Genomic DNA, 57671 nt, shown 5'->3' with positions numbered 1-57671 from the left:
CTCCATGTAGCCGATCGCATTGGCATACCATCTCACTGGATCCACATCTTTAAATTGAGATGGATAGGTTTGGTTTATATCCATTTTCTCGACCAGCAGCCGCGCGAACATGACCGTCACTTCTGCTCGTGTCATATTCTTTTGCGGAGCGAAGGTTACGTCAGGATAGCCTTGCATGTAAGCAAAATGATTGTCCTTGTCAATGGCAGGTGTCCATTTAGCAGTCAAGGTCAGATTGGAGTCCACCTTGTCGGTTCCGAAATTCCACTCTGTGCCATCTGCTTGATACCAGCCTGCAAAGGTGTAACCAGCTCGGATTGGATCAGCTGGCTTTGTCAATAGCTCCCCGCCGACAACCGATTGCGCTGCTGGTGCTTGCGTGCCCCCGTCCACGTCAAAGGTAATCGTGAACTTAGTTGCTTCGCCAGTAACTGGCGGGTTCTGCGTAACGGGCGGAGCACTAGCGTTAGGATAAGCGATCCCATAGACAGAGAAGTTCTTCACATATAAGGTTAGTGTCCAATCGGACGAATCCAGAGTGAGATACTCTCCATCGGCATTAGCAACCGTGCGAATTACATTGACTTCGTTTCCGTGATAACGATACACGGTATAACTCGACTTTCCTTGCAATTCCGCAGGAATAGGAATCATGACTTTGATAAGTCCATTGGTTTGTTCAATCAGTCCCTCGGAATTCCAATTGTCGGCTTCGGTTACACGATAAAATTTTTCAATAATCATGTCCAGATATAGCCCGATGGTCGTATTATTGTTCCGCGCGTTCGTATTGATCTTCATCATGGCATCCAAGATATCCGCATCGTTCGTCGTTTCATCCACTTTTTCGATAATCATTTCAACCCGTGTGAACCCTGTATTTCCATACTCGTGGAGCAGGTAATCTACGGATTCTGGATGCAGATTATCGATGACGATTGGTGGTGTGCCACTGCCTTGCAGCTTCAAGGCACTGCTAGCGTTGTAGGGGAATATGACGTTCCCAAGATCTACAACCTGTTCAACCCCTCCGACGACAATCGCAATAATGGCTGTCTTTTCGCCCAGCGTGATTGTCAGGTTATACGTCCCCGCTGGTACATCATGGATTGTGAAATGGCCTGCGGCATCTGTGGTCGCCGTGTTTCCGTATTGGGTATTACCCTTCACAATTTTCACAGTTGCTCCCGGAAGGTTAACCGGAGGCGTGCTGTCGTCAATTACGGTACCAATGACGATATAGTCTCCCGTTGCTTGTACGGCTGTCCATGTCGCTGTGTAGCTGCGATCGCCTGTAGAACCTTTGGCTACCGTGACCGTAAGAGTTGGCTCGGACAGCCCCGTTCCCGTCCATCCCGCAAAGGTATACCCTGCTTTTGTTGGGTTAGTTAAGGTAAAGTCCTCACTCTCGACGGTGTATGTTGCAGGATTCAACGGATCGACCGTCCACGCGTCAAGATCATACGTTATCGTGTAGATTTCAGCTGCAAACACAGCCGTATAGGTTGCTGCCACGTAACTACCTGAATCTTCCTTCTGCGGGTCAAAGCTAACACTTGTGCTGACAGATTCACCGTTAGCGTTCTGCCATTCTACAAAGTAATAACCCGGATTTGCTGTTGCTACCGAACCCGTTGCCGTACCGTTCTCGGGGTTCAACGATTCATAGGTCTGGCTGACTGTACCATAGTCGGCATGATTAACGGCATATTGAATCGTCACATGATCGATCTCCGTCCACACGGCATAGAGCGTCGTGGATGCATCGGTTTTATCCCAGTTTCTTTCACTGCTCATGTTCTCATTGTAATACTTTATTGCATCGTTGCCTGTGTGATCAAAATAGCCGAGGAATGTATATCCGGCCCGACTCGGCGTTGTTGCAGCCGGCATAGGCTGGTCATAAGTAGCAGTCACACTACCGCTGCCACCACTGCCACCGTTGTCGTCCAACGTCACGGTAGAAGTCATGGCTGTCCATGTCGCGGTGTAGCTGCGATTGCCTATAGAACCTTGTTCTACCGTTACGGTCTGGGCTTGTTCGGACAGTCCTGTTCCCGTCCATCCTGCAAAGGTATACCCTGGTTTTGTCGGGTTGGTTAAGGTAAACTCATCACTTTCGACGGTAAAGATCGTCGGGTTCGCTGGATGAACCGTACCGCTGTCCAGACTATAGTTGATCGTGTAATCGATCACGTCGAACTGTGCCGTATACGTTTCGTTAATGGCAACCGGTTCGATGGTCTTATCCCACCCGGTAAAGGCATACCCTGGCTCGTTAGTAATACTCGGCGCTATCGGCGTTGCTTGGTAAACAACCTGCAGCGCGGTATTCCCTGTCGTCGATCCCTTAGCCGGGTCGATAACAAAGGTGATGTCATATAGGTTTCTCGTGTAATAGATATCCACGACCGTGCTGCCGTCTGGTGCAATCGTTTCTTGCGTGAACGCCACGGCGGTGAAGCCAGGATAGGTCTGTGCCTCAGCACTTGTTAATTCCCCAGTCGTGCCGCTCAGGTTCTGAACTACAGGGGCTGCGTAACCGCCGTCGATGGACGCCTGATAATGATGTACCGTGTACGCTGTACCGGTGTTCGGGGTCCAGCTTGCAGTATAACCTCTTGCGCCGGTAGAGCCCTTAGTGATGGTGACCGTCATCGTCGGGTCAGTCAGGTCGGTGCCCGTCCAGCCGGCGAAGGTGTATCCCACTCTCGTTGGGTTGTTCAGCGTTAGGTCTTCACTTTCTACCGTGTACGTATCTGGATTGGTGTTGGCCACGGTACCGCCATCCAGATTGTAGGTGATCGCGAAGTCGGTCAAATCGAACTGAGCTGTGTAGGTGTCGTCACCGATTACAGGTACGACGGCCGGATTCCAGCCAGTGAATGCATAACCTGGCTTATCGGTGATGCTCGGTGCCGTCGGCGTTACCCCGAAGAGAACCTGCGCCGCGGTATCGTCTGTTGTCGTTCCCTTAGACGGGTCGATAACAAAGGTGATGTCATATAGGTTTCTCGTGTAATAGATATCCACGACCGTGCTGCCGTCCGGTGCGATGGTTTCTTGCGTGAACGCCACGGCGGTGAAGCCGGAGTAGGTCTGTGCTTCAGCACTTGTTAGCTCCCCAGTCGTGCCGCTCAGATTCTGAACCGCAGGATCTGCAGAATACGTGCCGTCTATTGCCGCCTGATAATGGTGTACCGTGTACGCTGTATCGATGCTCGGTACCCAACTTGCAGTATAGCTTCTTGCGCCGATAGAGCCCTTAGTGATGGTGACCGTCATCGTCGGGTCAGTCAGGTCGGTGCCCGTCCAGCCGGCGAAGTTGTATCCCACTCTTGTTGGGTTGTTCAGCGTCAGGTCTTCACTTTCAACCGTGTACATATCTGGATTGGTGTTGGCCACGGTACCGCCGTCCAGATTGTAGGTGATCGCGAAGTCGGTCAAATCGAACTGAGCCGTATAGGTGTCGTCACCGATTACAGGTACAACGGCCGGATTCCAGCCAGTGAATGCATACCCTGGCTTATCAGTGATGCTTGGCGCCGTCGGCGTTACCCCGAAGAGAACCTGCGTCTCGGTAGCGTCTGTTGTGGTTCCCTTGGTTGGGTCGATAACAAAGGTGATGTCATATAGGTTTCTCGTGTAATAGATATCCACGACCGTGCTGCCGTCCGGTGCGATCGTTTCTTGCGTGAACGCCACGGCGGTGAAGCCAGGATAGGTCTGTGCCTCAGCACTTGTTAGCTCCCCGGTCGTTCCGCTCAGATTCTGAACCGCAGGATCTGCAGAATACGTGCCGTCTATTGCCGCCTGATGGTGGTTAACCGTGTACGCTGTACCGGTGTTCGGTGTCCATGTGGCGTAGAGGGCAGTTGTCGATATGATTTGTGTCTGAAAATTAAATGCCGTGCTGCCTCCATCTGTTGTTACCCAGGTGTCGAAGGTATACCCTTGTTTCGTCGGGGCAGTCGGCAAGGTTGCTTGTCCGCCAGCAAGAATCGTCTGTGCGGCAGGTACGTCATATTTCTGCGTTCCATCATAGAAGGCTACACTGTAGTAATTGATTTCTATGGTGGCATTAGTACCTGAAAGCTGTACCCCGGTATCCTCATCGTTGACATAGATGTCATAAGTCCCAGGCGTGACACTGCCAGCCGAATGGATATTCCCGCTTGCTGCAAGCGTGTGATGGCGGGTGCCGTCCTTCCACAGCTCCACCGTTTGATCCGGATAGCTCGCTCCGTCGAGCAGTAAGGTTACGCTTGGTGAGAAGGTATCGGTAACGGTTACCTTATCGCTGGTCGCAGCGGCTGGTGTAGTCAATCCTGTGCCACTAACCGATGTGATGGTGGCACCGTTAAGATATTCGGTTCCTGCCGTTGCACTAGACGGCACGGTAGCTTCATAGGTCAAGACAGTAGTACTGTTTGCAGGTACGGAGCTTATCACATAAGGGAATGTCGCGCTTGGTTTAGCATCGCCATCTTCTGTGATGCTGCCACCCACAAATGTCAGATCGACGGGCAAGTCATCGTTAACGACGACATTAGCAATAGCGTTGTCAGTCAGATTCGTAACTGTGATATGATAGACGGCTTTTTCACCTGCAGGCACCGAATCGGATGCCGGGGCGATCTCAATTTTCAGTTTGGGGGCAATCTTGCCGTTATTGCCCAGCTTGGTGATAAAAGAGCCGTCATTATCACTGGACCATTGATGCGTGTAAACCTCGGCAGCAGTGTTGGTGATATTACTGCTTTTCGGCTCGGATGCCAACGTATTGCCGCTAATTACTTTGGGGGTGCTAGAGATTACGCCGTTACTCTCGCTAATGTTTTCATAATAATATTTATTGTCCACATTCGGTATGAAGTGCGCTGTGGCAGTACTGGCCACATACTCGTTACTGTAAAATGTACCGGAATCGTAAGTTTCAGCTAATCCTACAGTATAGGTAAGTTGTACCGGAGGAAGATTTGCATTGGAATACTGGCCCGGTGTAGGATTTTGCCGATCGCTGAACATAATTAACGGCACTTCATCGGGACGGATGATCCATTTGATTTCCCTCGTCGCACTGTTGTACTCGACCGTCGTAATCATGTCTGGGAACTCATAGATTGTCACTGTTCCGGATGTTGATTTCACCGTTCCTGTCAAGGCGCCCATGCTAGGGGTTGTTTTTAATTCCATCCCTTCCCCTAACACATCAGTAAGGACGAGATTCAACGGTTGGCCGTCCGCACTGGTCTGTTCGAAAGGGATAATTTTCTCGTTGGTAGCTGCCTCTACCAACGCTGCCAGATCACCAAGCGCCTCATCTACCTTACCCAGATCATTCAAAGAGACAAAATAGATATACTCGTCTGCATACACGTAGCCGGGCGTACCATTAATACCATACTTATTATTACCCCCGGGTGCGCTGGTTGTAAGTGTGTTCAGTTGGGTGCGTACACTGGATAAAACGCCTGTTGAAGCCGACGACAGCGTAATTGGCTTTAATAGGGCTGTGGCCAGAGTGTTGCCTTCGTCCAGACCAAAGGCCACATTAAACCATACGACATCCTTGCCGGCGCTATGCGCGCTGTACGCTGTCTTTAGCTCATCCTTCAGCTTTGCCGCACTCAAGATGGTCAGTGCCGCAATCTCAGCCGTACCGTTCGCACCGCTGCCCGATCTTTGTGTCCCGTTCGGTGGAGAGTTATACCAGTTCGTATAGGCATTGTTGGCCTCACCATCGGTTAGGAGTAAAACATACGGAACCCTTTCCGTGTCTTGGCTACTCGGCGTACGGCCTGTAATGTCATTTTTCAAAGCATCGACAGCTGTGTACAGCCCCAATTGAGTAGCGGTAGCGGGAGAGGTAGATACCGTTTGTTCTGTTGTAGTTTCCGTATCTCCGTCAAGGAATGTCTGAGTCACTCCTGCCTTCCTGGTTATGGTCGTACTGCTGCTGGTGATATAACGGTCCGTAACGGTGGCGCTATCACCGGTTTGCGGCGTAGAATAGGAGGCCAGCGGAAACAATGTCCCGACGTTGTTGGAGGCTCCATAATAATAGATACCGATCCGATTCCTCGGATTGGCAGCCATAATCATATCGATCGCCTTATTGACGGCATTTTTCATGTTGGTAATGCGATCATTGTTATTCATACTCTGCGACATATCCAATACCATCGCTACGTCTGCGGCGGCCTGTTGCCTTACCACACCGGTAGAGGTGCGGATATATTCCTGCGCTAAGGCCGACAGGGTTACGTCAAAGTCAGTTTCGTTTACAAAAACAGATTTGTCCGCCCAAATGCGGCCGTCGTCAGTCGCAGTGCCTAAGCTGGCAGGTCGTGCGGACGTGGATGCATCTGAGCTTAACTCTACGACGTAGTTGTTAAGGCCGTTCAATTGCGCGGCAGGTGGAGCCGCCAAAACCTGTGTCGGCAGCATACCGCTCAGCATGGTGGCGATGATAAGCCACACGACAATGCTGTTCATTTTTTTGTTTCTCAACTTTCTTCCTCCTTGTATATCGTTCGAGTTATAAGCAACCAACAAAATAGGCCTTATGACCCACAAATATTCTACTTGTCTATTGTAAAACATGGATCTCGACAAAAACTGAACAATTTTACCTACGTTCAGCTCCTTTTATTAAAGATCAACTGAATACCCTTGATTTGATGTGCTTCACAAAGGGGAATCTAGATGGGAAAAATAGGTTCTCGATTTTCTTTCCCAAGTCGTTTTTGGTTATGAAACGTGGTATTGTATAGCCATCAAATAGTAACCAAGGAATGAACGAAATGAGGGGATCTCAGTAGATCAGGAACTTTTGACTACTATCGCCAGCGAATTCAAGCAGTCACAGAAGATGCTGAGCGCCATCGGGGACGAAACCAGGCAGGCCATTCTCATGGCCCTGATGCAAGGCCCGCAGACACCCGGCATGCGTGTAGGTGAAATTAAAGTCATCACCCACCTTTCCCGTCCTTCCGTATCCCATCATCTGAAAATATTGAAAGAAGCCGGGGTCATCAGCGTCCGTAAAGAGGGGACCCATCATTACTATCGCCTGGATTCCGGGAGCAAGCTGGTGCTGTTGAAAAGCTTGGTGAATGAACTGGATAAGGTGTTTGCACAATGCCAGGTACATCCTGATCGGACGCTGCGTGAGCAAGGGGATGAGCGTGAATGAACCAGACCGTCACAGCCGTGAACGGAGTTAGCATTCCTTTATTAGGTTTTGGCATCTATAAAATTAAAGCGGGCGAGGCCTTCGAAAAGACGGTCCTGGAGGCCATTCGGGTAGGGTATCGCCATTTTGACACTGCGAAAATCTACGGGAATGAAGCAGCCCTGGGCAAGTCCTGCAAGGATACAAGAGAATAGTGAACTGTTTGATTTTAAACTGACCGATGAGGACATGGGACAGATTCGGCGCTTGGACACAGGCAAGAGGTATTCCGTCAACCCGACTGGACTCATGGTTAACCCGATGTATGTGAAGATAATGAAGTTATTTATGCGTTCGTAAGGAAGAGGATGCCGTGAACAAAACCGATCGAATGTTGGCTATTGTGATTGAGCTACAACGTAAAGGCGTGCTGCGTGCCGAGGACCTGGCTGACAAGTTCGAGACGAGTGTCCGCACGATTTACCGTGACGTTCAAGCGCTCAGCGAAATGGGTGTTCCGGTGGCGGGGGCGCCGGGAGTAGGTTATTCCTTAATGGAGGGCTACTTTCTCCCACCTGTCAGCTTCACGACGGAGGAAGCGGTGGCGCTGCTCATTGGGGCGGATTTCGTCCAATTGAGGCTAGATGCTGAGTACGGCACGAAGTCTCGTCGTGCGCAGGAGAAGATGGAGGCGATTTTACCGGAGAGCGTACGGGAAGAGACCGAACGGATTCGCTCCGTTATCCGACTGTTGAATGAAAGGGGGACGAACACGCGCGGGCAGGAAAAAGAGACGTTCGAACAGCTGCGTCTAGCGATTTTGCGGAAGCGCAGCGTTCGTTTTCGCTACACCAAGAACGTACCGGATTCGGATGGGAATTGTCATAGCGAGCGTACGGTGGACCCGTATGGGCTCGTGTTTTCCCGAGGAGTATGGATGCTTGTTGCGTTCTGTGGGCTGAGGCATGACATCCGGCACTTCCGGCTGTCTCGCATGAGTGAAATGACCATGCTGGAGGATTTGTTCCAGGTCGCACCGGGGTTTAACCTTCAGGAACACCGTTCCCTAGACGATCGGAATGTGACCGTCCGCCTCTTGGTCGAACCGGCCATTGTGGAGCGGGTTCAGGAATCGGACAATTTCTATATGGAGACGTTCGAGCCAGGGGACGAAGGCTGGCTGGCAACGTTCCGCGTCCGGCGGGTGGAGGATCTTCTGCAATGGACGCTCGGATGGGGCGCCGCGGTGCGTGTGCTGGAGCCGGAATCGCTGCGCGAACGAATGCGTGAGGAAATCAAAAACATGTTAGAACGCTACTGACACATGGCTGTCGGTAGCTTTTTTGTATATGGGGATAGATTGACATACATTTATCCTAGTGTTAGGATATTAATATCCTAACACTAGGATACATACAAATGAAGTATGAGGAGGGGCACGAATGGGGCTGACGATCATTAAGCCGCAGAATCAAGGCAGAGGGGAATTCGACGGCGGCAAGCTGTGGGAGCAGAAGCCGATTGGTTTTTCTGGTGAAGGATCTGTCGTTAATCGGCTCGGTCCTCTATTTTACTGGGCTTGGGCACAATCTACTGGTGAAGCAGGTATTGGCCTTCATCCTCATCAGGGTTTTGAAATTATAAACTATGTTATCAAAGGAAGAGGCCGTCACAAGGATACGCTGGGTACGGACAGTATTGTGGATACTGGCGGTGTTCAAGTGATGCAAGCAGGCTCAGGAATCTCCCATGCGGAATCCATCCTTGAACCCTACGAAGGCTTTCAAATCTGGCTCGAGCCGAATTTAAAAGAAGCCACGAAGCGGCCACCGACCTACAGAAAGTACGTCCATGAAGATTTTCCTAACGTTTCTGAGAATGGGGTCACCGTCAAGACCATCCTGGGTGAACATTCGCCCATCCAGATCGTAACAGACGCCCAAATCTATGATGTACACATGGAAAAGGGCGCAGCATATACGCATGTTCTTGCACCTCATCGGACATTTGCTGCTCTGGCCATCAGAGGGAATGGTTCCGTCCTAACAGAGCGAGAGGTTTCATTTGACCACAAGGATTTCGTTATCATGGAATCCGAAAAGGAGGAGACCCTTGCTCTGCAATCAACAGGGGAAGAACTTCGCATGCTGCTCATCGAGATTCCAACGGAAGTGGACTATCTGCTGTATCGGAAGTCACACTAACAACACTACTCACTACGCTCTGAAAGATGGTTGATGGTATGAATCAAAATGAACAAAGCCAGCTTGATTTACGACTGTTTCGGATCTGGATGAAAGCCTCCAAAGTGGTTTTCGACAACGTTCGTAAAGATGTTGATCGGTATGAGATCAGTCCGGAGCATTTTATGGTTCTTGAACTTCTCTATAGCAAGGGACCACATCCCGTACAAAAGATCAGTGAAACCTTATCAATTCCCAGTGGAAGCATTACGTATGTTGTCAATAAGTTAGAGAAAAGGGGGCTGGTTGAGCGGCAGGTAAATCCCACCGACCGCCGCGCATACCACGTGGTCTTGACCGATCAAGGAACGATACTCTTTGATGAGATTTTCCCGCAGCACGTGGCAACGATATCCGCCAATCTCGCATCTGTAAGTAATGAAGAAAAGGAGCAGCTCCTGCTGTTATTGAAGAAAATTGGAATCAGCGCACAAGATTTATAATCCTTACTTGGAGTGTGATCAGGCATGAGTGAAGAATTCAAGCGGTATGTTGGACAAGATATTGATGTTCTCTTTCACCCCGACAAATGCACGCATTCGGCCAATTGTGTAAAAGGGCTACCGAGCGTGTTCAATGTGAAGAAGAAGCCATGGGTTCATGCGGATGGAGAATCGGCGGATGCCATTGCCGCTCAAATTGAGAAATGTCCAAGCGGCGCTTTGGAATATAGAAGAAAATAAACCAAACGAGATGGGGAATCGGTATGATGGAAATCAAAGAAGCGACGAACAGCTTTTATGTAGGGGAACCAGATCATAAGGACGCAGAAATCCATTTTGTGCGGAACGGCGAGGATTCCATTATAATCGACCACACCATCGTTTCCGATTCTTTGCGCGGACAAGGGGTTGGACAGGCGTTGGTAGAGCGAGTCGTCGAGTATGCCCGGACAGAAGGGGTTAAGATCATGCCCCTATGTCCTTTTGCGAAGCGTCAATTTGACCGGCATGAAGCGTATGCTGATGTTTTATTGAAATAATACAGATTATTTGGGACGGGAAATACGCTCATTGGCAAGCGCTAAGCTGCGTCGGGGAAGAAGCTGGCTGACCAGGGCCGCAAATTGATTGGAGCGCCCGTCAATGATATAGCTTCTGCCCTTATCAATGCCGCGAAATCCCGCTTGAACGACGCGCTGGGGGGTGGAGAGTGCGTTCCCCTTCACCATGTCCCGGCTGCCAACCTCATCAAAAAAGCCGGTATCCGTGGCACCGGGACAGAGGGCCATGACACGGACGCCGCGTCCGCGTGTTTCGGCCCACAGAGCTTCGGAGAAGGATAGCACGAATGCCTTGGTCGCGCCATAAACAGCCATATAGGCGCAAGGCGCAAATGCAGCCATAGATGCCACATTGACCACAACTCCCTCCTTGCGCTTCAGCATGCCGGGCAGATAAAGATGCGTCAGTTCGACCAGCGCACTGGTATTCAGCATGATTTCCTCTTGCTCACGGCCCGAATCAATCTCTTCAAAGCGGCCATAGGTTCCAAAGGCCGCGTTGTTAATGAGAATATTCACGGGCAGGCCAAGCTCAGAGATGGATTCAGCCAGCATACGGGGAGCGCCTGCTTGAGACAAGTCACATGGGAGCGCATGCGCCTGCACGCCGTGTACGCGTGTAAGCTCGCTGGCCAGCGCTTCCAGCTTGGTTTTGCTGCGCGCGGTCAGTATCACATGACAGCCTCGCGAAGCCAGTTCTCTAGCATAGGCTTCGCCGATGCCAGATGATGCGCCAGTAATGAGTGCCGTTTGGTCCTGATAGCGGTATGAGTTCATCTTAAGTTCCCCTTTGTCGTTGAGTGAGTTGATCATATCAATGACAAGGAGTGGTAACCACAGTGCCCTCCTACTATTAACCGGACTAATAGGCTAGGAGAATGACGACAACCCGGTGGTTTGTGCCAGCAGACGTGCGAGCTTCTCCTCCGTACCAGAATCTGGAGTTGGCACAAAGAAACACCAATGCAGGCCAGGATCATTATCGATAGCAGCGGCGCAATGAATCGTGAACGTCAGTTCCAATCCATCCGGTAGGCGGCAATGGATCGGGACGGCAGAATGTTTTTGCCGGATCTCATGTCTCTCCCACAAACGTACGAAGTCTTTACTGCCGTTTTTTAACCGTTCAAATCTCTCCATATACATCGGATTGTCCTTGTACCGGTCAAAGCTTGCCCGAATCAACCCCGTCATATAACGAGCGAATTCCTCCCAATTCATTACTCGTTCAGGGTACTCGGGCTCCAGGAACAGCAGAGTCATCATGTTTCGTTCGTCTTGTGGAAGAAGGTCAAAATCGGCAATCACCAGCTTTGCTCCCTGATTCCAAACTAGGACATCAGCCACCTCATTAGCAATAAAGGAAGGATAACGCAATTGATTCACAAGGTTTTGCAGAAATTCGGAATCGTAGTTTTCCTGTCTCGGTTCCGAGTAGGAGCTGACGGGGGCTGGCGATGCCAGGTCGAATAAGTGTTTCCGCTCGTCTGCATCCAACTGTAACGCTTGGCTAATACCAGACAAAACTTCGGGGGAAGGGTTGGTCTCCCTCCCTTGCTCGAGCCAGGTATAGTACGTCACGCTGACATTGGCAAGATACGCGACTTCTTCTCTCCGAAGTCCAGGGGTACGCCTTCGACCGGGGAAGGGCTGAATTCCTGCTACTTCCGGCTGAAGCCGATGTCGACGTGAGGTAATAAATTCCCCCAATGCGGAGGAGGTATGTCGAGTGTCCATGGCTGCCTCCCTAATCCATATTTCAAAAATCTACCTGTATCCCTATCATATCCGAACGTTGGATCGAGCACAAAGACGGGATGTGGTGAGCAGGCGAATTGAAGGAGCTGTCGCAACAGCTCCTTTTGTGTTTTTCCTCTAAGCTACTGACAATCCTTAAAAAAGGGGTCTTGGTGCGGGTCCAATATTATGGTATATGTAAGATACTGGATTCGCTCCAAAACAGGAGGTACCCTATGAGTTCGATTCATACAGTCATAGAGAAGTTAAAGTTGAACGTCTTGTATATTGAAGATGTCCCAGAGTCATATAGTTCCGAAGTCTACAAACTCACTCTTGCCAGTGGAGAACACGTATTTGTGAAAGTTCCTTTTAACAAGGATAAACTATTCCGTGAATACCAGATGCTAGAAACATTGAAGGATATCATACCTGTTCCTACAGTTTTGGACATTTGGTACGGGGATGAACGTATGACTGGCGCATTGCTGCTTTCAGCCATTCAAGGAAGTCCTTGTAGCGGAGACGTGGATGAGAAACTCTCTTTTCAAATTGGCATGTATCTGGCTATGCTCCACGAAGTTAGCATGCCTGGATATGGTTACCACATGGCCGATGGTTATAAGTTACTCGACCCAAATAATTGGAGATTACATATCAGAAGTAATGTTGAAAAGTGGAAAGAGCCTTGCGAAGAGATGCTCGACTCAGCATTGTTCGAAAAATGTATGCTTTACTTTGATGAAGCTTTCTCTGCTTTACCGGATCCTGATGGACCATGCATTGTTCATATGGATTTTAGACCAGGCAATATATTGGTGAATGGTAACGAGGTGGCTGGCATCATTGATTTCGAGAGTGCCCGTGGTGGATCATCCGAAATAGATTTCACAAAAGTGAATCGATACATGTGGGAAGTCAGTCCAAGTACAAAGATCCCATTCATGGAAGGATATCAAGCCATTCGACCGATGTTGGCTCTGGAGAGCGTGCTGCCATTTTTACGATTTTTACGACGCCTTCAGCGCAATTGTTTGGTGTAAAACCAGAGGAATGGAAAAAAACCAAACGTTTCTTCAGGAAAATATACTTACTTTAAGGAACTCGGTCGGTTATTGAGTTCGGGGTGTATATATTTTGGAATGGTGGTGTTAGGGTGCCGAAACGATTATTTGACCCAATGGAACATCCCGATTGGATTCCGCCGCAGACTGCAGAGTGGCACGAAAATTTGGCGTTAGAAACCGGAGGATACAAGTATCCATGGAACTCGGTATTCGATGAGCCGCGGGCCGAGGTAATCTTTGCAGACAAAATTACAGCCTGTCTCAGAGAGAACTCACGCGTTCTGGATGTTGGCTGCGGCCATGGTGAATTCACAAAAACGTTTGCTACCAGATCAAGGGAAATAGTGGGAATTGACGTCGTTGAGGGATACATTGCATCAGCAAAAAAGGACTCAGACAAATCCATTACCTTTGATGTGGTGGATGCCGACAAACCGCTTCCATTTTCCAATGATTCCTTTGACGTCGTCTACACAAAAAAGGGACCGTGGCTATTCCACAAGGGGATGAAGGAAGGTCATCGGGTCATTAAACCCGGGGGCATGGCGCTAGGGTTGTATCATTGTGGAACAGACGGGGGACTACGGAGCCTTTTCCCTGGGTTGTATTCTCCACTCCCGGACAATTACCTGGAGGAGATTAAAGCAAAGTTCGAACGTCAGTTATCCGAAAGTAATCTAGAAAAGATTGAATTGAAAATATTTGAAGAAATTGAGTATCTGTCGAGACCGGAGGATGTCTTGATCAAGAAATGTTTTGGCCAGAAGGAAACATTAAAGGAAATCGTCTGGGAGAAATGCCTGGAAGATGTGGAGGGAATATTTCTTCGACATGCTACCTCAAGAGGTCTAAAGGTCGCCAACTATTACGCCTTGATGATCGGGAGGGCTACATAAGAAAAAAGAAGCCATCCCACAAAGGATGGCTAAAATTCTCCCGTTATAAACAGTACGGGGTTAAAATTTGTCTCCTAGCGCCCCAGTCAATCTACCACGGCAGCTCGCTGTCCATATAATAGAAGCCGCCAGTGGGTCCATCCGCACTTAGGGTTGCCAGCCTCACAGCGGTCTTGGCACCGTCCTCTACGGACAGCTCTGATTGTTCGCCGCCCATATCGGTTCGTACCGAGCCGGGATGTACCGTGTTGACGAGGATATTCGTTCCCTTGGTACGTGTCGACCAATAGGCAGTTAGCATATTCAGCGCAGCCTTGGATGCGCAGTACGCCGGTGTGGCCAGACTCTGGACCAGTTCATTGGTTAGAACAAGTGAGATGGATCCCAGTCCACTGCTTTGGTTGACAATTCTGCCCGCCTCGCTCTTTTGCAGGAGCGGCAGCAGCGACTCTGTGATATAGAACGGAGCGAAGGTGTTCACTTCAAACGAATCTCTTAGCGCGTCTCCTTCATAGGCTGCCTTCTCCAGATGTACGCCAGCATTGTTGACCAGAATATCCAGGCGTCCATAGGTACTCTCAATGAACTGTGTTAGCTTCTTAATATGATCTGCATTGGTTACTTCTAGCTCAACCCCAATTGCATCTATACCCTCCGACGCGAGTTTAGTCGCCGTTTCTTCTGCCACGGACTGGGTTCGAGCCGCCGTTAATACCGTGATGCCTTGCGCGCCTAATTGTCTTGCGATTTCATAGCCAATGCCTTTATTTGCTCCAGTAATCAATGCGATAGTCTTCGTCATTGTTATGCCTCCTTTTATTTGGGAACGATCATTCTAATAAGCGCAAAAAAATTTAGTTTATCTCTTTAGCATCTGCATGGATTGTTCTGCGATTCGGAACAATTTATCCTCGGGTGTCGATGTGCGCGTCATGACGCGCAAACCGGTGATGACGATATACAGGTACTCTGCTAACGCCTTGGGATCGCCGGATTCAGAGAACTCTCCGCTCTTCTGGCCGCGGGTTACGACGTTTTGCAGGATCCGTTCCGTTTGAGCGCACTCATCGACAGTCTTGGCGTCTACTTCTTTATCGGCATGCGCAAGCTCAACGGCTGAGTTCACGAAAAAACATCCCGGCGGTGAATCATCCTCACCCTTGATGACGAAATCAAATATGAAGCGCATCGCATCTTCTGCCGTGCCGGCGCCTTTGATGCCCGATGCCCAGCGGCCGGTAATCCGCTCACCGAATCGGTCAAGGGCTTTCAAATACAAGGTGTGTTTATCGGTGAATGTATCGTATAGGCTTCTTCTATGGATGCCCATATGCTCCACCAGATCGTTCATCGAGGTCTGGGCATACCCTTGTTCCCAAAACAGCTTCATGGCTTTGTCCAATACAACATTTTCATCAAATTCTTTACTTCTGGCCAACGGTCATCCCTCCAGAGCTCATCATAACAAATCGAGAACGATCAGTAAAGAATGGGCAAAAGAAGAAACGATATCCTCCTTGTGATCGTGCACGAGATGCTCTGGGTGACAGCATTAGGTTATCGGCCTCACTCCTCTCTAATGGGAATGATCATTCTAATTATGTAATAGCGATGTAACGACTTACAAACACATCTTATCAAATTGAGAACGATCAGTAAAGAATTATTTTGTCATGGATTCTCAAAGAAGTTCGCAATTGATAAGAATGCGTCTAATTTTGATCCTCTATAATTTAAACATGGCAGTGCGAAGACAAAATGGTTAAAGTAAAGGGGAACAGAGATATGATCGTTAAAGCAGCTCAGTTTACAATTCTAGTGAACGACCAGCAAGAAGCCAAACAATTTTATACGGAAAGACTCGGTTTTGTGGTTTGCGCGGATATCGAATTTGGTCCGGGATCTCGATATGTGGCGGTTGCTCCGAGAGAGGGTAATGAGACTGTATTCGAATTGGTAAAAGCCGACACACCAGACCAGATAGCGTTGATAGGTAAACAGAGCGCCAATCAGGTCTTGGTCATGTTTGAAACAGATGATATAGAAAGAGACTACACAGAAATGAAAGCGCGCGGTGTTTTATTTCACGGAGAACCATCGACTGTTCCAGGAGGTAGAGGAGTCGGCTTTGAAGATTTGTACGGTAATCCATTTGACCTGTTTCAACCGGAGACATAAATACAAGATGACTAATGATTTTTATAGAGGGTGATACCTAATGTCGCAAGAAGAAGTGTTAACAGGCGGAAATGTAAATCACATTGTCCGTAAGGAAAATACGGTTCTGCGACCGACGGGTTACTGGAGTCCGTGTGTTCATGAGCTGCTTACACATCTAGAGCAGCAAGGCTTCGAGGGGGCACCAAGATTTCTCGGCGTCGATGATTCAGATCGTGAGATATTGACATACCTTGCAGGAGAAGTCCCGGGTAATGACTATCCTGAGGTTGAGCCTTATATGTGGTCGGATGAGACGCTGGTTGGTTTAGCACGTCTGCTACGCCGATTCCATGATGCCACTGCAGGTTCTACTCTCCTGACACAGGGCAAATGGCAGCTGAGTTACGCCGATGATCGTGAGCACGAAGTAATCTGTCATAATGATGCGGCGTTGTACAATGTGGTATTCCAAAAGGGAGCCCCTGTAGCGCTGATCGATTTTGACATGGCTGGACCGGGTCCACGGATGTGGGACATTGCATATACCCTCTATACATCGGTTCCCCTTGCAAGCTTCTCACCTGATCTTATTTCAGGAAAAACGGGTGCATATCGAACCGATTTACACGCTGAGGAGCGCCGACGACGAATCCATTTGTTTTTCGAATCGTATGGCATCCCCGTCCCTAATGAACTGCATGAATGGATTATCCGGCGGTTGACGACCATGTGCGATACGTTACGAAATGGGGCCGCCGAAGGAAATTTTGCTTTTCAAAAATTAGTGGATGAGGGACACTTGGCTCACTATGAGAGCGAGATCCGATTTGTAACCGATCATCATAATGATTGGATGTAGGTCAGCCAGTAACGGGTTGGCCTATTTTTTATGTTCATTCCACGATGACAGCAGTCAGGAGGAGGTCAGAGCCCCTCGGGTATATCCGGGGAAAAATGTATATTGATCTCAAGGTCTCCAAACGTTATAGTGGGCGGTACGTTTATTCTCCCAGCAGGCCAACCCCCCTACTTTGTCGAAGAACAAGGAAGCGCAACCATAGAGAGAGGGTCCTTCATGAAGAGAAAATGGTTTTATCGTCTGCTGCTGTCGTATACACCGATCCTATTCGTGCTGGTGCTGCTGCTGATTCTGTTCTTCTATGGGAAATGGACGGCGGAGACGAAGGTGCGGATTCAGAATACGAACGGGCTGTTTGCGACCCATGTGATGAGTGTACTGGAGTCGGCGATCAAGTCGACAGAGGAACTGGTGATCCAGCAGATGCTGGCGGACGAGCAACTGGGGGATTACCTGCACACACCTGGTACAGTACCGCCATATACGATGTACGAGCTGACGGAGCGATTGACAGACATGCGGGCGCTGTTCCCCTTCACCGGCGATGTCTACCTGTACAAGTCAACCAGTGGCGAGGTGGTGTCGAGCTCCGGGCTGTTCAAGCCGGGTGATGCGTTCGCGGACGAGGCGTTTCTCGGAGCCGCCGTGGAGGAGCAGGAGGACAGCTACGGCTGGTCGGCGCCACGGCCGTATCGGCTGTATCCGGCGGATGCACCAGTGACGGTGATCTCGCTGGTGAAGCGAGTGCCTATCACGTCGGCTGTCCCCAAGGGGCTGGTCGTAGTGAATGTTCAGCTGTCTGCGATTGAAAGAGCACTGCGTGCGGCTAATGCCGACACGGCGGGCTTCCTGGAGTTAACCACTGCCGACCAGTCGACGGTCTTATATCAGGAGGAGACACCGCCGCGTGCCGCCTGGGGGATCAGCACGGTGACATCAGCCTACACGGGGTGGCACCTGACGGTCGGGATCGCCCAATCGGAGCAGCAGCTGATGTCGGTGTTCCTGAATGGCTGGACGCTGCCGGCGCTGATCGCCTTGCTGCTCAGTATCGTAGCACTAACTTACGTGACTCATCGCCACTACAAACCGATTGAAGAGATCATGATGCGAATCGATCGTTATGCCCTGAAGCGCAGCTTCCAGCTCGGGCGCCGGGACGATCATAACGAGTTTCAGTTCATCTCGCTGGCGCTGGACAACATGATGGAGAAGTCCAACGAATACGAAGCCAAGCACCAGGACGATCTGATGATTCGCAAACGGTACTGGTTCAATGAGCTAATCGCCGGTCATCTGTCGCTGACGGAGGAAGAGTGGGATCGCGAGGCGGCCGAGCTGGAGATCCCGCCGTATGACTCGCCTATGATTGTACTGGTTACGGTGCTGGATAACCGGGAGCAATTCAGCGGCGAGTACAACAAGCGGGATCAGCTGCTATTTAAGTTCGTAGTGCAGGGCGTACTGGAGGAGATGAGCCGGGGGCAGGGCTGGTCGGTATGGTCGGAGTGGAAGGATGCGGACCGGCTGCTGTCGATCCTTTATTTCGACGATCCCGCTCAAGGATCAAAGGTGCTCGACCTTGCCTCTCAACTGAAATCGTGGGTCAGCAGCAATCTCCAATTCACGGTCTCGCTGTATGTGGGTACGACGGTGCGCTCGATCGAGGATATCCATCAATCCTACAGGGATGCGATGCAGGCTGGACAATACCGCACGCTGCACGGGTATAACCGTATCTATGCAGCGTCAGACTGGAAGCTGCGGGTGCAAGGCGATCTGTACACGCATCTTCATACGGCAAGGCAGACGGTGCGGCAGCTCCGGGCGGCCGATGACGCCTGGCGCGACACCTTGGACAGGTTGTTCCAGGACATCCGGAAGGATGAGCTGTCCCGCGAGCAGACCCTGGAGGTGGTTCAGTACATCTTCTACGCGATCCAGAAAGACATGAACGAGATGCCGGAGGACATGATGACGGCATGGGCAGAGCCGTTCCATCGGCACGCGCTGCCAAGCATCGTGGAGAAAGAGCTGATCGAAGACATGCAGAGCGGGCTGGCGAGCCTGCTGCAACAGCTGGCGGAGGCCTTGCAGGCCTGGCATCATCGTCAACCCGAATCGACACCGGCGCGAGAGATCGAGTCGTATCTACGGGAGCACTTCCGCAACACGGATATTTCCCTGGATCATCTTAGCGACCGCTTCGGTCTGTCGCCACGCCTCGTCAGCAAGCTGTTCAAGGCGGCGACTGGCGAGCGTTTCGTGGACTTCGTCATGGAGCTGCGGATGACGGAGGCCAAGCGGCTGTTGCGCGAGACGGAGCTGCCTGTGCAGGAGATCAGCGAGCAGGTGGGGTATACGCAGGTCATTTCCTTCATCCGCTCGTTCAAGAAACTCACCGGTACCACGCCCGGCGAGTACCGCAAGTATCCCGGGGATACCGATATACCGTCAAGTTAACGATGGGAAAATTGCATATTGCTTTGTTTCATCCGCGCAGAGGGAAGCCCAGCAACGGGGTTATCCTATAAGTCCCCAAACAAAAAGGTTGGGCGAGAAACCGTTAGGTTTGCCGTCCAGCCTTTTTGTTTTGAAAATCAACGAAACGAACGCGCTGGAGCTCTAACGGACACCACAGCCGCTATTTCGCCCAAATCGAATCACTGTGAATTCTAACGGCCACCAGCGCAGTTATTGGAGGGTTTTCGAGGCTCCAGCGGTCTGTTTGGCCACAATAGGCGCATATATGGCCGTTAGAAATGATGAGCTACCTTTTCAGGGCAAATAAGCGTATATATGGCCGTTAGCCGGGAGGGCAGCGAGAACGCGTAGGATAGGCGATGCCTAGCAGTAGGTCGGCGGCTGGACAACCACCCTCCTCTGCTCTAACGGACACCATGACGTTTACTTTCGCTGAAATAACTGCGCAGGTGGCCATTAGAGCAGAAGTGATTTTGTAAAGGAGCCGTCCACCGATCAGCTTTCACTGACGTTTTGGACAGCCCCTTTACATTGTCGTCCGCCTTCGCATCTCACAGGAATCTCCTGTTTCAGCCGCTCTATGACAAGCCTTCGACCAAGATGTTAAGCGCGAGGAAAAATGAACATTGCCCGCCACCGCTTCCCGGCCTATAGTCAAGGAAGGTTCAGAGGATTGCTGCAGCAAATCAAGAGCCGAAGACAGGCAGGGAGGGGGTGAACCTATGATCCGGCTATGGAGACGCAATATTCCTCTATACATGATGTTCGTGCCCGTGATCATTTTCTTTATACTGTTCAAGTATGTGCCCATGTTCGGTGCGGTCATCGCCTTCAAGAAGTACAATTTTGCCGATGGGATCCTGCATAGTCCTTGGGTCGGTTGGGATAACTTCAAGCTGTTGTTCAGCACGCCGACGACATTGCAGATTATCCGCAACACGCTAGTGATCAGTCTGCTGAGTATCTTCGTCGGGTTTCCGTTCCCAATTATGTTGGCGATTATGTTAAATGAGGTTCGGCGCATGTGGTTCAAAAAGGTGGTGCAGACGCTTGTCTATCTGCCGCATTTTTTTTCGTGGATCATTGTAAGCGGAATCGTCATCACAGTCTTCTCCCAGCAGAACGGCCTGGTCAGCGGGGTCTGGGAAAGCCTCACGGGCTCGACCTACCCTTTCCTGTACCGGGAAGGCTCATGGCTCGCGATCTTCGTTGGCTCGGGCATCTGGAAGGAAGCGGGCTTCAGCGCGATCATCTACCTGGCTGCCCTGACCAGCATCGATACGACACTGTATGAAGCGGCCAGCATGGACGGCGCCTCACGGTGGCGGCAGATCTGGCATGTGACGCTGCCGGGACTGCGGCTGACGATTGTCCTGATGTTCATCTTGTCCATGGGGCGGGTGATGGAGGTTGGCTTCGATCAGGTCTACATGCTGCAAAATTCGACGGTGTCGAATATTTCGGAGGTCATTAGTACGTACATTTACAAGATTGGGCTGATGGGCTCGCAATTCAGCTTGACCGCTGCCTTGGGATTATTCGAATCTCTGGTCAGTCTCATTCTCGTCCTGATCGCCAACGGGATTGCAAGAAGATACGGCAACGGACTATGGTAAGCCGATGCTTACGAAGTAGTTTTCCTTCGGAAAACTTTGAGGAGGGCTAACATGAAACCGTCTTTCGGCGAAAAAATCTATCTGCTGGCGGTGTATCTCGTGCTCGCCGTGGCCGGTCTGCTCTGTCTGCTGCCGCTGGTGCATATCGCGTCGGTGTCCTCCAGCTCGCTGCAGGCGGTCGCTTCGGGGCACGTCACGTTTTATCCAATCGGCTTCTCGCTGGATGCTTACAAGCAGCTAATCGAAGGCACGCCGATTATGCGCTCCTTCCTGAATAGTGTACAGATTACGGTATTCGGCGTTATCTTCAGTATGCTGTTTACGATTCTGGCGGCATATCCGCTGACGCGGTCGTACTTTATCGGGCGACGGACGTATACGTTTGGCATCGTCTTCACAATGCTATTCGGCGGGGGTCTCATCCCGACGTATCTGACGATTCGCAGCCTGGAGTTGATCAATACCTATTGGTCCCTGTGGCTGCCTGGTCTGGTCAGCGTCTTCAACCTGCTGGTGCTGCGCACCTTCATGGAGAATATCCCAACCGAGGTCGACGAGGCCTCAAGGATTGACGGCTGCGGCGAGTGGCGCTATCTGCTTCGCATCGTGCTGCCATTGTCGACGCCGGTTCTGGCCACGCTTGCTCTGTTCTATGGCGTCGGCTATTGGAATGCGTTTTTCAACGTACTGATGTTCATCAACGAGCCCGCCAAGTTCAATCTCGCCGTGCTCGTGCAACAGATGATTCAGAGCCAGACGATGCTCTCACAGATGAACGCCGCCTCCGGCTCTTCGGAGCAGATTATGCTGACACCGGAGATGGTCAACGCGGCCGCCATTATCATCATGGTGCTGCCAATGATGGCCGTCTATCCGTTCCTGCAGCGGCATTTTGTGAAGGGTGTCATGATCGGCGCGGTCAAGGGATAATCCAATTCGAATATCTAATATAAAGGGGATTAGGGAGCATGAACAAGTGGACCGAAAAATCGAAATTGGTAGCAGCCTGTCTGTTGGGAGGCACGGTGCTGCTAGCAGCCTGCTCGAACGGGGGCCAGGAGCCAAGCGGAGGGACCTCATCGGAGAGCGCTTCGACTAGCAAGCCGAAGATTACCGTATCCATCTATGATCGCGGTAATGTGCCCCAGGAGATGGGGACAATCGACAACAACCGCTGGACCCAGTGGCTTAACGAGCATGGCACGGTGGAAGCGCAATATGTGCCAATCCCGCGCGGCGAATCGGTGCAGAAGCTGAATCTGCTGTTTGCCTCGGGCGATGCCCCGGATGTCGTCACCGACTTCGCTACCAGCTTCCGCAACCAGCTGTATCAGCAGAAGCAGATCCTGGCGATAGACGACCTCATCGAAGAGCATAGCGTCCACTACAAGCAGCTGCTGGAGAAATATCCGGAGCTCAGAAAAGCGGCCACAAAGCCGGACGGCAGCATGTACGAATTCGGCCGTGTTCAGCAGCTGGTCGGCTTCCAGGCGCTGTTCATTCGCAAAGATTGGCTGGATAAGCTAAACCTGGAGGTGCCGGAGACGGTTGATGAGCTGTTCGAGGTCGCCAAGGCATTCGCAGAGCAGGACCCCGACGGCAACGGTCAGAGGGATACCTTCGGCATCGCACTGAGCGGCGAGACAGGGGCTGTAATTAATACCATGTTCCGAGACGTGGATTGGGTGCTGGAGGACGGCAAGCTGGTCCGCGGTTGGGAACAGCAGAACAAAGCCAGCGAGTTTAAGAAAAAGTTGTACGACGCGGGTCTGGTCGACAAGGATTTCCTTGCCGACAATAACGGTCAGAAGGCACAGCAGGACTGGAACAGCGGCAAGATCGGCATTTTCGTCGGCCGTACAGTCGATCCCGTCAACGTCTCTCAGTATTATGAATCATTGAAGCATAATGCCCCTGACGCCGAGGTAATCGCCATCAAGCTGCCAAGCTCGGAGTATGGCCGTTTTGCCGCGGGGGTGAACAATCCGGTGCAGATGACGACGGTCATCAACAGACAGGCCAAAAACCCGGAAGCCGCGATGCAATACATCGACTTCATGGCGTCGAAGGAAGCTGGCGAGATGCTGCGCTACGGCGCGGACGGTACTGATTCGGTGAAAGGTGAGAACGGCTGTCCGAGACCGAAGGATGCCGCGCAGTTCAGCAAGGAAGTTTCATGGAACCTTGATTTCCAGCTCCTGATGTCCCAGATCGAGCTGGAGCCATGCGCTGGTATCCTGAGCCAGCTTGACCCAGAGAAGCCGTTGGAGGCAGAGTTCCTGGAGCTGGTGAAGCAGAATAATGAAGCCAATCTCGGTGCCGACGTCGAGTATGCCTCGATTACGCATGGCGAGCATATGCCGACCCTGCCGGACGACTTGGGCGTGGTCCAGACCAACGTCTCCAAGATCGATGATATCTACAACAAAGCCATCGTCGGTGGCACGTCCTTCACAGTTGAGCAGGCCTACGCAGAAGCACAGGATCTGTGGAATCGTTCCGGCGGCGAGCAGTTGGAGACATTCTATGCGCAGTGGTACGAAGAGAACAAGGACACGGCGTTCCTGGCGAAGGACATGTGGAAGTTTGTGAAGGAGTGAGGAGGAACGAAAGAATGAACATGATGTATACGGATACCGACCGTGGACGGCCGATGGCCAAGGACCCGGCGGTAGTGAAGCACCAGGGTAGGTACTATATGTATTACTCGGTACCCCCTCATCTCCAGCCCGAACAGGCGGCAACCGGCTGGGGCATCGGAATCGCGGTCAGCGACGATCTCACGACGTGGCACAAGGTGGGAGAGGTGCCGCAGGAGCAAGATTGTGAGCGCAACGGAATATGCGCGCCCGGCGTCATATTGTTGGATGGCCGTGTCCACCTGTTCTACCAGACCTACGGCAACGGACCGAAGGACGCGATCTGCCATGCGGTATCGGAGGATGCACTGTCATTTCGCAAAAACGCATCCAATCCCGTCTTCCGGCCGACAGGCGGGTGGAACAACGGACGCGCCATCGATGCCGATGTGATTGCGTATGATGATCAGCTGTGGATGTATTTCGCCACACGTGACCCGCAGGGCGAGGTCCAGATGCAGGGTGTAGCTACCGCGCCGCTGGCGTCCGACTTCGGTCAGGAAGCTTGGACGCAGAGGTGTGAGGATTCCATCCTGAAGCCAGAGCTGCCTTGGGAAGAGCAGTGTATCGAAGCCGCGGCGCTCGTAGAGCGGGAGGGAAGATTGTATATGTTCTATGCGGGCGCCTACAACAACCGGCCTCAGCAGATCGGCTGTGCCGTGAGCGAGGATGGAATCTCGTGGACGCGGCTTTTCCAAGAACCCTTCCTGCGGAATGGGGAGCCTGGCAGCTGGAACGCCAGCGAATCCGGCCATCCGTTCCTGTTTCGGGACGAAGACGACCGGACGTATCTTTTCTACCAAGGCAATAATGACTTGGGCAAGAGCTGGTACTTGTCCATGCAGGAAATTGGCTGGCGAGAGGGCTTGCCTTATCTCATGATTACTGACTACCTAGCATGACCGTAAAAAAGAGACCTTCCTGCGCGTTTCGTACAGGAGGGTCTTTTTGGGCTTGGAACTAGAGCCGTGAATGCTAACGTCTCCGGAATGCTCCGCCGCGAGCCAAGGCGAAGAAGATCAGCAAGGCAATGATAGAGCCTACGATTGCCGGGATAATATGAAAGCCCCCGATGACCGGCCCCCTGGGCCCCAGCAGCTCCGTACCCAGCCACGAACCAATAAAGCCAACAATAATATTGCCCAGCACGCCTCCCGGAACATCCCGGCCAATCAAATTTCCACTTAACCAGCCAATCACACCGCCAACAATGATTACCCAGATCAGATACATTGAGTTGTCCCCTTTCGGTGGGTCTCTTTCAAGGTATGTTGGGATAAGCAGGAATTGAACTTGGTTTACAAAAAAAGATTATTTGTCTCAGACGCAATGCTTCGTTTCGTCATTTGGAGAAGTTATGCTATGATGAAATTTACCAACAACAATTGAGGAGTGGTATTCTGCGAAAAAAACAACCGATGTCATTTGACGATCTGCTAAAGGATCTGCAAGGACAGAAAACAATCGAAGACGATCCCAATCAGCCTTCTTTGGAGAAGCTTTTTCATTCAGCCTTCATGAAAAAGTACTCCAAGTTCAACAGCTTCCAGGAGTTTCAGGAAAAAGGCAACTTTCAGGCTGATACGCTGCAAGACATCGACAAAATATCCGGTGAGCTGTTCGATCGGCATATTGACCGAGAAACGGATTTTCCGGATTGGAAAACCATGCTGGAAACAGCGAACAAGGAGTTCGAGAAAGAGAAATAGACGGCCAATCGGTCAGGGCGACTGCGACTCTTATGTCAGCCCAATCATGAAAAAGCACTGCCAACCATTCGGCAGTGCTTTTTGCTGTGTGCACCGCATGCTTAAGGAGAAACAGCTGTGTTTTTCAGTTCTTGTAGAGTAGCCCATGATATACATAATTATAATTTTCCATAATCTGTAGATAGCCTATCCAAGGGGGATCGAAGCAACTGTAGAAACACCAAATCAATCGTAAAAAGGAATGATCTGAAATGCAAAGCTACACAAGTCAATTGAAGAGAGTAGGAATCGTTTTCCTGGCTTTTCTTCTTATTTTCACAGGAACGGGAGTGAACTTAGGCACACTGGTCAGTCACGCGGCTTCCTCAGATGTTTATGTAGCCAGCAATGGTGATGACGACGCAGGCGAGGGAACCCGAGAGAATCCTTATGCTTCATTGCAAAAAGCTTATCAAGAGGTTAATGACGAGGGAACGATTTATGTCCTGGACAATATTACATTGCTGCGTGTCGGCGGACAGTTTGTCAGGTTTGAATTGGACAAGGTGGTTACGATCTCAACGGCTCCTGCAGTTGAGAATCCCGCTGTGATTCAACGTGGCGAGATAGGCACTAGTTCAGGCGGGACGCTTTTTGACTTAACCAGTGGTCGTCTTACTTTGAAGGATATTATTATTGACGGCAGTTTTGGGCAAGGTCCATCCAATGGGCGAATCATTAATGTCAATACAAATGCAGCTTTGACCATTGAAGAAGGGACGATTTTGCGTAACAATTTTTCCGCCTACGAGGGAAGTGCAATCTTTTTAATGGGCGCTAATCCAGTCTTGGAAATGACGGGTGGGGAAATCGTCGGCAATAGGCATGCCAGTACAGGTGCAGTCTATATCGGTGGAGCTAATGCAACCTTTAGGATGACTGGCGGGACGATTACTGGAAATAGTGGGGGCGGCGTACATGTCGCACAGGGCTATTTCCACCTTTCCGGTGATCCCGTCATTACGGATAATACGTCAGGAGCTTCGCCACGAAATGTTTTTTTGACCGGCTCAAACCTTCTTAGGCTGAGCGGAGATTTTACGGGACAAGCGGGGATTACGGCGCAGAGTCGGATGACTGCAGGAAGCCAGTTTGGAATCGCAAATCCAGATTTAATACCTGTAACCGGATTGGACAATCTGTTTCCCGATACCGGTACCCTGGTTGCAGGGTATGCTGAAGGAACCTCAAATTTGGTATGGCGCGAAGTCGTAGCCGTGGACAAAACACAGCTGCAAGCAAAAGTGAATGAGATCCATGATGAAGCTCTGGTCCCATCGACGTACACGGAAGAGAGCTGGCAAACGTTGCAAGATGCGCTGGATGCAGCACAAGCCGTATTGGACAGTGACAATGTTACTCAGGTTGAAATCGATCAAGCTCTTTCCCAGGTGGAAGCCGCACGAGATCATCTGACAGCCATTGTGACTCCACCTGCATCCCCAGGCGGAGTGTTGGACGGATTACTTTCCTGGGTTGATGTGGGGAGAAGTGCGGAGATTGTAAATGGTAATGTCACGCTTTTGAATGATTTGGCTGTTAATGAGCAGTGGGCACGTCATAGCACCAATGCTAGCATTCCATACACGGCTGCCGCGGTGAATTATAACCCGGGGATTACAATTACTGCCGCATCTGCTTACTTCATCAAGCCAACAATAGGCTCGACCGCGGATACCGAGCGTGAGGTCTTTTCTGTTCAGGCTAGTGACAGTTACGGAGGTTTTCCTTGGGATCTCGGTGGTACGGGGCCCGCGACTTCGGTTTACGGACTGGATCAAGGTGGAAAGATTCGTACGTATTTTGGCTCAAACATAAACAAAACAGTTGATGTTCAGGGTGTTGAACTGAAGAAATCCCGCGTGATGAATATCTGGAGTTCTCAGAGCGAGGGATGGTCCTTTTCTTTGGACGGCAAGACATTACTAGAAGAGGCTAACAATCAGAACACCGTCCATTTCGGATATGCTGCAGGCAGGGCGTACATTGGCGCAGGACACAATAGCCGATTTAATGGATCGGTATCGGAAGTCATCGTGTTCGACAGAAAATTGAATGAACATGATCGTCTTAGAGTCAACAGCTACCTTGCCTTGAAATATGGCCTGACTCTGCCCACCGATTACATAGACAGCAGCAGCGTCGCCATGTGGACACAAGGTGACAGCAGCGACCATAGTAATCGCATTGCAGGCGTCGGGCGTGATGATTTAAGCGGCCTATACCAAAAACAATCGAGGTCTCAGGAAGTAGGAGCCCACGTCACGATTGCATTGGGGCATTCAGTGGCAGCGTCTAATGAAGCCAATCTGAGCGCAATCAGCAATGACAGATCCTTTATCGTATTTGGCGATAACGGGATGAGCACAAGCTTTGTCGATTCGATCGATAGAGCAGATGAGCAACTGAAACGCACGGAACGCGTCTACAAAGTGAAGAAGACAAACTGGCAGGACATTAACCAGCTAACGGAATCGGATACAAAGATCACGTTGCAAATCGATCCCGTAGAAGGAGCAGTGGATGGGCCGCTGTATGTTGTATTCAGCTCGGACGACCAGTTTGATGCCACCGATTCGTTCTATTTGATTGAGGACGGTCAGGTTACGATCGATACCAAGGATTTTGGCAACGTGTCGTACTTCACGCTTGCGGCGTTGGTGCCGACGCTTGAGACGGCTGTACTGGAGCAACCCGAGACGGGCGGCCCTCGTATCGTGCTGACATTGGACCAAGAGATTGGCTTGTCCAATCTGAATGGCTTTACCATCACGATTAACGATACAGAAGTCGACATCAGTACAGTTAATTTTGAGGTTGATCCTGCTAATAAGGACCAATTGATTCTGAAGCAGCCAGTGGGAACTGTGGTGACCGATAACGAAGTGAAGGTCATTTATGATGGGACAGGTACATTGAAGGGGACAAACGGTGTTCCTGCGGCCCCATTTGAGCAGGTGGCAGCCGATGAATTTGCCTCCGCCTTGCAGATCATAGAGCCTAGCAGTCAGATTGTGAACGTCAGCAGGCCTGCGATAGAAGGGACATCCGTTCCAGAAGCAACTATCTCAATCGTAATCAGAGATGCCGAGGGCCATGTAGTAAATGGTGCCGGAGGTACGGTAGAGGCAGAGGAGGATGGGAGCTGGAGCTTCACGCCTCCTGTCGACTTGGCAGAGGGCTCGTATACGATAGAAGCCAAAGCTACCAAGGATGGCAAAACTGCCACCAAAACAAAAACGCTGACCGTTGTGAACAAAACGGCGTTGCAATCGGAAGTCGATGAGATCAACAACGATCTTGAAGAGACGGATTACACGCCTGATAGCTGGCAAGAGCTTGAGCAGGCGTTAAGCAACGCGCAGCAAGTGCTGGACAACAGTGAAGCTACACAGGAAGAAGTCGATCAGGCGCTGGAAGCGCTGGAGACCGCACGAAATGAGTTACAGCGCATCACTGTCCTACCAACACCAGTAGCGCAGCTCAGTGAAGAGGGCGTGCTGAGTTGGGAAGAAATCACCCATGCGGACACGTACGAAGTAACGATTGAAATCGAAGGCCAGGAGCCGCTGGTTGTTGTGGTAAACGAAGGAACGGAGCTGGACCTTTCGGGTTTGGAACCGCCACTGACACCGGGCACTTACAGCGTGAATGTCGTTGCGAAGTCGAGCAACCCGGCTTATACGGATTCGGAGCCATCCGAGGAAGTGACCTACGTGGTCTCAGTAGCTTTGCCAGCACCAGTAGCGCAGCTAGGCGAGAACGGTGCGCTGACTTGGGAAGAAGTTACTCATGCGGATACGTATGAAGTGACGATCGAAGTTGAAGGTGAAGAACCGCTCGTCATCGTTGTGAGCGAAGGAACGGAGCTGGACCTTTCGGGTTTGGAGCCACCACTGGCGCCAGGCACGTATAGCGTGACTGTGACTGCGAAGTCGAGCAACCCGGCATACACAGATTCGGACCCGTCCGAAGAAGTGACTTATGTGGTTGCTGTCCCTGTGGATAAAACTGCATTGCAGAACAAAGTGACCGAGATTAACGAAGCCCTGGCTGAGGAAATCTTAGTGGAAGAGCAATACACGGGAGAGAGCTGGCAAGCCCTCCAAAAGGCACTGTCAGATGCAGAAAACGTGTTGGCTGACCCAGACGCCTTGCAAGAAGAAGTAGACGCGGCGCTCGACGTGTTGGAGAACGCCAGAAAAGGTCTGGTTAAGTCCAAACAGGTCACCATCATACCATCGATTGGGGCACTGAGCCCGACAGCGAATGACGGTGTGTATACCATCACTGTGGGTCACAGTACGAGCCAGATTTCGTTTACTGTCACACCGGCCGACCCGGATGCACAGATTACAATTCACGGTCAAAATGTAGAGAACGGAGTGGCCAGCAGCCCAATCGCCTTGAATGTAGGCTTGAATGAGATTACGATCCTGGTCACAGGGCAGGACGAGATCACCAGAACTTACAAGATTCAAGTGACCCGGGAAGCTGCGCCAGAAACTCCGGTCATTATCCCAGTCATCCCAAGTCCTCCGTCCACAGTGGAGCGAATCACTGTAGACGTGGAAGCAAGAGGGAAAGGGGTGGTTGCGCAAACGGAGATTTTGCGGACAACCAACTCTGACGGTACCAAGAGTGATCAAGTGTCCTTTGGCGCGACCATTGCAGAGGAGTCTGTACGGAAGACGTTGGAGGCAGGAGCGACTACCGTGCGCATCGTCATCCCGGATGAAAAGGACGAAGTAAAGGAAGTGAGGGTCGATCTGACGGCGGCAGCGTTGGCAGTTGTTCAGCAATCGGGACTGGACCTGGAGATTTACACGGACAATGGTTTGATTACCATTCCGAATGCCTCACTGACCGGCCTGGACAACAACCTTTACTTCCATCTGATTCCGATCAAGCAGGAAAGTGAACGAAAACTGGTGGAACAACGGGCGAAGACAGAGGAGCTTGTTCGTGAACTGTTAAATGACGGCAATGTCTATGTGGTTGATCGTCCGTTTACGATTGAGACCAACATGCCAAGCCGTAAAGTCTACCTTACGCTGCCGATGAACGACAGCAACGTGCCGACAGGGACAGCGAATCGGGAAAGATTTTTATCCGATCTAGCGATCTTTATCGAACACAGCGATGGGGAACGGAAAGTGGTGACGCCAGAGATCGGAGGCTATGCGGAAGGTAAGCGGGGTCTGACGTTTGGTATCGAGAAGTTCAGCACCTTCACCATTCTGAATCTGGATAGTCATGCAGATGGCATGCACTCGGCGTATATCATCGGCTATCCCGACGGAACGTTCAAGCCCCTTCATGCTTTGACAAGAGCGCAAATCGCCGTGATTTTGCACCGTGTGCTGGAACTTGAAGGCGGGGACACAGAAATGTATCCCGACGTGTCATCCAGCCATTGGGCCAGCGAAGCAATCAGTTATGTCTCGAGTATCGGATTAATGGAAGGCATGCCGGATGGCAGCTTCCAGCCGGACAGGGACATTACGAGAGCAGAAATGGCCATCATCATCGCGCGTTTGAAGAATCTCAATGGAGAGGCCAGCCATTCCTTCAGTGATGTGGTAGCCGGACATTGGGCAGAACAAGACATTGCCAACGTACTCGAAGCAGGATTGATGGAGGGCATGCCGGACGGCAGCTTCCAGCCGAACAAAATATTGACCCGCGCTGAAGCGGTGACCGTATTTAACCGGGTGCTGGGAAGAGGTCCGTTATACGGTATGAACCAGTCGACTTGGCCAGATGTGCCAATGGATCACTGGGCGTTCCATCAGATTGAAGAAGCGTCCCAGGACCACTACTATCAACTGCGGCCGACCGGCGGGGAAGTTATTGTGAAATAGAGCTTATTTGAAAAGAGCATACAAATATCGCAACGAAAAAAAGGCGACGCAGAGGAATTCCTCTTGCGCCGCCTTTTTCACTTTTAGACTACCTCAAGTCTTGCCCTAGTCCCCCGACCAGTCCCGTCGCAGCGTGAACAGCTCGGTCAGTGCTTCAGTCGACAGCTCGGTAATCCAGCCCTCGGAGCTGGTGATGACATTGTCGCTGAGCTGCTGCTTGTTCTCCAGCATCTCGTCGATGCGCTCCTCCAGCGTGCCAAGGGAGATGAACTTGTGCACCTGGACGTCGCGCGTCTGGCCCATCCGGTAAGCACGGTCGGTGGCCTGGTTCTCGACGGCCGGGTTCCACCAGCGGTCGAAGTGGAAGACGTGGTTCGCTGCGGTCAGATTAAGCCCGACACCGCCCGCCTTGAGCGAGAGGATAAACACATTGGGCTGCTCTGCGGCCGGAAGCTCGCGGGACTGGAACTGCTCGACCATCCGGTCCCGCTGCAGCTTCGGCGTACTGCCGTTCAAGTACAGCACCGGCTCGTCCAGCTCGCGTTGCAGCACGTCCTGGATCATCTTGCCCATGCCGATGTATTGGGTGAAGATCAGACAACGCTCATCCGCCTCGCGCAGCTCCTTGACCATCGCGACCAGCCGCTCGAGCTTGGAGGAGCGGGCGGCGATGGCCTCTGGCGGAGGCGGACCTTCCTCTGGCTCCGCCCCCGGATCTTCATCCAGCAGCGCCGGATGGTCGCACGCTTGCTTGAGCCGCGTCAGGGCACCGAGAATGGCGCCTTTGCGCTGTATACCGTCCAGCTTCTTCACCCGATCCAGCAACTCCTTGACGGTCGTGTCGTATAGGGCGGCCTGCTCCGAGGTGAGCGGAACGTAGGTCTTCATCTCGTTCTTGTCCGGCAGGTCCAGCTGAATGGCAGGATCCTTCTTCTTGCGCCGCAGCAGAAATGGTTTGACGAGTCGCTGCAGCTCTGCCGTTCGCCGCGCATCCCGTTCGTTCTCAATAGGAGCAGCGAACCGGTTCTGGAATGCCTTGGCCGAGCCGAGGTAAGTGGGTACGATGAAATCGTAAATGGACCACAGCTCGGCCAACCGGTTCTCAATCGGCGTTCCGGTAAGCGCAATGCGATGAAGGGCAGGCAGGCTCTTGACCGCGATGGCCTGCTTGGTCTGGGCGTTCTTGATATTCTGTGCCTCATCCAGACAGACGGCTCCCCATTGGAACCCGGCCAACGTCTCCTGATCCAGCGAGGCAGTAGCAAATGAGGTCAGCATCACATCGACACTGCGGGCCTCGGCTTGAAACGCTGCGCCGCTCTTGCGCTTAGAGCCATAATGCATGGCTACACGAAGTGATGGAGCGAAGCGGGACAGCTCCTTCTGCCAGTTCCCTAGCACCGACGTGGGGCAGATGATCAGTGACGGGAGATGGGCTCCCTCATCCGCCGACTCCTTGACATGCAGCAGATAGGTTATTAACTGGACCGTCTTGCCGAGGCCCATATCGTCCGCCAGACAGGCCCCGAGTCCGAAGCGACGGAGAAAGGCCAGCCAGGAAAAGCCATCCCGCTGATAGCTGCGCAGCTCAGCGTGCAGGCCGGCCGGAGGCTCGAGCGACGGCCACTCACGCTGCTGGTTGATGCGGGCGATCAACCCGGTCAAGTGGGCATTCAGCTCGACTTCCAGCTGAACCCGGGTATCGGCCCCGGACGCCTCGGCGCTGTCGCCTGTCCCGCCAGCCGCCTCGCCCTCCATCTCGCCCTGCGATAGCAGATGCAGTTGCAGCACGTCCTGGAAGCTCAGCCCCTCATTCTTGTCCATGCCTTCCATCATGCGGCGAATCTGGGCGATCAGCGCCGGATCCAGCGCGATCCAGCGGTCCCGGAATTTCACCAGACGCTCCCCTCGTGCGACCAGCGCATCGAATTCCTCTTCGTTCAGATCGGCATCGCCGATGGAGATGCGCCAGTTGAAGCTCAGGATGGCGTCTAGCCCAAATAACGACTTGCCGCCGCCACCACCGCGCTTCTTGGACTCCTCTTCGGATTGCACCGCCGCCCGCAGGCGCGGCTTCTTGCGGCTGGCGGCCTCCCACCAAGCGGGCAGCAATACCTGCCAGCCGGCTTCGAGCAACTGGCGGCTGTCCGTGTTCAGAAAACGCCAGGCCGCCGCGTCGTCCAGCGGCGCAGCCAGCACATCCTCGCCGCGCCACAGCCGCTCGGGGGGCAGAGAGGCCCGCAGCCGGTCCAGCCAACCCGCCGAACGGCTGCGGATCGGCTCCGCCCATGCGTCAGGCCATTTCCCTGTCGCTTCCCCGTTGCCGCTGAGCTTCACCCGGCGGAGCTTGGCCGGATCGCTCTTGTCCTGCAGCACGAGCCGCAGCCACCAGCGGGAGCGCTCGTCTCCCTCCCACGGCTCGATGAGCTGCAGCAGGGGTCGGAACGGGGCGACGTCTGCCTTCCAGCCAATCTGCACGAGCCAGGTCTCGCTGTCCAGTCCGGCCGTCGCCGCTACTACATTCTGGCGTGCGAACAGGGCAGGGAATTCCTGACGTAGCTCGGCCTCGTCCGCCTCGGTTCCGTAATAGCGGCTCGTAACCGCCGCCGAGAAGGCCGCCTTCAGTCCGGCGAGCGCCTCCTCGCTCCAGCCGCTGCCCGCTGAGTCTGTAGGGCTGAGACCAGCCTGCCGCCAGGCCGCCTTCATCGCTGCCGCCTCCCAGCTCCAGCGCAGGGAGCCGCTGCGGTAAGCCGTCAGGTCGGGCACATACTGTCGCTTCTCTAGCAACTCCTCCAGCAGTGGTGCCAAGGGCTGGAGCTGCGCAGCATCGCCTTCCCACGTCCACTGAATATGGGCCAGCAGCAGCCCTTGGGCGAAGAAGGGAATGACGTCCTCGGCAGGCAGCACCACGGCCTCCAGCTCCCCAACCTGATGGACCTCCAATTCGGTACCGTAGAAGGACGGCTCGTGCCACGCAAACAAGCGATGCTTCAGCTGCAGTCCCGTCGACTCCCGCTGGGTATCCGGGTCTGCGAAGAACAGCGCATCGCCATGCGACGTGAGCATCATGCGGACGGCGAGCGTCTCCAGGTGATTGTGGGATGTCGTCATGGGATCAGCTTTCCTTTCCTTAACTCTTCCTGGAGGGCGCGCAGCCGGCTGTGCCGGCGGGCGAACGTCTCGATGTATGCTGCCCACCGCTCCTCACGCTTCAGTTTCTTGTACAGCTTGGCCAGTCGTTTGAGCAGCTTTACGGCCCGTTTGTACCCGTTGCGGTTTTTGAGCAGCACGTACTTCTCTGCACCCTGATGATAAAAAGGCAGCAGCGCCTCGGGCGCCTCTTTGTCGATGGGCTGCAGGTCCTTGACACGAAAGTCTAGCGGGTCGCTGCCGACACTGAGCTGATAATCCACCCACTGCCGCCAGCGGCGGTAGTGCAGCAGCTTCTCCTCATACAGACTACGGGAGTAGGGGAGCTGGCTCTTAATGCCATGCCACATGCGATCCTCTGCCTCCGGCACGCGCTCCACGACAGCGTCCCAATAGCGCCCGTACTTCTCCAGGGTACCGGGGCGACGCCCAATCCGCTCAGTCGCGCATTCGCTCAGCCAGGCTTCCAGCCGATGCCATTCGCCGGCTTCTTCCAGCACGCTTAAGAAGCGGAACACGTGTCCAGGCTGGAGCTGATGACGCTCTGCTATCTCGAGCAGCTGCCATGCCTTGCGGTCTTCCACGAGCCAGAGCTGCATCCAGGCACGGGCGACGAGGAGGAAGAGCTTGTGCGTCTTGCGGGGCCCGTGACCATACGTTGAGCCGGTTAGGGAGGTCGAATCTGCCTTCTCTGCCGCCAGGACCGTCTCCTCAGCCTCATTCAGTCGCGCAAGTTCTTCTTCGAAGATACGATTGCCGTCCGCCTTGGGGGCAATCATCTGAATCCACAGTTCAACATAGATGTCTAGAAAGGCAGTGGGTGACCAATGATGAGTGACAGCTGTTTCCCGAATGTACGTGGTGGTCTCCAAGAGCCGGTCCCACTGTCTGGCTGCAATATCCAGCGTTGAGCCGTGCACCAGGTGATTTGCAACTTCCTGGATTGTCTCGGAGGCTGCAATCTGAGCAGCGTAACTTGAGTGACCGCTGGTTGACTGCTTGCGGAGCAGGAACAGGTGGATGTTCAGGTCGAACAGCCAGTCTGCTTCGGCTGTCAGCTCCGGCAGGGCTTCGCGCACCAAGGCGCGTACCTCGTTTCCATATTCTTGCTGGTAAGGGGTGCTTCGCACGTGCTGGGCATGCTCAGCGATCCATTCCTGCCACTGGGCGATGCTGAGCTCCGCCAGGCGACCGGGTTTGATTTTCGTCATGAGGAGGGCATTCCTTTCTTGAGCCTGTTTTACCTTGACCGCTCTTGAATCCGTATCTTCATTATACATATGGACAACGCAAAAATGGAGGATAACCCCGAAGAAGGCTGGAATAAGCCATCTTGGAGTAACCCTCCATTTGAACAAATTAACTATTCATTGATAAAGTTGAGCTGGAGAAGCATTTGTTTTAACGAGACGGTTGCATGGGCTCGTGTCACAGGCAATGTGGGTTCGAATTTGCCGTCAATACCGGTATTCATAATTCCCAGGTCAAGCATTCTCTTAATATCGAGGGCGGACCATTGAGGGAAAGCGGCTGAATCCGATGGTGTCCCGGAGCCAGCGTTCTGCTGAACATTGCTGATTGCTACACCAGAATTTCCAGCATATTGAATGGCTCTATTAATCATGACGGCCATCTCTTGGCGGGTGATAATTCCGTTCGGGTTGAATCTTCCCTCTGTATCTCCCTTGATTAAGCCAGCTTGAGCAGCCGTGCTGGCCGTCAGGGCGTACCAGGCATCCGGCTTGACATCTATGAATTTCATCGCGCTGGCTTGCGATGTCGCTAATCCGAGTGAGCGCACAAGCAAGGTTGCGAACTCTGCTCTAGTTACCGTGCGATCCGGTGCAAAAGTCTTGTCCGTGATTCCGAGGACCACCTTCTTGGCAGCCAAAACTTCAATGTCATGCTTCGCCCAATGGCCTTCCAGATCGGTGAAGGTTTTCGAGGAACTGGCCACGGTATAGATGCTATTATGCGGAGTCTTGACCGCAACGGTTGCCTGATCTCCCTCTTTGCTCACAAAAGCAGGTACGAAACGAGAGGATCCCGTCTTTGGATCGTAGAGCAGAGCCGTTAGCGTACGAGCACTTGCTTCTGTTGTGAGAAGGAAGGTGCGGGTAAGATACAGGCCATTAAAATCATTCAACGGCATGGATTTCCCCTGCGCGTCCAACGTAATTGTAAAGTTGTAGGCATCTGTCAGTGATTGCAAGCCTTCCTTGGCTAACTGCTCTTTGATCTGGTTATTAAGAGAGCTACTTGTTCGTGATATTGCAATCGAAAGCTTAATGATGTCTAGATCTATATTGCTTCCCCATGCTTCTTTCAAGCTGCTGGCAGTAATCGCTTGGACGGGAAGATCGTAAGTCACTTCATCGGCTTGAATGGAGAGTACGGCCGCCGAGTCCATCTGATTCCCTTGCAAAAAGACACTTGCAGGAATTTGAATCGTTGCTCCGTAGTCAAGCTTCCCAATCGACATGATGAGAGTTGGAATAACGGCGCTCTCCTGTTCCTCTCGTTGTGCTTCTGCACCTGCCTGTGCATCGATTAGCGATTGCTTGAGCTTCTCAGGGTCGGGTATGAACAAATGTGTTGTATTGCCCGATGAATCGACGAGTTTGCTCGCATTCATCGCTTCCTCGGGTAGTATAATGGTTGGTTCAACCTTGGAAGCAGGAGGAGGCGTAACACCCCCGCCACCCCCGGCAGGAGGAGGAGAAGGTGGAGTCCCGCCACCACCCCCGCCACCCCCAGCAGGAGGAGGCGAAGGCGGAGTCACGCCGCCTCCTGCAGGTGGAGGAGTACTACCGCCACCCGGATTAATAGGGCAGGCGTTTATAGCCACATGGGCATACGCCGCTGCAAGAGATGGAGTGTCCAATGCGGAGACACTTTCTTGCTGCAGGGAGTATGGCAGTACGGTTGTACCGCCATTACGAGAGTAGGCGACCAAGATTTCATCCGGCTGATTGCCCGGCATGATGGCTGCAGCAGTCGCCGGCAATGCAATTTGTCTTTCAAGCAAGAAGCTTGAAGAATAATTGTAGATGCTCAGCGTTGTTCCGCTCAAGGTATAGAACTGACTAAGGTCAGGAGAGAACACGATGCTGCTGAACGGCGCTATCGTGTCAACAAAGCGCATGTTGTTTTCTCTCGTGAGCGAGCTTGTAAAGATGGTCCCTGCTCCATTGAAGAGAAACTGATGGTCTGGGGATATCCGCAGATAGGTGGACATTGGATAGTCTCCGTGATAAGGAGAATCATAACCACGCACATCCGGTGGCAGAAATTGACCGGTATAATTTACGTTATAGGCATGAATGTCTCTTGGAGATACATCTGTATTAATAGAATGAATAAGATCAGGTCGATATTGCAAATAGGACCTTTGACGAATACTGGATTTACCAATCAGCGAATAGTCGGCGGGGGAGTAAGAATGAATCTCCGTATGCTGACCGGAGCCGGAGGATACATAAATAACGCCAGCTTCATTTACAACTAAATCGAACGGGTCGATGGAAATATTGAACTGTACGATCGTCTCCAGTGAGTGTTCGTTCAGGATCGCGATACTGCCTGTCTGGTCTTCTTTCCACCAAGTATAACTATGTGGTCGATCAACTAAAGCGACATACAATTTTCCGCCAGCGGTATAAATCCTTTCCACTTCGCGATCCAAAGTTGTGGTGCTCGTATCACCTGTATCCATATTGGCCATGGCGACCCTGCGACTATTATTGTAAATGGTATAGATAATCGGTTCTGTCGGATGCTTAATCATTTGTTTCACAGTACCGTTGAAGTGGGCCCACCCTTCGCCTGCTGACGAAGACGAGCTGCTCGTACGATTAATAACGGATACCTTACTGAAAGAAGGCAAGACATTCCCGCTCTGATCAGTGACTTTGACAATATGAGAATAATGCGTATAAGAAACTTGCACGTCATCGGTCTCAGAGATTTGCTGTCTCAATGTTAACATGATCCTTCGCCCTGCTGACGAAATCTCAGAGAAAGGGGAAGTGATCTCCTTACCGTTCACATGCAATTGAAACGTGTCTCTAACTGCGCCATATCCCGACTTTATCGGCTCGTTAAAGGTCAATACGAGCTGATTGCCTTGAATTCTTGCCGTATTCAGAACGGGCGGTGTAGTATCGTCCGTCAGGAAGTAGCCTGTGGTGGAGTCTGGACGAACGCTGTTGCCGTTGCTCCCCTTCAGATTGGATACGGAGAGCTTATAGCCATTCTGCGATACAAGCGTAGAGGTCGTTAAGTACACGATGCTCGCATCTGTGCAGTCCACCTCTACCTTCGTAATCTGCGGGTTGGAATAACTGGAGATCAATGATTCCATCTTATAATTGGCGGCATTGCCGAGTGTAGAGAAGCTCATCGGCTGGTCGAATACAACGGCGACAACGGTGCTTCCCAGTGCAACAGCTCCCAGTACTTTAGGGCTCCTTGAATCCTTGATCGCTGTTACGGTCCACTGCTGGGCAGTTCCATCTTCTGCAGTAACGGTGTATAGCACTGGCTGTCTTAGGTTGACCGTTGTTCCGCTTGCCGGGGAAATGCTGGCTCCTTCAGAGAGTTCAATGGAAGGTTGAATAGCAGATAAGTTATCTGTCTCTTCCACATACAAAGTAACTTTATGCTGAACAGCATCAATAATGGCAGATCCCGTTAATATGTCTGCTTGGAGGTCAATAATGTCATTATTAGCAGCAGGATTAAGTATTGAGCCTTGAACCAGCCATGTCTGAGATTGTCCATTGTTGGAGGTGACTGTATAGGTCACAGGTTTTGTAAAATCTTGAACTATATCTCCACCAGGGGTTATAGTCGCGCCTGGTGAAATTCCGATTTGAGGAACTAACGCCGTCAAATCTGTTCCGTATTTCACACGAAAGGTAACGGTATGTGCCAGGGTATTAATCTCAGCGTGCCCGTCCATTCCAGAAACATGGAAGGAGATAATATTGTTCTCATTATTTGTATAGGGGAGTCCGACTGTTGCCCAAGCGTCCTTAACGATCGCAATGATGTCATTGCGTTGGTTCTCGGCTAGGTTCAAGTCGCCAGCAGCCAATACGAATGCATCACGCCCTGCCTCGAAGTCGGAGGTAGGCGTGAGATAGGAAGTTAGGGCACCATAGGTGATATGGCCAAGCAAAGCCCGACCTTGTCCTTGTAAATCAGGCCGTGCATCGATTCCTTTGGCAATCAAGTAGGCAGCATGATTCGGAATTCCGCTATTGGTATGAATGCCTCCGTTATCATGTGCACTATCTTCAGGGAGATGGACATAGTCGGACATGGAAGCGGGCTGGGGCGTTAAGCTTCGTTCAGGATTTGCGAGATCGCGAAGTACACCGTGCGCGCCGGTGATACCCGAATCTTCCCCGATGGCCCAGTCCTCCGCATCGAAAACAACAGCCATGATATCGGCTATCGATTCGTTAAGCGCACCGGATTGCCCGACGTATTCAAGATTAGCGGTATGTTCAATGACGCCATGTGTAAATTCATGCGCGATAATATCATTGGCGCAAGTCAAGCATTCGAATAGATCTTGGCCGTCTCCAAAGACCAGCTCGTAACCATTCCAGTAGGCATTATCAATCGCACCGACATTTACAACAGAAATAATGGACATCCCTTTGTCGTCCAGACTGTTGCGATTATAATTGCTGGCATAGAAGTCATACACTTGTCCGGCAAAGTAATGAGCATCCACCGCATCCGGATCGTTAAATCGGATCGTGTCGGACTCGATCGGGAAGAAAGGGTTAGTAGCGTCATAGGTTTCAATTACGCCAACTTCTCTACCATATTCAATGCGGTACATGTCTTTTGTTTTGTCAGATAAATAAAAGCGATTCTCAGCTTCTTTGGTAACTGAAAGGGCTCTTGTGACACCGTAGTAACCAGCGCTGTTGCTTGTTTCTACTCCAGCAGGCAGGGCCCGTGCAATGCGGTCAAACTTCTTCAGTACTTCCCCCGTGTGTGCATTCACGAAGCCAACCCACCGACCGTCCACCGGTTGGGAGTATGTAAGTTCTACGCGATAGGCAAGAAAATAGGTATCATTGAAAGGATAGATGAGGAGCTCTGCTTGGGGCTCAGTCTTTCTGAGGATGTCGTCTGAAGCGTCAAAAGTGATCGTATACCCTTGCTCTTGTTCAATAGCAGCCTGCAGATAATTGATCGCATGGCTCTCCACAATGGTTGGCTGGGTATTCAATACTATATTTTCAATTTCAGTCGAAGAATCATTTGTAATCGCATAAATCTTCTTGTCCGTTCCTATATGTGCTGTGATGTACATGCCGTATACAGGTATTCCATTGTAATGCTGCTGTAACCGATAGTGCTGCTTGCCTTGTGAGTCACTGTTTCGATCGACGATTTGAAGCGTGCTTTGAGCTTGTGAACGTCGGAAGGAGTTCTGATTTCCAGATAAATAGTTGATGAGATCGGAGTCGGAATGAATTTCACCCGAAAGCTCACCTTGCAGCATACGTGACCCCATGCTAGCATCCATATTGAGGCTTTCTGCAAGTAACCATGGGTCAGAGGTTGTCATCCCACTGGCTGTTACAACAGGTGCTGACTGAAAAAACATAGTTAAAATGAGAGAAAAAGAAAGAGTGAGCGAGAGAAGAGACTTAGAACGCAATAGCGACACTAATGATAGACCCCCTTGACGAAATGGCTTTAACAATATAGGTAATTTTTCCTACAATTTAATATAATATAGTTTCTAAATCTAAACAATACCTATTAAGTGAATGATAGAGTTCCTCAACTCCCCAGGATTATTGAAGACTGAACCTGGACATCTACATGCCTTGTGTGAACATACGTTAGTTATCATAGGGAAGGTTGTCGAGAGGTTCTCGGCAGCCTTTTTCATATTACATAATGTAATATATAATTGACATTTAGTCGGGTGGAGTGATATATTGTTCTGGAAGGAGCTGGGGCGTCTTGAAAAATAAAAAAATGAAGATTGCCAGGATAGAAGCTGAAGTATCGCAGGAGCGACTAGCCGAGATCGTAGGTGTCACAAGGCAAACCATTAATTTAATTGAATCAGGCAGCTACAATCCAAGCCTTAAATTATGTACTGAAATCTGCAAGGCACTGAATAAAACATTGAATGATTTATTTTGGGAGGAATGAGCATGCGTGGTGAAAAGTCAGTTCAAGAGGCTAAAATGGTTATGATTGTATCGCTGATTGTCAGTTTCGTCATTTTGACCTTTGGTCTTGTAACCAATCAATGGGATCTCGTTGTATTCTCGGAAAACAAAGCCTTTTTCGCCTTGTCCCTTTTACCGTTAAGTCTGGCCCTTGTCTCTTACTTGAAGCTATCGCGGATCAAGAAATCTCCTCAGAAGATGCGGGCAACCCTTATTAGAGAGAGTGACGAAAGGCTTGTCGCATTAGGCAATGAAGCGGATGCCAGAACCTTTAAGATCCTACAGGGCGCCTTATTTCTGGCCTATTTCGGATACACGTTTATTTTCCCGCAGGACGTTTTTGCGTCAGCTGGCTGGTGGATTTTACTCATCCTTTTGTTGGGTTCGATGGTGGTCCAATCCTTCTTTCGGCATCGGACTTGTGGAAGCCATTCATAATCGCTACACTGTAACCTAGACGCGGGAGCGTCATAATCGTCAGTTGAAAAAAAGGGGTTTACGTATGAGTGAGCAAGGCTTCAAAGCGTATAAGCTGAGCGGAGACATTACCCGCTCGTTGGATAGTTTGGGCTATCGTCAGCCAACGGAGGTCCAACGCAAGGTGATTCCGTTTGCGCTGGAGCGCAAGGATATGACCGTCAAGTCCCACACGGGAAGCGGCAAGACGGCGGCATATGGCATTCCCATCTGCGAGCTGCTGGCATGGGATGAGAACCGGCCGCAGGCTCTGATCTTGACGCCGACTCGTGAATTGGCAGACCAGGTCACGCAGGACATTATGAATATTGGCAGATACAAACGGATCAAGGCCACTGCGTTGTATGGCAAGCAGCCGTTTCATAAGCAGAAGGTGCAGCTGCAGCAGCGGAACCACGTCATCGTAGGCACGCCAGGGCGGTTAATTGACCATATCGAGAAACAGACCATTGATTTGGAGAAGATCAAGTTTCTTGTGATCGATGAAGCGGATGAGATGCTCAACATGGGATTCATCGAGCATGTAGAGAAGATTATAAGCGAGCTGCCCCAGGATCGGATGACGATGCTGTTCTCGGCGACGTTGCCGAGGGACGTGGAGCAGTTATGCCATAAGTATATGCATCATCCCCTGGACATCGAGGTGAAGACGGAGGCCCAGACGACCAGCCAGATTGAGCATGCGATGTATGCGGTGCGGGACGATAACAAGCTGAAGCTACTCCGCGATGTCACGACCATTGAAAATCCGGATAGCTGCATTATTTTTTGCCGGACCCAGATTAGGGTCGAAGTCGTGTTCAAGGAATTGCACAGGCACGGCTATCCTTGTGGTCGGATTCATGGGGGCATGGAGCAGGACGATCGCACGAAGGTGATGAACGCGTTCAAACGAGGCGAGTTCCGTTATCTCATTGCGACGGATGTCGCCGCGCGAGGCATTGATATCGACAGCATCAGTCTGGTCTTGAACTATGATTTTCCGCAGGAGAAGGAAAGCTATGTCCATCGGACCGGACGCACGGGAAGAGCGGGACAATCGGGGAGAGCCCTCTCCTTCGCCACACCAACGGAGGACAAATTCGTTGCCAGCGCCCAGGGATACATCGGGTTCGACATTCCGACCAGAGAACATCCTTCCAAGGAGGCCGTTGCACAGCACCGTCCTGTTTTTGAGGCGAAGATGAATCATCGACGTGCTGTGAAGAAGGACCGGAGCTCCCGTGCGAGTCAGGAAGTGTTGAAGCTGTATTTTAACGGGGGCAAGAAAAAGAAGATCCGGGCCGTGGACTTCGTTGGCACGATTGCCAAGCTGGACGGGGTATCGGCGGATGACATCGGAATCATCACCATCGAGGAAAACGCCTCCTACGTGGATATCCTCAATGGCAAAGGCCCCCTTGTTCTGGGGAAAATGAAGGACACCACGATTAAAGGCAAGCTGCTGAAAGTCCATGAAGCGAACCGGAAATAAAGCGAACCGAAAATAACAAAAATGCCTCTCATCACGTGTCATCCGTGGGTGAGAGGCATTTTATATATCGGCCTATCTAGTATATGAGAGGTTGGTTGCGGGGGCAGGATTTGAACCTGCGGCCTTCGGGTTATGAGCCCGACGAGCTACCGGGCTGCTCCACCCCGCGATAGTGTTACTGAGCATAATCATCTTTATGCGATGATTAGGTGTATTATACTACAGGAGTTTGCGCCCGAATGCAAATGCTACAATTACAAGCACAACAAACACAGCACTAATAATCTTCGGTTCCTTGTACGGAAGGAACTTCATGCTGATGGCCAGCCACAGAAGGGCAGCGACGATCGTGAGGGTGATCGCTGGCCACCGCGTCAACAGGTGCGGCGCTTGAAGAACGAGAATCAGGCCGAACAATCCAAAAACAATTTGCCCCAAGGCGGCAGCCGTATTCATGCCATAATAGTATGTTGTCTCCACGCTTGGCGTACGTACGCCCCTCAAATGCTGCGATACCACATCCACCAGGAACAGCATGATCCCCGACAAAATAAGCCACCCATAGGCCACTATCCACCATATCATATTCTCACCCCCGCGCCATCGCACTTGACATGGTGTCCGAGAAATATTTCCCGGCAAACCGCAACAGCTTGGAGAAGCCGGGAACGACTCGCTTTTTGTTATGTGCCATTCCTTGAATGCCATGCTTAACGAGCGTATCCAGGCTCATGCTGGGGATGGGGCCGCCCTGCATGTCAGGTTGAAGGTTGGTACCTGCGACGAGGGGCGGCACGAGCTCCATGACGTGAATAGCGGGGTTGGTTTTGCGAAGCTGGACCCGCAGTGCATTGGTAAACATTTGCACGCCTGCCTTGGTAGCCGAGTAGACCGGATGGAGGGGGGACGAGACATAAGAGAGGCCGGAGGTTACCGTTACGATCATCGCTTCCGGCTGCCTGGCCAATTGCGGGAGCAGCGCTTCGGTCATCCAAATGGTTCCGTTCAGATTCGTATCGACCTCTGCAGTGGTCCACTCCAGATCGAGGGTGTCGTCCATTACATTAAACTCCCGCATAATGCCAGCCGAGTTGAACAGAATCGAGACCTCCGGGTGATGTTCCCGCAGATAGGTAGCCATGTCGCGAACGGAGGCCGCGTCCGAGACATCGCCTTGCAGCCCGATGAGCCGGGGATGATTGCGCACAACCTGGTCCAGAGTGGCCTGATTCCGTCCAATAACGATCACTTTATTCCCGAGTTGGAGCAAATGGAGGGCAAAGGCCAGACCGATACCGGACGTGCCGCCTGTAACAACAATGGTGCGATCATTAAGCTTCATAGGACATTCTCCTTTTTAGTTACACTTTTTATTTTTTGTAACCCGCGAATGGAATAAGCATACAATCGCAAGTTACAAAAGTCAATAGTTGTAACTAAGGTCGGCAAACGGTATACTAAATTCATGAAAAACTTAAGTCGAGAGCTCATAATGGAAACGGCGCATCGCATGGTTGTGGAGCAGGGGATGGAGAAAGTCAATCTGTCCAAGGTCGGCTCAGAACTGGGTACGACCCATGCGGCGATTTACAAGTATTTTTCGGGAAAGGAAGAACTGTGGACGGAGCTTGCCCTGTCATGGCTCGATCATGAGCTGGGGCGGCTGTTTCCTTTTGATACGGATCCATACTCATCGAAGAAGGATATCGTACACGACTGGCTATGGACATTGAGCCATTCCAAGTACGAGGCTTATGTGCGTGAGCCGGAAATGTTCAAGCTCTACACCACCTATATTGATAAGAGCCCCGTCGTACTCCAAAGGCATATTGGAGATTTGCTGGGCAGTCTGAGGGCAGCAAGCGGGATAGAGGATGCAGGGCGGCTCATAGCCATCTTGATGGCATTCTCGTATTTCTCTGCGCCTGCGTATGCAGACAGTTGGCTGCGAATGGATTTCAAGGCGGAATTCGAAGGGGTCTGGCAGCTGATTGAAGCGGGGATCGAGGAGGGAGCAGAATGAACGATAGACTGCGGGAGCTCCCCAATCTTTTGGCGTGGGAAAATGGGGAACAGGTAGCAAGCAGCGTGGACTGGTCTCCAGGTAGAAGAGACGAAATTCTCGACTTGTTCCGCGAACATGTCTACGGCAGAGCCCCCGTCGAACGACCGGCATCCATGCGTCTCCGGACGCACGAGACCACGGACATGATGAATGGCCGGGCTGTACGCAAGACCCTGTCCATTACTTATGAGGGACCGGGTGGTCAAGGTGAGCTCCCCTTTGTGCTGTTTGTGCCGAAGGAGGCGACCAAGCCTGTGCCTGCCTTCGTGCTCATTAATAATCGCGGCACTGGACTAGCTGATCCCGACCGCCAGCGTGTGGAGGGTTTCTGGCCGGCGGAGCTTATCGTGGAGAAGGGATATGCTGCGGCTGTCTTTCAAGTGGAGGACGTAGATCCGGACGAGCATGATGGATTTCGCAACGGTGTCCATGGGTTGTTCGATTCGCCGGATGAAGATCGCGCGGGTGATGCCTGGGGGACGATAGGCGCATGGGCATGGGGCGCTTCGCGTGTCATGGATGCGCTGGAGGCGGACCCGGCTATTGATGCGAAGCGGGTTGCACTTGTAGGCCATTCCCGTGTCGGGAAGACCGCGCTGTGGGCGGGAGCGCAGGATGAGCGATTTGCAATGATCGTCAGCAACAACTCGGGCTGTACAGGAGCGGCACTCTCCAGAGGCAAAAAAGGCGAGCAAATTGAGCACATTAACAAGCAATTTCCACATTGGTTCGCTGACAATTACAAACAGTATAATGGGCGCGAGGCGGAGCTGCCGGTGGACCAGCACATGCTGTTGGCCTTGATTGCGCCGCGCTTGCTCTACGTCTCCAGCGCAACGGAGGATGCGTGGGCAGATCCGGCATCCGAATTCCTCTCCCTTGTAGCCGCAGAGCCGGTGTATCAGCTGCTTGGGCATGAGGGACTGGGTACGGATGTGATGCCAGAGCCCGATGTCCCGATTAGCGGAGAGACGTGCGGCTATCACTTGCGGACTGGTGACCATGATCTGACGACCTACGACTGGCAATGCTTCTTGGCCTTCGCGGATGCGAGGCTGCGTAATTCACTGAACGAGTAATAGGTTAAAAAACAAGCGATCCCAGCCGCTGGAGCTACCGGGGGGTGGGATCGCTTGTTGTGCGTTGGGGCAGTTTGCTGAGGGAGGTCTCGTCCTGTTCGGTCAGATGCTTGATAAGCATGGAGCTGCATCCAAGGTGCCTTAGTCACCTCTAAGTAAAGTTTCTATACTTACAGCGATCGCCGAGGCGGTCTCAGCAGCCTCTAAGTAAAGTTTCTATACTTACAGACACCGTCGGGGCGGTCTCAGCAGCCTCTAAGTAAAGTTTCTATACTTCCAGCCATCGTCGGGGCAGTTTCAGCAGCCTCTAAGTAAACTTTTTATACTTACAGTATCCCCGCATCCCTCCGCCCACGCTCCAACGAAAGTTTCTTGCCTTGCAGCACCGCCGCAGCCCCGCGGACATGCTCCAACGAAAGTTTCTTGCCTTGCAGCATCGCCTCGGCCCCACGGACATGCTCCAACGAAAGTTTCTTGCCTTGCAGCAACGCCGCGGCACCACGGACATGCTCCAACGAAAGTTTCTTGCCTTGCAGCACCGCCGGGGCCCCACGGACACGCTCCAACGAAAGTTTCTTGCCTTGCAGCATCGCCGCGGCACCACGGACATGCTCCAACGAAAGTTTCTTGCCTTGCAGCATCGCCGGGGCCCCACGGACATGCTCCAACGAAAGTTTCTTGCCTTACAGCATCGCCGCGGCCCTGCGCACACGCTCCAACGAAAGTTTCTTGCCTTACAGCATCGCGGCCCCCCACGCCGCCCCCCCCCAGCCGCTACAATAGCCGCCACGCAAAAACAGACGGGAAGTCCGCGCTTCCCGTCTGTGTGCAACTGTCGCACCACTCCTGCGCAAACTGGCTCACGCCACCTGCCTCAGTGCCTACCAGTCGACCGTGTTCGTAGCCTCATCTCGCACCGGTTCGCCTACGGAGCTGAAGGTATTGTCCTTGAGGAAGCTCGCGTCCACACCTGGGGAGAGCAGGATGCCAACCCCCGAATGGCTGAATTGGTTCCCTTCCAGCAAGGTAGCCAGCACGCCCGTGCCTGTGATGGCGGTCGGGGTACGGAAGGCGATAGGCATCGCGGCAGGCACACCACGCAGGGTGGCTACATTTTCCGAGCCCTGGCGGTTTATCGTGTTATTTTTAAACTCGGCCCCGTATACGATGATTACATCGATATGGGTTCTGCCGCCTCCCAGTGCGGCGTGGACCCCGGCCCAGGTCGTGCCGAAGTGCTCGGACGCCCCGGAGAGGGAGTTGCCCTTGACCTGAACAAAATAGACCGGCTCCGGCGAGTTCACATCGGATTCGCGTCCCCAGAGGGAGATGCCCTGCGTATCATCGGACACATTGCCTGCGATCACCGCATCATGCGTGTTGTGATACACCTGAATGCCGCCGCGGCTGTTCAGCGTCACATTATCCGTCACCACGACATCACGAGCCACGCGCAGCACGCTGAATTTACTTGTGCGGTCGGGCACAATCGTCCATGGCTCATCGACGGTCGCTACATTGTTGGTAAAGTTCGTAATCGTTCGCAGCTGCCCGAGACCCTTGCCTTCGACGATGACGATATTCCATTGCTCCGTCCAGCTTTTCCCGGCGACCGTGCGGTCAACCCCCAATGTAGCTGTCGTTGACGTTGCTCCGAGAATCTCTCCCTTGGCAAAATTCGAACCCGGATTCTCCATCAGCAGCGTCTCACCATCGTTAAATTCCGAGCCGACGCCCTCCACGGTGTTGGATGCCATGTAGATTTCCTCCGCATTCCAGCCGCGTGAGCCGATGCCGAATTTGATGCCCCGGAAATTGCCTCCCTCGGTCACCCCAGGGATTAGATGTCCGGTACCGTGATTGCCTTCAATGACCATTCGCTTGGCGCCAGCATTGAAAATGTTGCCTTCGGCAATATCAAAGCTGTTGTTGCGCGCCGTCAGCTTGCGCTCAATGAACGGGGAATAGATGCCCATCTCATAGCCTGTAAACTCGTTATCCAGGAACAGCACATCTTCCTTGGCGCCGATAACCGCTGCCAGTCCGATGTTCGGATCATCCAGTGGAAAATCAGCGACCGAGTTGTACACGAAGAAGCGGCTGGCTGTCTGGTTTGCCGTGTTCCAGGGGTGTCCCAGCGTGAATAAGCTGACGGTCTGGGTCAAGGCACTCGTATTTGCTGTAAACGTCAGATTGGCAAATCCCGTCTTGCCCACGGTGATGCCGTCTCCCTTGCTGCCGAACATGTTCCCACCGGTCCCCGTACCGGTGTAATGCAGAATGGCCGTGTCCCGGTCCTCGCCCTGCAGCACCACACCCGCCCGCATCTTCAAACCCGTGTGAAGATAGGTGCCCGCGGGCACGAGCAGCACGCCTCCGCCATCATCAGCGATATCGTCAATGGCGGCTTGAATCGCTGTCGTATCATTGGTGACCCCGTCGCCGGCCGCGCTGTAATCGACCTGGATATCACGGACTTGCGTCCAGTTGAAGTCCCTGGCCCAGGACACATCCAAGCCGAGCGGATCGGGATTGGTACCCGCATCCACGACCGTTAGCGTCTCACCTGCCAGACGGCTCCATGGCACATTCGAGCCGTTCCTGACTTCTACCGCGTACTCGCCTGCAGGTGCGCTGTCCACGTCAAAATCCAGCGCATACGGGGATACAGCAACAAGTGTCACTGGCTCCACCTGCTGGCTAACGGTGTGCACCAGGCGCACCTCTGTATTCGTGGTTCCTCCGAATTCGGCTGCGTCGAGCTGGCGGCCGATCAGCCGAACATTCATCCCCGCGAATGCCTCACCATCCGGCAGCCAGCGCGGATCGGCGCCATTGACCACGACGGTGTCGCTCAGCCCATAAGCATTTTCCACCCAGACCGCGTACATCCCATGAGCTAGCGTATCCGGTACCACCACCCGGACGAAACGATCGCCACCCGATTCCTGCTGCGCTGGCGTCAATTCAATTGCGCTGGAGGAGGGAGCACCAGGAACTGAAGACCCTGTCAACGGCTCAATCCACACCGAAGTGTCCGATTCCATCATGCCTCCACCGTAGAGGGACAGCACCTCGCCAGCCTTGACGGACTCCGATGCCCGCAAGATGACCGGAGGCTGCTCCCACGCCTCGGACAACACCGTGACTGCCAGTCGTTCCTCGGCACCGGACAACAGGTTGGTATCATCGGGCGCAATGGAAGCGACCACCTCATATTCGCCCGCATAAGCAGCTGTCCAGCTGACTGCTGCCTTGCCGTTGGCATCCGTTGTCGCTGTGCCGATCGTGCCCGGAATGGCCTGGCCCACATAAGGCCCTTCCAGATGGAATGAGATCGTTTTGCCTGCCAGCGGGGTTGTGCTGCTACCTGTCGTGGACTCGAACGTGAGGCCTACACTCACCGTCTCTCCAGCATCCAATGTGAGCTCCGCCTCATCGAAGGTCAGTTGGGTCGCTGCGTAAGCAGGCAGGGTAATCGTGGCGCCGCTAGAAGGGATCGAACGCAGCTGCCCGTCCACATTTAGCAAGGCGTATTCATAGGTAACGCCTGCCTCCAGATTTTCATCCAGGTACGTCGTGATGCCTGATGCCGCTCCGCCAATCTTATGGAAGGCATCATCGCCCTGGCGCTTCCGCCAGATATCTACAGCTGTCGATGCGGAGTCGTCCCAATCGAGCTGCACCTTCCGGTCACCCAGACTCTGAAGCGTCAGATTGGATGTCGTCACGGGCACGGGTTCGTCAAAAAACATGCCCAGCGCATACCCGTAATTCCCGCTTAGCTTGGTAATCCGCAGCTTGAAATCGCCGCTTACTTGAAACGTGACATAGACGCCCTGGTTAAGGGTATCGAGGGTCTGTGTCGCAATCACCTGATTCTGCGCATTGAGGATGTCGAAGCGTTGCACTACGGTCTCCAGATTGCCAAAATCCGTCGCGTACACCGTGAACAAGTGTGAATCGCTATCATTAAGAGTGAAGCTGTACGTGCCGGCCGTCGAGACGTACGCGCCAACTTTTTTCCGGGACGTTCCGTCCGGAGTCTGAAGCGCGCGTGGATCGTTCGGCGGGTAAGTCCAGTAGTTCGTGTTACTCTTGGAGTAACCGCTTACATAACTTGGTAAAAGGGCCACATCGGCTGCAGCCGGCGTATCTCTTCCGTTGGTTAGAGTGGTCGAATAGAACGGCAGCACGTAACCATCCGCTCCATAGACTCCAACCCAATTGCCCTGCGTCACGCGATCGGTGGACAGTACTTGCGCCGACGTCGTCGAGGCCTGGACCTGACTGACCGGACCTGCCGGTGCGAGCAGAGAGACGCACAAGATGAAGACTACTGCAGTTATCCATTTGCTTCTCATCAACATCATCCTTTCTCCATCTGGAATCGAGACCTACTATAGCACGTGGGCTCGTTTCGATACGATTGACACTTTTTCTCTCCTGAATTACCGGATATTTCGGTAGCTGTGGGCATTAGGATTGACATTTACCGGAAATGGGCTATGATAAAAGAGACCGATCGGTTTTTAACTCGGGTCAAGTAAGGAGCACACCATGTCAAAAGGACTCGATACCCGCAACATGATCATTCAGAAGTCCGCCGAGCTCTTCAACCGGAAGGGCTTCACCGGCTCGGCCATGTCCGACGTTATGAAAATCACGGGCTTGGAGAAAGGGGGCATCTACCGCCATTTTAAAAATAAAGATGAGTTGGCGTTAGAGGCGTTTGATTTTGCCATAAACGTGATGCGCCGTCGACTGCGGGCCGCCTATACAAGCGACAAAACAGCGACAGGCAAGCTAATGGCCGCCATGTCCATCTATACTCATATGGACGACGACCCGCTGCTCGCCGGGGGATGTCCCCTGCTGAATACAGCGATCGATGCCGACGATACCCATCCACTGCTTAAGGAGAAGGCGCAACAGGCATTGGATGAATGGCGGACGTTTCTTGCCGCTATCCTTCAGCGAGGCATCAAGACCGGAGAGTTTCGTGAGGACATTCGCGTGGAGGAGGTCGTGGTGTTCCTAGTTTCAGCTTTTGAAGGGAGCGTCATGTTGCAGAAGCTGTATGGCAAGGATCAATACATCCAATTGTACTTGAACCAACTCCATCACTATATCGATCAATGCCTTGCTGCTTAATTTTTTTGACCAAAAGAGACCGAACGGTCTCTAAATGACTCTGCATACGAGGAGCGATAGTCAATGATTAAGAAATCAATCGAGGTCGACGGGACCATAATTGCTTATTTGGAGGAGGGGAGCCGCCTAGATCCTTGTGTGCTGATGCTGCATGGCTGGCCGGAAACATCGCTCATCTGGAAAGACATCATTCCCGCCGTCGTCGAATCAGGGTTTCGGGCCATTGCGCCGGATCTCCCGGGGTTTGGACTCAGTGATGCCTTGGAGGAGGAGCCGACCTTGGAGCGGTATGTATCCTTTGTCAGTTCCTTTATGGCGAAGTTACATCTGACCCATGTGCACTTGTTCCTGCATGACTGGGGAGGTATGATTGGATTAAAATGGGCATCCCAGCGTCCCTCGCGGGTCTTGTCGCTCCTCATCAGTGATACGCTCTACACCCACCAGGCAAAGTGGCACCCGCTTGCCGAAACGTTCCGAACGCCGCAGCTCGGTGAGCAGATGATGGCAGCCTTTGCGGACTGGGGGAGGTTCAAGGGCACAATGAAGCAAGAGATTCCAACCGTAACGGACCGGGTGGTTGAGGACTTCTACGAGCTGCTCAGCACCGCAGAGGGCCGAGACCTCTCGTTGCAATTGTACCGGAACACGAACTTCGAGGAGCTGCTGCCCGAGGCTGGGAAGCTATCCCGTGTACGAACCCCTGTCACCATCGTGTGGGGGGAGCAGGATGAGCACACCCCGCAGCAGATGGCGTATCTCATCAAGGAGAACGAGCTGCCGCAGGCAGAGGTACATATCATTCCGGAAGCCGGCCATTTCATCCACCTGACGTGTCCCCAGGAGGTGCAGGCTATCGTGAGAGCGCATTTGGATGTATTTGATGATGAAGCTGCGTGGAAGCAAGCCAGAGTTTATTGACAAAGGGAGGCCCTTAAATGACAGATGTACTGGTCACTGAGCGTTTAACCTTACGGCTACTTGAGCTAAGCGATGCCGAGGCCATCGAAGCATTGGCAGGAGACAAACGGGTAGCGGATACGACGCTGAATATTCCTCATCCGTATCCCAAAGGCTCGGCCACACCTTTCATCCGGGCAAGACAGGAAGCAGCCGCCAGAGGAGACGGTTATTCCTTTGCGGTTACGCTCACCGAGGGCAAGGTGTTCCTGGGGGTGGTCGGACTGCATGTGAGCAAGGCGCACAATATGGCGGAGCTGGCCTATTGGATGGGCAGTCCGTATTGGTCCCGCGGGTATTGCACAGAGGCCGCGTCTCGGGTTGTCCAGTTTGCTTTTGACGAGCTGCAGGTCAATCGAGTGTTCGCCGCAGCGATGACGCGGAACCCCGCTTCATACAAGGTCATGGAGAAGATCGGCATGCAGCTGGAGGGCACCCTGCGCCAACATATCCGAAAAGGCGAGGTGTACGAGGATCTGAGGTATTATGGGGTTTTGAGAAGTGATACTCTATCCTAACTCAACCAGGGGTTGAGTGCTCCCGTTTGCCTCCATACCCAAGAGGAGTATCGCGCGGTAAGGTATAAGAAAAACCAAGGAGGTCTCTATCTATGGAGAAATTACATGGGATGGGGAAGAAAATTGCGCAGCTCCGTCAATCACACGGGATGACTCAAGAAGCACTGGGAAAACGGTTGTCCGTATCTGCCCAGGCGGTATCCAAATGGGAGAATGGCGATTCACTGCCCGATCTCTCCCTTGTTGCAGAACTATCGGTGGTATTTCATTGTACGACCGACTATTTGCTTGGGCGTGAGAGCGGGCTGGAGGCGTTGCTGCCTCAAATCCGGGAATCCTTCGGAAGCCTGTCCACAGAACAGAAGGTCAGCTTTCTCGGACAGATCATTACGCTGGCTGAAGCGCCGCTGTCCACGCCATCGACTGAGCCTATGAGTCACCCTTCACTGGTTCAGAGTTACCTGGGGCCGACAGGAATCGGATTATGGGCGCAGGACCGGATGGTGTGTATCGCCACGACAACCTTTCTAAACGAAGCCGTTGAAGCGCTAGGGAAGGAAGTCCAGTTCCCCCTCCACTTTGTACCGGATGAGATTCGTCACGTGCTGTTGGCCCTGCTGCGGAGTATGGAAGATCTGAAGCCTGACTATGCCATGGATGAGAAGACGCTGCAGTCTATAGTGCCCAGCACAGTAGATTGCCAACACGTACTCCAGGAATGCATTGAACTCGGTTTCGTAGATCGGGTAAGAGGCGGCTACCGGCTTAACTTCAAGGGAGACCTTGCGGTACGATTGCTGGCGCTGTTGCATCAAACGATCAGCAAGCCAGGCATGATGAACGTGACAGTGGGGAACTCTTGAGCTTCGTTTTGACATAACTGGCGGCGACATTTTCGTGCACGAACTGCAAGGTCAACGGGCGCTGCCTGCAATACAATTGATCATGAAAGGAGGGAATGCGATGGATTGGCTGGATCGGATGAATCGTGCCTTGGATTATATCGAAACGAACCTTGCGGACCAGATTTCACTGGATGAGATCGCGAGACAGGCTTGCTGCTCGACCTATCATTTTCAACGCATGTTTCCGTTTATAACGGGTGTATCGCTGTCCGAATACATTCGGCGCCGGCGGCTGACCCTGGCTGCATTTGAGCTGCAGACGACAGAGGCGAAGGTCATTGATGTTGCGATGCGGTATGGCTATCAGTCACCGGAGGCTTTTGCACGGGCGTTCAAGACGCTTCATGGGATCATGCCGATGGCTGCGCGCACACAAGGCACGGCTCTCAAAGCCTACCCACGCATCTCCTTTCACATTTCAATTAAAGGGGACCTTGCTATGAATTATCGTATTGAACAAAAGCCTTCATTCGAGATGTTTGGCGTCTATGGAGTGGTAAATGCAGACCGACAAACGGCCTTCTCTGAAGTGCCGCAATTCCGCCAAACCTGTGATGAGGATGGTAGTGTGGAGCATATGAATGCAATACTTGGACGGCCGAGCAACACGGTCCTTCATGCAGCGCTATATGACCACACGCCAGAGCACTTCAAGTATATGGTTGGATATTATTTGCCACAGGGGCTAGACATTCCTGAGAAGATGAGCGGGGAAGTGTGGATACCGGTTAAGAAGAAGTAAACTTCTTAAAAACGGGGGTGTGAGAATGAATGAAACACCGGAACAGTTAAGAGAAAGATTAAGACAAGAAGAATTAAAAAAGAATCCTTCTAGTGCCTTTGGCGATGGGGTCAATCGTGCGGAATTTGGAAGCTTTACTGACTTAATTGGCGGTATGGGCTGGAAAGGAACGGGGTTCCTAGTAATCGTGTTAATTGTCGGCTACATCATTTATGAATTGCTATCTTCGTGAAGCCGGGGTCAAGAGGGGCTCTTAACCTAATTAAAACCACGCAAGGTCAATGTCTACCCCAGCATTATCGTATTACTCGGCAACGCAGACTATAAACGCTTTATGCAGCTCTACGGAACGGTACTGTTCTTAGTGAATGAGTCGTGGATTGGGGTGTATACTATCATTGACGGGCGTAAAGATATTTCGTATAATTTCCAGTAACTTGAATAATATGAAAAGCGAAGAAGAGAAAGAGTACCTTGATGACGTCTTTGAACAGAGAGCTCCGGCAGCTGAAAAGGAGCAAAGAACAGTCAGGGGAACATGGTCTCAGAGCTGCGCATCGAAACCTCATGAGGTTTCGATGCGCCGGAACCCGCATCCGTTAACGTGCTAGGGTATCACGCCAAGCGGCGTCGTACCTGAAGAGGCGAATGCCGTGAGGCATTTTGATAAAATTGGGTGGTACCGCGTGAGCACAGCTCTCGTCCCTTTGGGATGAGGGCTTTTTTTGTATTTCAAAAACAAGGGAGGACCTGTTATGGCGAATATATTCATCGGGGGCGCATGGCCCTATGCGAATGGTTCTTTGCATCTGGGACGATTGGCAAGTGTATTGCCGGGGGACGTGCTAGCACGTTATTTCCGGGCAAAAGGAGACAAAGTGCTGTATGTGTCAGGCAGCGATTGTCACGGGACGCCGGTTGCCGTACAAGCGATTCAAGAGGGCGTCTCGCCGGGCGATATCGCAGACCGGTTCCATAAGGAATTTACGGATTGCTTCCATCGTCTGGGCTTCACTTATGACCTGTATACACGGACCGATCAGGATTTCCATCATCGGGTTGTACAGGACTTGTTCCTAAGGCTCCTGGAGAACGGGCATCTATATAAGCAAACGATCCTCCAAACGTATTGTGAAACGGATCAACGCTTCTTACCTGACCGATATGTGGAGGGAACTTGTCCAGTTTGCGGACACCGGGCCCGCGGAGATCAATGCGACTATTGCTCCACCCTGCTCGATCCGACAGACTTGGCCGACAAGACATGCAAGCTATGTGGCAATCCTCCAACCCAGCGGCCAACGGAGCATTTTTACTTGGCGCTGTCCCAATTCCAAGCGATGTTAGCAGATTATGCAGAGAAGGCTAAGGGTTGGAAGGAAAATGCGGTGCAGTTGACAGCGAGGTATTTGAAAGAGGGGCTGCAAGACCGCGCGGCCACTAGGGATCTGGGATGGGGCGTTGACGTGCCGATTGAAGGATTCGAAGAGAAGAAAATCTACGTTTGGGTGGAAGCTGTTTGCGGGTATTTGTCTGCCAGCAAGCAGTGGGCAGCTCAGACAGGTGGCAGATGGGAGGACTTTTGGCTGGACGAGAAAGAGGAGCTGACGGCGTATTACGTGCACGGGAAGGATAACATCCCTTTTCATACGCTGATCTGGCCTGCGTTGCTCCTTGGTGCAGGAGATTTACATTTGCCCGATCGCATCGTTTCATGCGAGTACATGACGTTGGAAGGGAAGAAATTCTCCACCAGTCGCAACTGGGCTGTCTGGGTACCGTATATTCTGAAAAGGTATCAGCCGGACTCGATCCGTTATTTCCTGATCGCCAACGGTCCGGAGAAGCGCGACACGGACTTCTCGTGGCGGGAGTTCATTCATAGTCACAATGGGGAGCTCCTTGGAGCCTTCGGTAATTTCGTGAATCGGACGTTGGTTTTTATCAACAAATCCTTTGCTGGGAAAGTGCCAGCCGGTACGCTTAGTGAGGAATGGAGAGGGGCAACGGAAGCGATCTATCAGGAAGCGGGAGCTTTGATCGAAGAAGGACGCTTGAAGGAAGCCCTTGATCAGATTTTCAGCTACGTTCGCCAAGCCAACAAGTATTTTGATGCGCAAAAACCGTGGGTAAGTGTAAAGGTAAATCGGGCGGACTGTGAGAACACTCTCTACTCCTGTGTGCAAATCATAGCCAATCTTGCGAATCTACTCCAGCCCTTCATTCCTTTCTCGTGTGAGAGGCTTAGAGGGTTCCTGTCCCTTGGCCAGCCGAGCTGGCAGTTCATTGATACTCCGGCTGAACTCCAACTTTGTAAAGTGGAATTGTTGTTTGAACGCATGGATGTCAGTCGAATTGAAGAAGAGCTGGATGTGTTGAAGCAACAAAATAGCGAGGAGGGGACGCATTGAAGCTGCGATTCATCCTGGTTCTATGCCTG

General features: G+C 52.2%; 43 protein-coding genes, 1 tRNA gene, 1 pseudogene and 1 other annotated feature (2 of these 46 running past the window's edge). Of the genes and pseudogenes, 31 read left to right on the top strand and 14 right to left on the bottom strand.

Features of this window, described 5'->3' with window-relative positions; translation table 11 throughout:
- A protein-coding gene (locus F556_RS0113190) for an InlB B-repeat-containing protein (RefSeq protein ID WP_169447579.1) crosses the window boundary here: on the bottom strand, positions 1 to 6513 show its 5' portion. It extends 441 nt beyond the left edge of the window; 6513 of the gene's 6954 nt are visible here — the first part of the coding sequence; it begins with the start codon at positions 6511 to 6513; the stop codon falls past the left edge of the window.
- A gap of 361 nt (positions 6514 to 6874) precedes the next feature.
- Between F556_RS0113190 and F556_RS33935 the strand changes: the two genes are divergently transcribed.
- The 7 genes from F556_RS33935 (at position 6875) to F556_RS38340 (ending at position 10402) form a co-directional block, all read left to right on the top strand.
- Complete coding sequence (locus F556_RS33935; protein WP_083937979.1) at positions 6875 to 7198, top strand: metalloregulator ArsR/SmtB family transcription factor; 324 nt, start codon at positions 6875 to 6877, stop codon at positions 7196 to 7198.
- The gene (locus F556_RS38570) at positions 7195 to 7392 is read left to right on the top strand and encodes an aldo/keto reductase (RefSeq protein ID WP_020617433.1); all 198 of its coding nucleotides are present in this window, start codon (positions 7195 to 7197) and stop codon (positions 7390 to 7392) included. The genes F556_RS33935 and F556_RS38570 overlap by 4 nt, the downstream gene beginning before the upstream one ends.
- A gap of 158 nt (positions 7393 to 7550) precedes the next feature.
- A complete protein-coding gene (locus F556_RS0113175; RefSeq protein WP_020617432.1) occupies positions 7551 to 8498 on the top strand; it encodes a helix-turn-helix transcriptional regulator in 948 nt (315 codons plus the stop codon).
- Between the two features lie 121 nt (positions 8499 to 8619).
- Complete coding sequence (locus F556_RS0113170) at positions 8620 to 9381, top strand: pirin family protein (RefSeq protein WP_020617431.1); 762 nt, start codon at positions 8620 to 8622, stop codon at positions 9379 to 9381.
- Positions 9382 to 9419: 38 nt separating this feature from the next.
- The gene (locus F556_RS0113165) at positions 9420 to 9863 is read left to right on the top strand and encodes a MarR family winged helix-turn-helix transcriptional regulator (RefSeq protein ID WP_020617430.1); all 444 of its coding nucleotides are present in this window, start codon (positions 9420 to 9422) and stop codon (positions 9861 to 9863) included.
- A 24-nt stretch (positions 9864 to 9887) separates the two neighbouring features.
- Positions 9888 to 10103 (top strand): (4Fe-4S)-binding protein, encoded by a 216-nt coding sequence (locus F556_RS38345; RefSeq protein WP_020617429.1) that lies wholly within the window; start codon positions 9888 to 9890, stop codon positions 10101 to 10103.
- Between the two features lie 23 nt (positions 10104 to 10126).
- The gene (locus F556_RS38340; protein WP_020617428.1) at positions 10127 to 10402 is read left to right on the top strand and encodes a GNAT family N-acetyltransferase; all 276 of its coding nucleotides are present in this window, start codon (positions 10127 to 10129) and stop codon (positions 10400 to 10402) included.
- Between the two features lie 6 nt (positions 10403 to 10408).
- On the opposite strand, the gene F556_RS0113150 is transcribed toward F556_RS38340, so the two are convergent.
- Together F556_RS0113150 and F556_RS0113145 are read right to left on the bottom strand one after the other, a co-directional pair.
- Positions 10409 to 11200 carry an SDR family NAD(P)-dependent oxidoreductase gene (locus tag F556_RS0113150; RefSeq protein ID WP_026297272.1) on the bottom strand — a complete coding sequence of 264 codons (792 nt, stop codon included), beginning with the start codon at positions 11198 to 11200 and terminating at the stop codon, positions 10409 to 10411.
- A 93-nt stretch (positions 11201 to 11293) separates the two neighbouring features.
- The gene (locus F556_RS0113145; RefSeq protein WP_020617426.1) at positions 11294 to 12160 is read right to left on the bottom strand and encodes a helix-turn-helix transcriptional regulator; all 867 of its coding nucleotides are present in this window, start codon (positions 12158 to 12160) and stop codon (positions 11294 to 11296) included.
- Positions 12161 to 12396: 236 nt separating this feature from the next.
- Here F556_RS0113145 and F556_RS33930 point away from each other — a divergent pair, with 236 nt between their 5' ends.
- Both F556_RS33930 and F556_RS0113135 read left to right on the top strand, forming a co-directional pair.
- Positions 12397 to 13203: a phosphotransferase enzyme family protein gene (locus F556_RS33930; RefSeq protein ID WP_245583056.1), complete on the top strand. Its 807-nt coding sequence runs from the start codon at positions 12397 to 12399 to the stop codon at positions 13201 to 13203.
- A gap of 137 nt (positions 13204 to 13340) precedes the next feature.
- A complete protein-coding gene (locus F556_RS0113135) occupies positions 13341 to 14123 on the top strand; it encodes a class I SAM-dependent methyltransferase (RefSeq protein WP_157272734.1) in 783 nt (260 codons plus the stop codon).
- Between the two features lie 91 nt (positions 14124 to 14214).
- On the opposite strand, the gene F556_RS0113130 is transcribed toward F556_RS0113135, so the two are convergent.
- Together F556_RS0113130 and F556_RS0113125 are read right to left on the bottom strand one after the other, a co-directional pair.
- A complete protein-coding gene (locus F556_RS0113130) occupies positions 14215 to 14925 on the bottom strand; it encodes an SDR family oxidoreductase (protein ID WP_020617424.1) in 711 nt (236 codons plus the stop codon).
- A 57-nt stretch (positions 14926 to 14982) separates the two neighbouring features.
- The gene (locus F556_RS0113125; protein ID WP_020617423.1) at positions 14983 to 15561 is read right to left on the bottom strand and encodes a TetR/AcrR family transcriptional regulator; all 579 of its coding nucleotides are present in this window, start codon (positions 15559 to 15561) and stop codon (positions 14983 to 14985) included.
- A 347-nt stretch (positions 15562 to 15908) separates the two neighbouring features.
- On the opposite strand from F556_RS0113125, the gene F556_RS0113120 reads away from it, so the two are divergent.
- The 7 genes from F556_RS0113120 (at position 15909) to F556_RS0113090 (ending at position 24783) form a co-directional block, all read left to right on the top strand.
- Positions 15909 to 16301 (top strand): VOC family protein, encoded by a 393-nt coding sequence (locus tag F556_RS0113120; protein ID WP_020617422.1) that lies wholly within the window; start codon positions 15909 to 15911, stop codon positions 16299 to 16301.
- Between the two features lie 40 nt (positions 16302 to 16341).
- The gene (locus F556_RS0113115) at positions 16342 to 17142 is read left to right on the top strand and encodes an aminoglycoside phosphotransferase family protein (RefSeq protein WP_020617421.1); all 801 of its coding nucleotides are present in this window, start codon (positions 16342 to 16344) and stop codon (positions 17140 to 17142) included.
- A 216-nt stretch (positions 17143 to 17358) separates the two neighbouring features.
- The gene (locus tag F556_RS0113110) at positions 17359 to 19605 is read left to right on the top strand and encodes a helix-turn-helix domain-containing protein (RefSeq protein ID WP_020617420.1); all 2247 of its coding nucleotides are present in this window, start codon (positions 17359 to 17361) and stop codon (positions 19603 to 19605) included.
- Between the two features lie 743 nt (positions 19606 to 20348).
- On the top strand, positions 20349 to 21242 hold the full coding sequence (locus tag F556_RS0113105; protein ID WP_020617419.1) for an ABC transporter permease: 894 nt from the start codon (positions 20349 to 20351) through the stop codon (positions 21240 to 21242).
- 51 nt (positions 21243 to 21293) lie between these two features.
- Positions 21294 to 22172, top strand: coding sequence for a carbohydrate ABC transporter permease (locus F556_RS0113100; RefSeq protein ID WP_020617418.1), 879 nt, complete (start codon positions 21294 to 21296; stop codon positions 22170 to 22172).
- Positions 22173 to 22210: 38 nt separating this feature from the next.
- Positions 22211 to 23842 (top strand): extracellular solute-binding protein, encoded by a 1632-nt coding sequence (locus F556_RS0113095; protein WP_020617417.1) that lies wholly within the window; start codon positions 22211 to 22213, stop codon positions 23840 to 23842.
- A 14-nt stretch (positions 23843 to 23856) separates the two neighbouring features.
- The gene (locus tag F556_RS0113090; protein WP_020617416.1) at positions 23857 to 24783 is read left to right on the top strand and encodes a family 43 glycosylhydrolase; all 927 of its coding nucleotides are present in this window, start codon (positions 23857 to 23859) and stop codon (positions 24781 to 24783) included.
- A 73-nt stretch (positions 24784 to 24856) separates the two neighbouring features.
- On the opposite strand, the gene F556_RS0113085 is transcribed toward F556_RS0113090, so the two are convergent.
- On the bottom strand, positions 24857 to 25114 hold the full coding sequence (locus tag F556_RS0113085; RefSeq protein ID WP_020617415.1) for a GlsB/YeaQ/YmgE family stress response membrane protein: 258 nt from the start codon (positions 25112 to 25114) through the stop codon (positions 24857 to 24859).
- A 185-nt stretch (positions 25115 to 25299) separates the two neighbouring features.
- On the opposite strand from F556_RS0113085, the gene F556_RS0113080 reads away from it, so the two are divergent.
- Together F556_RS0113080 and F556_RS36265 are read left to right on the top strand one after the other, a co-directional pair.
- Positions 25300 to 25590 (top strand): hypothetical protein, encoded by a 291-nt coding sequence (locus F556_RS0113080; protein ID WP_020617414.1) that lies wholly within the window; start codon positions 25300 to 25302, stop codon positions 25588 to 25590.
- A gap of 272 nt (positions 25591 to 25862) precedes the next feature.
- Positions 25863 to 31493, top strand: coding sequence for a DUF8202 domain-containing protein (locus F556_RS36265; protein ID WP_211222580.1), 5631 nt, complete (start codon positions 25863 to 25865; stop codon positions 31491 to 31493).
- Between the two features lie 105 nt (positions 31494 to 31598).
- Here the strand turns inward: F556_RS36265 and F556_RS0113070 are convergent, their stop codons facing one another.
- From F556_RS0113070 to F556_RS0113060, 3 genes are all read right to left on the bottom strand, one after another.
- Entirely contained in the window at positions 31599 to 34604 is a 3006-nt protein-coding gene (locus F556_RS0113070; protein ID WP_020617412.1) for a DEAD/DEAH box helicase, read from the bottom strand.
- Complete coding sequence (locus F556_RS0113065) at positions 34601 to 35854, bottom strand: hypothetical protein (protein WP_020617411.1); 1254 nt, start codon at positions 35852 to 35854, stop codon at positions 34601 to 34603. The genes F556_RS0113070 and F556_RS0113065 overlap by 4 nt, the downstream gene beginning before the upstream one ends.
- Before the next feature lie 152 nt (positions 35855 to 36006).
- Positions 36007 to 41340: a M4 family metallopeptidase gene (locus tag F556_RS0113060; protein ID WP_083937978.1), complete on the bottom strand. Its 5334-nt coding sequence runs from the start codon at positions 41338 to 41340 to the stop codon at positions 36007 to 36009.
- A gap of 302 nt (positions 41341 to 41642) precedes the next feature.
- Here F556_RS0113060 and F556_RS0113055 point away from each other — a divergent pair, with 302 nt between their 5' ends.
- The 3 genes from F556_RS0113055 (at position 41643) to F556_RS0113045 (ending at position 43808) form a co-directional block, all read left to right on the top strand.
- The gene (locus F556_RS0113055) at positions 41643 to 41837 is read left to right on the top strand and encodes a helix-turn-helix transcriptional regulator (protein ID WP_020617409.1); all 195 of its coding nucleotides are present in this window, start codon (positions 41643 to 41645) and stop codon (positions 41835 to 41837) included.
- A gap of 2 nt (positions 41838 to 41839) precedes the next feature.
- On the top strand, positions 41840 to 42295 hold the full coding sequence (locus F556_RS0113050) for a hypothetical protein (protein ID WP_020617408.1): 456 nt from the start codon (positions 41840 to 41842) through the stop codon (positions 42293 to 42295).
- 64 nt (positions 42296 to 42359) lie between these two features.
- Positions 42360 to 43808, top strand: a complete 1449-nt coding sequence (locus F556_RS0113045) for a DEAD/DEAH box helicase (protein WP_020617407.1) — start codon at positions 42360 to 42362, stop codon at positions 43806 to 43808.
- Positions 43809 to 43900: 92 nt separating this feature from the next.
- Here the strand turns inward: F556_RS0113045 and F556_RS0113040 are convergent.
- From F556_RS0113040 to F556_RS0113030, 3 genes are all read right to left on the bottom strand, one after another.
- Positions 43901 to 43977: transfer RNA gene (locus F556_RS0113040), tRNA-Met, on the bottom strand.
- 50 nt (positions 43978 to 44027) lie between these two features.
- Positions 44028 to 44393, bottom strand: coding sequence for a hypothetical protein (locus F556_RS0113035; protein ID WP_020617406.1), 366 nt, complete (start codon positions 44391 to 44393; stop codon positions 44028 to 44030).
- 4 nt (positions 44394 to 44397) lie between these two features.
- On the bottom strand, positions 44398 to 45150 hold the full coding sequence (locus F556_RS0113030; RefSeq protein WP_020617405.1) for an SDR family oxidoreductase: 753 nt from the start codon (positions 45148 to 45150) through the stop codon (positions 44398 to 44400).
- Positions 45151 to 45273: 123 nt separating this feature from the next.
- On the opposite strand from F556_RS0113030, the gene F556_RS0113025 reads away from it, so the two are divergent.
- Together F556_RS0113025 and F556_RS0113020 are read left to right on the top strand one after the other, a co-directional pair.
- Complete coding sequence (locus F556_RS0113025; protein ID WP_026297271.1) at positions 45274 to 45831, top strand: TetR/AcrR family transcriptional regulator; 558 nt, start codon at positions 45274 to 45276, stop codon at positions 45829 to 45831.
- Positions 45828 to 46952, top strand: coding sequence for a glucuronyl esterase domain-containing protein (locus F556_RS0113020; protein ID WP_020617403.1), 1125 nt, complete (start codon positions 45828 to 45830; stop codon positions 46950 to 46952). Before F556_RS0113025 ends, F556_RS0113020 begins: the two co-directional genes overlap by 4 nt.
- A gap of 326 nt (positions 46953 to 47278) precedes the next feature.
- On the opposite strand, the gene F556_RS0113015 is transcribed toward F556_RS0113020, so the two are convergent.
- Entirely contained in the window at positions 47279 to 47593 is a 315-nt protein-coding gene (locus F556_RS0113015; protein ID WP_020617402.1) for a hypothetical protein, read from the bottom strand.
- 240 nt (positions 47594 to 47833) lie between these two features.
- The gene (locus F556_RS0113010; protein WP_169447577.1) at positions 47834 to 51316 is read right to left on the bottom strand and encodes a glycosyl hydrolase family 28-related protein; all 3483 of its coding nucleotides are present in this window, start codon (positions 51314 to 51316) and stop codon (positions 47834 to 47836) included.
- 196 nt (positions 51317 to 51512) lie between these two features.
- On the opposite strand from F556_RS0113010, the gene F556_RS0113005 reads away from it, so the two are divergent.
- The 8 genes and pseudogenes from F556_RS0113005 to F556_RS0112970 form a co-directional block, all read left to right on the top strand.
- Positions 51513 to 52106, top strand: a complete 594-nt coding sequence (locus tag F556_RS0113005; RefSeq protein ID WP_020617400.1) for a TetR/AcrR family transcriptional regulator — start codon at positions 51513 to 51515, stop codon at positions 52104 to 52106.
- Positions 52107 to 52169: 63 nt separating this feature from the next.
- Complete coding sequence (locus tag F556_RS0113000; RefSeq protein WP_020617399.1) at positions 52170 to 53027, top strand: alpha/beta fold hydrolase; 858 nt, start codon at positions 52170 to 52172, stop codon at positions 53025 to 53027.
- Positions 53028 to 53044: 17 nt separating this feature from the next.
- Complete coding sequence (locus F556_RS0112995) at positions 53045 to 53584, top strand: GNAT family N-acetyltransferase (RefSeq protein WP_020617398.1); 540 nt, start codon at positions 53045 to 53047, stop codon at positions 53582 to 53584.
- A 92-nt stretch (positions 53585 to 53676) separates the two neighbouring features.
- Positions 53677 to 54447: a helix-turn-helix domain-containing protein gene (locus F556_RS0112990; protein WP_020617397.1), complete on the top strand. Its 771-nt coding sequence runs from the start codon at positions 53677 to 53679 to the stop codon at positions 54445 to 54447.
- 100 nt (positions 54448 to 54547) lie between these two features.
- A pseudogene (locus F556_RS38780) lies at positions 54548 to 55198 on the top strand (helix-turn-helix domain-containing protein); the annotation flags it as partial.
- Between the two features lie 58 nt (positions 55199 to 55256).
- Complete coding sequence (locus tag F556_RS0112980) at positions 55257 to 55463, top strand: DUF6366 family protein (RefSeq protein ID WP_020617395.1); 207 nt, start codon at positions 55257 to 55259, stop codon at positions 55461 to 55463.
- 215 nt (positions 55464 to 55678) lie between these two features.
- Positions 55679 to 55941 (top strand) — a binding site (T-box leader).
- 45 nt (positions 55942 to 55986) lie between these two features.
- The gene (gene metG / locus F556_RS0112975; protein ID WP_020617394.1) at positions 55987 to 57642 is read left to right on the top strand and encodes a methionine--tRNA ligase; all 1656 of its coding nucleotides are present in this window, start codon (positions 55987 to 55989) and stop codon (positions 57640 to 57642) included.
- Positions 57639 to 57671, top strand: partial view of a hypothetical protein gene (locus tag F556_RS0112970; protein ID WP_020617393.1) — the 5' end (the start) only. 273 nt of this gene lie beyond the right edge of the window; only the first 33 of its 306 coding nucleotides appear in the window; it begins with the start codon at positions 57639 to 57641; the stop codon falls past the right edge of the window. The genes metG and F556_RS0112970 overlap by 4 nt, the downstream gene beginning before the upstream one ends.

The organism is Paenibacillus daejeonensis DSM 15491 (genome assembly GCF_000378385.1).
GTDB lineage: Bacteria > Bacillota > Bacilli > Paenibacillales > Paenibacillaceae > Paenibacillus_D > Paenibacillus_D daejeonensis.
This window is presented reverse-complemented; position numbering and strand designations above follow the sequence as displayed.

Bases quoted from the DNA above. Each gene is read 5' to 3' on its own strand.
- F556_RS0113020 (WP_020617403.1), top strand. From the start codon at position 45,828: ATGAACGATAGACTGCGGGAGCTCCCCAATCTTTTGGCGTGGGAAAAT.
- F556_RS0113070 (WP_020617412.1), bottom strand. From the start codon at position 34,604: ATGACGACATCCCACAATCACCTGGAGACGCTCGCCGTCCGCATGATG.
- F556_RS0113110 (WP_020617420.1), top strand. From the start codon at position 17,359: ATGAAGAGAAAATGGTTTTATCGTCTGCTGCTGTCGTATACACCGATC.
- F556_RS0113080 (WP_020617414.1), top strand. From the start codon at position 25,300: ATGTCATTTGACGATCTGCTAAAGGATCTGCAAGGACAGAAAACAATC.
- F556_RS0113120 (WP_020617422.1), top strand. From the start codon at position 15,909: ATGATCGTTAAAGCAGCTCAGTTTACAATTCTAGTGAACGACCAGCAA.
- F556_RS0113100 (WP_020617418.1), top strand. From the start codon at position 21,294: ATGAAACCGTCTTTCGGCGAAAAAATCTATCTGCTGGCGGTGTATCTC.
- F556_RS38570 (WP_020617433.1), top strand. From the start codon at position 7,195: ATGAACCAGACCGTCACAGCCGTGAACGGAGTTAGCATTCCTTTATTA.
- F556_RS0113045 (WP_020617407.1), top strand. From the start codon at position 42,360: ATGAGTGAGCAAGGCTTCAAAGCGTATAAGCTGAGCGGAGACATTACC.
- F556_RS0113030 (WP_020617405.1), bottom strand. From the start codon at position 45,150: ATGAAGCTTAATGATCGCACCATTGTTGTTACAGGCGGCACGTCCGGT.
- F556_RS0112980 (WP_020617395.1), top strand. From the start codon at position 55,257: ATGAATGAAACACCGGAACAGTTAAGAGAAAGATTAAGACAAGAAGAA.
- F556_RS33930 (WP_245583056.1), top strand. From the start codon at position 12,397: ATGAGTTCGATTCATACAGTCATAGAGAAGTTAAAGTTGAACGTCTTG.
- F556_RS0113090 (WP_020617416.1), top strand. From the start codon at position 23,857: ATGAACATGATGTATACGGATACCGACCGTGGACGGCCGATGGCCAAG.
- F556_RS0113145 (WP_020617426.1), bottom strand. From the start codon at position 12,160: ATGGACACTCGACATACCTCCTCCGCATTGGGGGAATTTATTACCTCA.
- F556_RS38345 (WP_020617429.1), top strand. From the start codon at position 9,888: ATGAGTGAAGAATTCAAGCGGTATGTTGGACAAGATATTGATGTTCTC.
- F556_RS0113000 (WP_020617399.1), top strand. From the start codon at position 52,170: ATGATTAAGAAATCAATCGAGGTCGACGGGACCATAATTGCTTATTTG.
- F556_RS0113065 (WP_020617411.1), bottom strand. From the start codon at position 35,854: ATGACGAAAATCAAACCCGGTCGCCTGGCGGAGCTCAGCATCGCCCAG.
- F556_RS0112995 (WP_020617398.1), top strand. From the start codon at position 53,045: ATGACAGATGTACTGGTCACTGAGCGTTTAACCTTACGGCTACTTGAG.
- F556_RS38340 (WP_020617428.1), top strand. From the start codon at position 10,127: ATGATGGAAATCAAAGAAGCGACGAACAGCTTTTATGTAGGGGAACCA.
- metG (WP_020617394.1), top strand. From the start codon at position 55,987: ATGGCGAATATATTCATCGGGGGCGCATGGCCCTATGCGAATGGTTCT.
- F556_RS0113130 (WP_020617424.1), bottom strand. From the start codon at position 14,925: ATGACGAAGACTATCGCATTGATTACTGGAGCAAATAAAGGCATTGGC.
- F556_RS0113150 (WP_026297272.1), bottom strand. From the start codon at position 11,200: ATGAACTCATACCGCTATCAGGACCAAACGGCACTCATTACTGGCGCA.
- F556_RS0113115 (WP_020617421.1), top strand. From the start codon at position 16,342: ATGTCGCAAGAAGAAGTGTTAACAGGCGGAAATGTAAATCACATTGTC.
- F556_RS0112990 (WP_020617397.1), top strand. From the start codon at position 53,677: ATGGAGAAATTACATGGGATGGGGAAGAAAATTGCGCAGCTCCGTCAA.
- F556_RS0113025 (WP_026297271.1), top strand. From the start codon at position 45,274: ATGAAAAACTTAAGTCGAGAGCTCATAATGGAAACGGCGCATCGCATG.
- F556_RS0113135 (WP_157272734.1), top strand. From the start codon at position 13,341: ATGGAACATCCCGATTGGATTCCGCCGCAGACTGCAGAGTGGCACGAA.
- F556_RS0113035 (WP_020617406.1), bottom strand. From the start codon at position 44,393: ATGATATGGTGGATAGTGGCCTATGGGTGGCTTATTTTGTCGGGGATC.
- F556_RS0113170 (WP_020617431.1), top strand. From the start codon at position 8,620: ATGGGGCTGACGATCATTAAGCCGCAGAATCAAGGCAGAGGGGAATTC.
- F556_RS0113105 (WP_020617419.1), top strand. From the start codon at position 20,349: ATGATCCGGCTATGGAGACGCAATATTCCTCTATACATGATGTTCGTG.
- F556_RS0113010 (WP_169447577.1), bottom strand. From the start codon at position 51,316: ATGAGAAGCAAATGGATAACTGCAGTAGTCTTCATCTTGTGCGTCTCT.
- F556_RS0113050 (WP_020617408.1), top strand. From the start codon at position 41,840: ATGCGTGGTGAAAAGTCAGTTCAAGAGGCTAAAATGGTTATGATTGTA.
- F556_RS0113165 (WP_020617430.1), top strand. From the start codon at position 9,420: ATGAATCAAAATGAACAAAGCCAGCTTGATTTACGACTGTTTCGGATC.
- F556_RS0113005 (WP_020617400.1), top strand. From the start codon at position 51,513: ATGTCAAAAGGACTCGATACCCGCAACATGATCATTCAGAAGTCCGCC.
- F556_RS0113015 (WP_020617402.1), bottom strand. From the start codon at position 47,593: ATGCTGCAAGGCAAGAAACTTTCGTTGGAGCATGTCCGTGGTGCCGCG.
- F556_RS0113095 (WP_020617417.1), top strand. From the start codon at position 22,211: ATGAACAAGTGGACCGAAAAATCGAAATTGGTAGCAGCCTGTCTGTTG.
- F556_RS33935 (WP_083937979.1), top strand. From the start codon at position 6,875: ATGCTGAGCGCCATCGGGGACGAAACCAGGCAGGCCATTCTCATGGCC.
- F556_RS0113085 (WP_020617415.1), bottom strand. From the start codon at position 25,114: ATGTATCTGATCTGGGTAATCATTGTTGGCGGTGTGATTGGCTGGTTA.